Annotated in this window: 56 protein-coding genes; 35 read left to right on the top strand and 21 right to left on the bottom strand. The window is 57.1% G+C overall.

All coding sequences use genetic code 11. The annotated features are described in order from the left end of the window. The first annotated feature begins 11 nt into the window (after nt 1-11). Nucleotides 12-1109 carry a DUF1615 domain-containing protein gene (locus tag NUX24_RS14755; RefSeq protein WP_257832461.1) on the top strand — a complete coding sequence of 366 codons (1098 nt, stop codon included), beginning with the start codon at nt 12-14 and terminating at the stop codon, nt 1107-1109. Here the strand turns inward: NUX24_RS14755 and NUX24_RS14750 are convergent. Continuing rightward, nucleotides 1106-1405 (bottom strand): DUF2755 family protein, encoded by a 300-nt coding sequence (locus NUX24_RS14750; RefSeq protein ID WP_008503287.1) that lies wholly within the window; start codon nt 1403-1405, stop codon nt 1106-1108. The two genes, NUX24_RS14755 and NUX24_RS14750, sit on opposite strands and share 4 nt — an antisense overlap. Nucleotides 1406-1653: 248 nt before the next feature. Here NUX24_RS14750 and NUX24_RS14745 point away from each other — a divergent pair, with 248 nt between their 5' ends. After that, nucleotides 1654-1881, top strand: a complete 228-nt coding sequence (locus NUX24_RS14745; RefSeq protein ID WP_023310528.1) for a DUF2754 domain-containing protein — start codon at nt 1654-1656, stop codon at nt 1879-1881. Here NUX24_RS14745 and ddlA read toward each other — a convergent pair. Then, nucleotides 1878-2978 (bottom strand): D-alanine--D-alanine ligase, encoded by a 1101-nt coding sequence (ddlA, locus tag NUX24_RS14740; protein WP_047650408.1) that lies wholly within the window; start codon nt 2976-2978, stop codon nt 1878-1880. The genes NUX24_RS14745 and ddlA overlap by 4 nt on opposite strands. Before the next feature lie 103 nt (nt 2979-3081). Between ddlA and NUX24_RS14735 the strand changes: the two genes are divergently transcribed. From NUX24_RS14735 to adrA, 6 genes are all read left to right on the top strand, one after another. Continuing rightward, a complete protein-coding gene (locus NUX24_RS14735) occupies nt 3082-3765 on the top strand; it encodes an extensin family protein (protein WP_126329128.1) in 684 nt (227 codons plus the stop codon). A gap of 168 nt (nt 3766-3933) precedes the next feature. Next, a complete protein-coding gene (locus NUX24_RS14730) occupies nt 3934-5145 on the top strand; it encodes a multidrug efflux MFS transporter (RefSeq protein ID WP_257832456.1) in 1212 nt (403 codons plus the stop codon). A 213-nt stretch (nt 5146-5358) separates the two neighbouring features. Beyond that, nucleotides 5359-5619, top strand: a complete 261-nt coding sequence (gene iraP / locus NUX24_RS14725) for an anti-adapter protein IraP (RefSeq protein WP_023293178.1) — start codon at nt 5359-5361, stop codon at nt 5617-5619. A 99-nt stretch (nt 5620-5718) separates the two neighbouring features. Continuing rightward, nucleotides 5719-7134 (top strand): alkaline phosphatase, encoded by a 1416-nt coding sequence (gene phoA / locus NUX24_RS14720; protein WP_257832452.1) that lies wholly within the window; start codon nt 5719-5721, stop codon nt 7132-7134. 90 nt (nt 7135-7224) lie between these two features. Continuing rightward, nucleotides 7225-7545 (top strand): phosphate starvation-inducible protein PsiF, encoded by a 321-nt coding sequence (psiF, locus tag NUX24_RS14715; protein ID WP_047650411.1) that lies wholly within the window; start codon nt 7225-7227, stop codon nt 7543-7545. Between the two features lie 102 nt (nt 7546-7647). After that, entirely contained in the window at nt 7648-8751 is a 1104-nt protein-coding gene (gene adrA, locus NUX24_RS14710; RefSeq protein ID WP_257832450.1) for a diguanylate cyclase AdrA, read from the top strand. A gap of 14 nt (nt 8752-8765) precedes the next feature. Here the strand turns inward: adrA and proC are convergent, their stop codons facing one another. Then, nucleotides 8766-9575: a pyrroline-5-carboxylate reductase gene (proC, locus tag NUX24_RS14705; protein WP_024906789.1), complete on the bottom strand. Its 810-nt coding sequence runs from the start codon at nt 9573-9575 to the stop codon at nt 8766-8768. 97 nt (nt 9576-9672) lie between these two features. Between proC and NUX24_RS14700 the strand changes: the two genes are divergently transcribed. The 5 genes from NUX24_RS14700 to ppnP all read left to right on the top strand — a co-directional run bounded on the left by NUX24_RS14700 (nt 9673) and on the right by ppnP (nt 12309). After that, nucleotides 9673-10131: a YaiI/YqxD family protein gene (locus NUX24_RS14700; RefSeq protein WP_010428006.1), complete on the top strand. Its 459-nt coding sequence runs from the start codon at nt 9673-9675 to the stop codon at nt 10129-10131. A 143-nt stretch (nt 10132-10274) separates the two neighbouring features. Continuing rightward, a complete protein-coding gene (aroL, locus tag NUX24_RS14695; RefSeq protein WP_047650413.1) occupies nt 10275-10799 on the top strand; it encodes a shikimate kinase AroL in 525 nt (174 codons plus the stop codon). A 44-nt stretch (nt 10800-10843) separates the two neighbouring features. Next, nucleotides 10844-11035 carry a protein YaiA gene (gene yaiA / locus NUX24_RS14690; protein WP_032638425.1) on the top strand — a complete coding sequence of 64 codons (192 nt, stop codon included), beginning with the start codon at nt 10844-10846 and terminating at the stop codon, nt 11033-11035. A 237-nt stretch (nt 11036-11272) separates the two neighbouring features. Further along, nucleotides 11273-11950 carry an AroM family protein gene (locus NUX24_RS14685; protein WP_257832445.1) on the top strand — a complete coding sequence of 226 codons (678 nt, stop codon included), beginning with the start codon at nt 11273-11275 and terminating at the stop codon, nt 11948-11950. A gap of 71 nt (nt 11951-12021) precedes the next feature. After that, nucleotides 12022-12309, top strand: a complete 288-nt coding sequence (gene ppnP / locus NUX24_RS14680) for a pyrimidine/purine nucleoside phosphorylase (RefSeq protein ID WP_008503270.1) — start codon at nt 12022-12024, stop codon at nt 12307-12309. A 49-nt stretch (nt 12310-12358) separates the two neighbouring features. On the opposite strand, the gene rdgC is transcribed toward ppnP, so the two are convergent. Continuing rightward, the gene (rdgC, locus tag NUX24_RS14675) at nt 12359-13273 is read right to left on the bottom strand and encodes a recombination-associated protein RdgC (RefSeq protein ID WP_023310540.1); all 915 of its coding nucleotides are present in this window, start codon (nt 13271-13273) and stop codon (nt 12359-12361) included. 123 nt (nt 13274-13396) lie between these two features. Between rdgC and mak the strand changes: the two genes are divergently transcribed. Further along, nucleotides 13397-14302: a fructokinase gene (gene mak, locus NUX24_RS14670; protein ID WP_047650414.1), complete on the top strand. Its 906-nt coding sequence runs from the start codon at nt 13397-13399 to the stop codon at nt 14300-14302. A gap of 75 nt (nt 14303-14377) precedes the next feature. Here mak and sbcC read toward each other — a convergent pair whose 3' ends face one another. Next, entirely contained in the window at nt 14378-17509 is a 3132-nt protein-coding gene (gene sbcC, locus NUX24_RS14665; protein ID WP_257832440.1) for an exonuclease subunit SbcC, read from the bottom strand. After that, nucleotides 17506-18711 (bottom strand): exonuclease subunit SbcD, encoded by a 1206-nt coding sequence (sbcD, locus tag NUX24_RS14660; RefSeq protein WP_257832438.1) that lies wholly within the window; start codon nt 18709-18711, stop codon nt 17506-17508. Before sbcD ends, sbcC begins: the two co-directional genes overlap by 4 nt. A gap of 187 nt (nt 18712-18898) precedes the next feature. Here sbcD and phoB point away from each other — a divergent pair, with 187 nt between their 5' ends. From phoB to NUX24_RS14625, 7 genes are all read left to right on the top strand, one after another. After that, a complete protein-coding gene (gene phoB / locus NUX24_RS14655) occupies nt 18899-19588 on the top strand; it encodes a phosphate response regulator transcription factor PhoB (protein WP_008503265.1) in 690 nt (229 codons plus the stop codon). Nucleotides 19589-19609: 21 nt separating this feature from the next. Further along, nucleotides 19610-20905, top strand: a complete 1296-nt coding sequence (gene phoR, locus NUX24_RS14650) for a phosphate regulon sensor histidine kinase PhoR (protein WP_126329120.1) — start codon at nt 19610-19612, stop codon at nt 20903-20905. A 409-nt stretch (nt 20906-21314) separates the two neighbouring features. Further along, nucleotides 21315-22634, top strand: a complete 1320-nt coding sequence (brnQ, locus tag NUX24_RS14645; RefSeq protein WP_023310545.1) for a branched-chain amino acid transporter carrier protein BrnQ — start codon at nt 21315-21317, stop codon at nt 22632-22634. Between the two features lie 81 nt (nt 22635-22715). Further along, a complete protein-coding gene (gene proY / locus NUX24_RS14640) occupies nt 22716-24089 on the top strand; it encodes a proline-specific permease ProY (RefSeq protein WP_008503261.1) in 1374 nt (457 codons plus the stop codon). Nucleotides 24090-24229: 140 nt separating this feature from the next. Continuing rightward, nucleotides 24230-26047, top strand: a complete 1818-nt coding sequence (gene malZ, locus NUX24_RS14635; RefSeq protein WP_257832436.1) for a maltodextrin glucosidase — start codon at nt 24230-24232, stop codon at nt 26045-26047. A gap of 88 nt (nt 26048-26135) precedes the next feature. Then, nucleotides 26136-28751, top strand: coding sequence for a DUF2339 domain-containing protein (locus NUX24_RS14630; protein WP_257832434.1), 2616 nt, complete (start codon nt 26136-26138; stop codon nt 28749-28751). Beyond that, entirely contained in the window at nt 28748-30133 is a 1386-nt protein-coding gene (locus NUX24_RS14625; RefSeq protein WP_257832432.1) for a DUF3999 domain-containing protein, read from the top strand. Before NUX24_RS14630 ends, NUX24_RS14625 begins: the two co-directional genes overlap by 4 nt. Before the next feature lie 43 nt (nt 30134-30176). Here the strand turns inward: NUX24_RS14625 and NUX24_RS14620 are convergent, their stop codons facing one another. Both NUX24_RS14620 and acpH read right to left on the bottom strand, forming a co-directional pair. After that, nucleotides 30177-30779, bottom strand: coding sequence for a peroxiredoxin (locus tag NUX24_RS14620; RefSeq protein WP_014168840.1), 603 nt, complete (start codon nt 30777-30779; stop codon nt 30177-30179). Nucleotides 30780-30906: 127 nt separating this feature from the next. Beyond that, on the bottom strand, nt 30907-31488 hold the full coding sequence (gene acpH, locus NUX24_RS14615) for an ACP phosphodiesterase (RefSeq protein WP_029741678.1): 582 nt from the start codon (nt 31486-31488) through the stop codon (nt 30907-30909). Between the two features lie 92 nt (nt 31489-31580). On the opposite strand from acpH, the gene queA reads away from it, so the two are divergent. The 7 genes from queA to NUX24_RS14580 all read left to right on the top strand — a co-directional run bounded on the left by queA (nt 31581) and on the right by NUX24_RS14580 (nt 38246). Then, the gene (queA, locus tag NUX24_RS14610; RefSeq protein WP_126329115.1) at nt 31581-32651 is read left to right on the top strand and encodes a tRNA preQ1(34) S-adenosylmethionine ribosyltransferase-isomerase QueA; all 1071 of its coding nucleotides are present in this window, start codon (nt 31581-31583) and stop codon (nt 32649-32651) included. A gap of 53 nt (nt 32652-32704) precedes the next feature. Next, entirely contained in the window at nt 32705-33832 is a 1128-nt protein-coding gene (gene tgt / locus NUX24_RS14605; protein WP_003859110.1) for a tRNA guanosine(34) transglycosylase Tgt, read from the top strand. Nucleotides 33833-33854: 22 nt separating this feature from the next. Beyond that, nucleotides 33855-34187: a preprotein translocase subunit YajC gene (gene yajC, locus NUX24_RS14600; RefSeq protein ID WP_003859109.1), complete on the top strand. Its 333-nt coding sequence runs from the start codon at nt 33855-33857 to the stop codon at nt 34185-34187. A gap of 27 nt (nt 34188-34214) precedes the next feature. Then, nucleotides 34215-36062, top strand: coding sequence for a protein translocase subunit SecD (gene secD / locus NUX24_RS14595; protein WP_071787442.1), 1848 nt, complete (start codon nt 34215-34217; stop codon nt 36060-36062). Between the two features lie 10 nt (nt 36063-36072). Beyond that, on the top strand, nt 36073-37044 hold the full coding sequence (gene secF, locus NUX24_RS14590; RefSeq protein WP_024906803.1) for a protein translocase subunit SecF: 972 nt from the start codon (nt 36073-36075) through the stop codon (nt 37042-37044). 141 nt (nt 37045-37185) lie between these two features. Beyond that, nucleotides 37186-37551 (top strand): VOC family protein, encoded by a 366-nt coding sequence (locus tag NUX24_RS14585; RefSeq protein ID WP_257832424.1) that lies wholly within the window; start codon nt 37186-37188, stop codon nt 37549-37551. Nucleotides 37552-37565: 14 nt separating this feature from the next. Continuing rightward, entirely contained in the window at nt 37566-38246 is a 681-nt protein-coding gene (locus NUX24_RS14580; RefSeq protein ID WP_257832422.1) for a YafY family protein, read from the top strand. A gap of 119 nt (nt 38247-38365) precedes the next feature. Here NUX24_RS14580 and NUX24_RS14575 read toward each other — a convergent pair whose 3' ends face one another. Both NUX24_RS14575 and NUX24_RS14570 read right to left on the bottom strand, forming a co-directional pair. Next, entirely contained in the window at nt 38366-39244 is an 879-nt protein-coding gene (locus tag NUX24_RS14575) for a nucleoside-specific channel-forming protein Tsx (protein ID WP_047650659.1), read from the bottom strand. Between the two features lie 267 nt (nt 39245-39511). After that, nucleotides 39512-40051, bottom strand: coding sequence for a DUF3251 domain-containing protein (locus NUX24_RS14570; RefSeq protein WP_047650660.1), 540 nt, complete (start codon nt 40049-40051; stop codon nt 39512-39514). A gap of 152 nt (nt 40052-40203) precedes the next feature. Between NUX24_RS14570 and nrdR the strand changes: the two genes are divergently transcribed. The 5 genes from nrdR to thiL all read left to right on the top strand — a co-directional run bounded on the left by nrdR (nt 40204) and on the right by thiL (nt 43809). Then, nucleotides 40204-40653, top strand: a complete 450-nt coding sequence (nrdR, locus tag NUX24_RS14565; protein ID WP_008503337.1) for a transcriptional regulator NrdR — start codon at nt 40204-40206, stop codon at nt 40651-40653. Between the two features lie 4 nt (nt 40654-40657). Next, nucleotides 40658-41761, top strand: coding sequence for a bifunctional diaminohydroxyphosphoribosylaminopyrimidine deaminase/5-amino-6-(5-phosphoribosylamino)uracil reductase RibD (ribD, locus tag NUX24_RS14560; protein ID WP_257832418.1), 1104 nt, complete (start codon nt 40658-40660; stop codon nt 41759-41761). An 87-nt stretch (nt 41762-41848) separates the two neighbouring features. Beyond that, nucleotides 41849-42319: a 6,7-dimethyl-8-ribityllumazine synthase gene (ribE, locus tag NUX24_RS14555; protein ID WP_006176874.1), complete on the top strand. Its 471-nt coding sequence runs from the start codon at nt 41849-41851 to the stop codon at nt 42317-42319. Nucleotides 42320-42340: 21 nt separating this feature from the next. Then, on the top strand, nt 42341-42760 hold the full coding sequence (gene nusB, locus NUX24_RS14550; RefSeq protein ID WP_006809908.1) for a transcription antitermination factor NusB: 420 nt from the start codon (nt 42341-42343) through the stop codon (nt 42758-42760). A 77-nt stretch (nt 42761-42837) separates the two neighbouring features. Beyond that, complete coding sequence (thiL, locus tag NUX24_RS14545; RefSeq protein ID WP_214576055.1) at nt 42838-43809, top strand: thiamine-phosphate kinase; 972 nt, start codon at nt 42838-42840, stop codon at nt 43807-43809. Between the two features lie 58 nt (nt 43810-43867). On the opposite strand, the gene NUX24_RS14540 is transcribed toward thiL, so the two are convergent. From NUX24_RS14540 to xseB, 4 genes are all read right to left on the bottom strand, one after another. Further along, the gene (locus NUX24_RS14540; protein WP_257832416.1) at nt 43868-44842 is read right to left on the bottom strand and encodes an aldo/keto reductase; all 975 of its coding nucleotides are present in this window, start codon (nt 44840-44842) and stop codon (nt 43868-43870) included. A gap of 64 nt (nt 44843-44906) precedes the next feature. Next, nucleotides 44907-46769 carry a 1-deoxy-D-xylulose-5-phosphate synthase gene (gene dxs, locus NUX24_RS14535; protein ID WP_126329110.1) on the bottom strand — a complete coding sequence of 621 codons (1863 nt, stop codon included), beginning with the start codon at nt 46767-46769 and terminating at the stop codon, nt 44907-44909. A gap of 24 nt (nt 46770-46793) precedes the next feature. Further along, nucleotides 46794-47693, bottom strand: a complete 900-nt coding sequence (gene ispA, locus NUX24_RS14530) for a (2E,6E)-farnesyl diphosphate synthase (protein WP_257832412.1) — start codon at nt 47691-47693, stop codon at nt 46794-46796. Beyond that, a complete protein-coding gene (gene xseB, locus NUX24_RS14525) occupies nt 47694-47936 on the bottom strand; it encodes an exodeoxyribonuclease VII small subunit (protein WP_008503331.1) in 243 nt (80 codons plus the stop codon). A 191-nt stretch (nt 47937-48127) separates the two neighbouring features. Here xseB and thiI point away from each other — a divergent pair, with 191 nt between their 5' ends. Then, nucleotides 48128-49576, top strand: coding sequence for a tRNA uracil 4-sulfurtransferase ThiI (gene thiI, locus NUX24_RS14520; RefSeq protein ID WP_023310562.1), 1449 nt, complete (start codon nt 48128-48130; stop codon nt 49574-49576). A 67-nt stretch (nt 49577-49643) separates the two neighbouring features. Here the strand turns inward: thiI and yajL are convergent, their stop codons facing one another. Together yajL and panE are read right to left on the bottom strand one after the other, a co-directional pair. Next, nucleotides 49644-50234 (bottom strand): protein deglycase YajL, encoded by a 591-nt coding sequence (gene yajL, locus NUX24_RS14515; RefSeq protein ID WP_257832410.1) that lies wholly within the window; start codon nt 50232-50234, stop codon nt 49644-49646. Next, nucleotides 50197-51108 (bottom strand): 2-dehydropantoate 2-reductase, encoded by a 912-nt coding sequence (gene panE / locus NUX24_RS14510; protein ID WP_126329108.1) that lies wholly within the window; start codon nt 51106-51108, stop codon nt 50197-50199. The genes yajL and panE overlap by 38 nt, the downstream gene beginning before the upstream one ends. 121 nt (nt 51109-51229) lie before the next feature. On the opposite strand from panE, the gene NUX24_RS14505 reads away from it, so the two are divergent. After that, nucleotides 51230-51721, top strand: coding sequence for a YajQ family cyclic di-GMP-binding protein (locus NUX24_RS14505; protein WP_023334701.1), 492 nt, complete (start codon nt 51230-51232; stop codon nt 51719-51721). 32 nt (nt 51722-51753) lie between these two features. Here NUX24_RS14505 and NUX24_RS14500 read toward each other — a convergent pair whose 3' ends face one another. The 5 genes from NUX24_RS14500 to NUX24_RS14480 all read right to left on the bottom strand — a co-directional run. Continuing rightward, nucleotides 51754-53115 (bottom strand): MFS transporter, encoded by a 1362-nt coding sequence (locus NUX24_RS14500; protein WP_064673451.1) that lies wholly within the window; start codon nt 53113-53115, stop codon nt 51754-51756. A 149-nt stretch (nt 53116-53264) separates the two neighbouring features. After that, the gene (gene cyoE, locus NUX24_RS14495) at nt 53265-54152 is read right to left on the bottom strand and encodes a heme o synthase (RefSeq protein WP_013095848.1); all 888 of its coding nucleotides are present in this window, start codon (nt 54150-54152) and stop codon (nt 53265-53267) included. Nucleotides 54153-54163: 11 nt separating this feature from the next. Further along, nucleotides 54164-54490, bottom strand: a complete 327-nt coding sequence (locus NUX24_RS14490; RefSeq protein ID WP_006176899.1) for a cytochrome o ubiquinol oxidase subunit IV — start codon at nt 54488-54490, stop codon at nt 54164-54166. Further along, complete coding sequence (locus NUX24_RS14485) at nt 54490-55104, bottom strand: cytochrome o ubiquinol oxidase subunit III (protein WP_028017647.1); 615 nt, start codon at nt 55102-55104, stop codon at nt 54490-54492. Before NUX24_RS14485 ends, NUX24_RS14490 begins: the two co-directional genes overlap by 1 nt. After that, on the bottom strand, nt 55094-56631 hold a 1538-nt coding region (locus NUX24_RS14480; RefSeq protein WP_257832402.1), incomplete at its 5' end, for a cbb3-type cytochrome c oxidase subunit I. The genes NUX24_RS14485 and NUX24_RS14480, both read right to left, overlap by 11 nt.

Raw genomic sequence — 56631 nt, 5'->3', positions numbered from 1 at the left:
AGGAAGTTGCTATGTCTTTTGCCGTACCGCGTGCGTTACCGTTGTCCTTGCTGGCCGCTTTTGTGCTGGCAGGCTGTGCCGAAAAAGGGGCTGCTCCGCTCAAAAAGGGGGAGAAGCCCGTCGATGTGGCGAGCGTTGTGCGGCAGAAAATGCCCGCCAGCGTAAAGGATCGCAATGCGTGGGCAGATGCGCTGGCAAAAACCTTTGAAAGCCAAAAGATTGCGCCGACCGAGGAGAATATCTGCTCGGTGCTGGCGGTGGCGCAGCAGGAGTCGATGTACCAGTCAGACCCGGTCGTGCCGGGTCTTAACAAAATTGCCTGGAAAGAGATCGACCGCCGCGCGGAATCTATGCATATCCCGGTGTTCCTCGTGCATACCGCGCTTAAAATCACCTCGCCGAACGGCAAAAGCTACAGCGAACGGCTGGACGCGGTGAAAACCGAAAAACAGCTTAGCGCCATCTTTGATGATTTCATCAGTATGGTCCCGATGGGGCAGAAGCTGTTTGGCTCACTGAACCCGGTCCACACCGGTGGCCCGATGCAGGTGAGCATTGCGTTCGCGGAGAAGCATACCGACGGCTACCCGTGGAAAATCGACGGTACGGTACGTCAGGAGGTCTTCTCCCTGCGCGGTGGGCTGTGGTTCGGCACGTATCATCTGCTGAACTATCCGGCGAACTACAATGAGCCGCTGTACCGCTTTGCCGACTTTAACGCGGGCTGGTATGCCAGCCGTAATGCGGCATTCCAGAGTGCGGTCAGCCGCGCAAGCGGCGTTAAGCTGGCGCTGGACGGCGATCTCATCGCTTACGGCAGCAGCGAGGCGGGAAGCACCGAGCGGGCGATACGGAAATTATCGACAGCCCTTGATATGAGCAACAGCGACATTCGCCGTCAGCTTGAGAAAGGCGACAGCCTGGCCTTTGAGAAAACGGATCTGTACAGGAAGGTGTTTGCGCTTGCGGAGCAGAAAAGCGGGAAAACGTTACCGAGGGCTATCCTGCCGGGCATTCAGCTGGAGAGCCCGAAGATCACGCGTAACCTGACCACTGCATGGTTCGCAAAACGCGTGGACGATCGCCGGGCGAGCTGTATGGGGCTTTAACGGCGACGGCGAAAGCGCAGCACTAAGGCCACAACGCCCAGAATCATACATCCCGCGAGGAAGGGGATCAGGCCGAACAGGGTACTGACGCCAAAGCCAATCTCAACCCGCGGGCGTCCGTTATCCTGCACCTGCATCAGGTGTTCATAAACGCCAGGCGCATGGACCAGCATATTAAGCAGCTGGGAACCGGCCCAGAAGCAGAACAGGACAAACAGGGCATAAGCGATATTACCCGCCGTGGAGGTTTTTGGTTTGCCGCCAAAAATCGGTTTCGACAATGTAAAGTCAGCCATATGACCTCCCGAAATATCACTCTGATTTAATACGCGTCTTACAGGGTGAGTTTGACAGGTCATCGTATTTGTCAATATCAGAATCGTGGTAATTTACGCGCCGGAATCCTCCTGGATTGTCGATTTCTGCAGCACATCACAATTTCATTACTTAAGTGAAATTGCGTCGCGTTTCAGAATTTATGCATCTGCCACAGACCTGGCCGTAAAACTGTGAGAGGATGTCTTTTTTTCCTGCCGGAGTTGTTATGAAGCTCACGTCCAAACTACGCCGTGACTGGCATTACTATGCCTTTGCTATCGGGCTGATCTTTATTCTTAACGGTGTCGTGGGCCTGTTGGGGTTTGAAGCAAAAGGCTGGCAAACGTATGCCGTTGGGCTGGTGACCTGGGTAATCAGTTTCTGGCTGGCGGGGCTGATTATCCGCCGTCGTCCTGAAGAGACGACAGCGGATGAGGCGAAGAGCGCCGATTAACCGTTTACGGAACTTTTAAGCGCGCTGTCGGCGGCGTGACGTTCCAGCGCCAGTTCGATCAGGCGGGTGATCAATTCCGGGTAGCTCAGGCCGCTCGCCTGCCACAGCTTCGGATACATGCTGATGTTGGTGAAACCCGGCAGCGTGTTGATTTCATTGATCACGACTTCGTTTTCCGGCGTCAGGAACACATCCACGCGCGCCATGCCGCAGCAGCCGAGCGTCTGATAGGCGCTAATGGCGATCGCGCGGATCTTATCGTTAACCGCCGGATCGAGATCCGCAGGAACGACAACCTGCGCGCCTTTGTCATCAATGTATTTGGTGTCGTACGAGTAGAAATCGCTGTTTAAGACCACTTCGCCGCAGGTGCTCGCCTGTGGAAAATCGTTGCCCAGCACGGCGCACTCAATTTCACGGCCTTTGATGCCCTGCTCAACCACCACTTTATGGTCGAACTCAAACGCCAGACGGACGGCCTGCGTGAACTCTGCTTCGCTGGTGACTTTGCTGACGCCCACGGAGGAGCCCTGGTTTGCCGGCTTCACAAACAGCGGCAGACCCAGCTCTTCGCTTATTTGCGCGAAGCTGTGTTTGTCGCGGTTGGCGCGGGTGAGGGTCACGAACGGCGCAATGTTCAGCCCGGCATCGCGCAGCAGGCGTTTGGTGACGTCTTTGTCCATGCACGCAGCAGAGCCGAGAACGTCCGAGCCGACGAACGGCAGGTTGGCCATGCGCAGCATCCCCTGCAGGGAACCATCTTCGCCCAGGGTGCCGTGAACGATAGGGAAGACAACGTCGATCTGGGCGAGAGCCTGTGCGTTTCCGGCGTCGATAAGCTGCCCCTTCACGACGCCGGGTACGGTGGCGACGCTCACTTCCGAAGGATTAAGGGCGATATGCGCCGGATCGTGAGCGTTCAGCAGATACTGGCTGGCATCGTTAACGTGCCACTGACCCTGTTTATCAATGCCCAGCAGCACCACGTCGAAACGGCTTTTATCGATTGCATCAACGATATTTTTGGCCGATTGCAATGACACTTCGTGCTCCGCTGATTTTCCCCCAAAGACAATACCTACGCGCTGCTTAGCCATCTCACTCTCTTCCAGTCTGACGAAAAGCCAATAACATACCACGATGCCCGGCGGGTTTCGCGGCCTTCTGCCATAATGTTTTGGGGAATCTTGAGGGGGGAGAGTGAAAGGAAAAACGCTGCTGACCGTTTTCATCATTGTGGCCGTTGCAACGGTGGGTTACCGCTGGTTGCCGCCTTACTACAACCCTTTCATACCGCTGACGCTTGACGACCCGCCGGGCCGAATCACCCAGTATAAGCTTCGGCGCTTAACTCCCGAGGCGTGCGAGAGCCTGCTGTCGCAGGCTAACCAAAGAGATCTCATCCACACCCAGCCGGTGGCGGACAGCGGCGGCGCGTGTCCGCTTAACAACGTCGTGCGCGTGCGTGACTTCGGTCCGGTCGGCCTGAACGGGAGCTTTCTTGCCAGCTGTCCGCTGGCGCTCAGCTCTGCGCTGTTTATCAGCCAGCAGGCCCGACCGCTGACAAAGCGCTATACGGGCAGCGACCTTGCGCGTATCGACCACCTCGGCAGCTTTGCCTGCCGCAATATTTACCACCGCCCTGACGCGCGACGCAGTGAACATGCCACGGCGGAGGCGCTGGATATCGCCGCTTTTAGGCTGGCGAACGGGGAGCGCGTCACGGTGCTGAACGGCTGGAAGGCGGCAACAACGCAGCCATGGCTGAAGGCCATGCTGGCGGCAAGCTGCGGCTACTACGGAAACGGCCTCGGGCCGGAGTATAACGCGGCGCATGCCAACCATTTTCATCTGGGAATGCGCGGTTTCGGACTCTGTCGGTGAAGCATAATATTCCGCCAGAAAATGGATGAATTGTGACTTATTTCACAAATATGATGACTGGGAAGATAAAACACCAAAGTCAGTTGGGCCGCATCTCTGGTGCGACGTTAGTACGCGTAACTTGCTAATCTGTCGGCGAATTCGCCTAAAAATGAAGACTATTTCTTTATGGAATCCTGGAAAGTTAATCTCATCTCGGTCTGGTTCGGCTGCTTCTTTACCGGGCTGGCGATCAGCCAGATCCTGCCGTTCCTGCCGCTGTACGTCTCGCAGCTGGGGGTGACCTCGCATGAAGCGCTCTCCATGTGGTCCGGCCTGACGTTCAGCGTCACGTTTCTGGTCTCCGCCATTGTGTCACCGATGTGGGGCAGCCTGGCGGATCGGAAAGGCCGAAAACTGATGCTGCTGCGCGCCTCGCTCGGGATGGCGATTGCCATTCTGCTGCAGGCCTTCGCCACCAACGTCTGGCAGCTGTTTTTCCTGCGCGCGGTGATGGGGCTGACGTCCGGGTACATTCCGAATGCCATGGCGCTGGTCGCCTCTCAGGTGCCACGCGAGCGTAGCGGCTGGGCGCTGAGTACGCTCTCCACGGCACAGATCAGCGGCGTCATCGGCGGTCCGCTGCTGGGCGGTTTCCTGGCGGACCACGTCGGGCTGCGCGCGGTATTTATTATCACCGCGATCCTGCTGGTGGTCAGTTTTCTGGTCACGCTCTTTCTTATCAAAGAGGGAGGCCGCCCGGTTATCAGTAAATCTGAACGCCTGAGCGGCAAGGCCGTTTTTGCCTCGCTGCCCTATCCGGGACTGATGATCAGCCTGTTTGTGACCACTATGGTTATCCAGCTTTGTAACGGTTCGGTCGGTCCGATTCTGGCGCTGTTTATCAAGTCGATGGAGCCGGAAAGTACAAATATTGCTTTTCTGAGCGGCATGATTGCCGCCGTGCCGGGCGTATCCGCCCTGATTTCCGCACCGCGTCTGGGAAAACTGGGTGACAGGATCGGCACGGCGCGCATCCTGATGGCGACGCTGATATTTGCGGTCGTGCTCTTCTTCGCGATGTCGTTTGTCACCTCTCCGCTTCAGCTTGGCATATTGCGATTTCTGCTCGGGTTTGCCGATGGCGCCATGTTGCCTGCGGTACAGACCCTGCTGGTTAAATATTCCAGCGACCAGGTGACGGGGCGTATTTTTGGATATAACCAGTCATTTATGTATCTGGGGAATGTTGCCGGTCCGCTTATTGGGGCATCCGTTTCCGCGATGGCCGGTTTTCGTTGGGTATTTGCGGCTACGGCGATTGTCGTTTTAATCAATATTATCCAGCTGGCTATTGCGCTGCGTCGCCGCAGACAAATGGCGGAAGCGAAATCGTCGTGATAATCGTTTCGTTGATGTATTATATATTCTTATGGTAGCCGCATTTTTATATAACAAAATGCGGCGTTTTTTTATAGAAAAACGTTTCGCTCGCCGCGGCGATCTTCTATTTTCATTCCTGCATCACTTTTGCATACCATAATAAATTTCTTCTCTTTGCATTATGGATTCAGAATGCTAACTTCAGACAAAACTGAAAAAGGAACTGGCACGATGAAAAATCTCATTGCTGAATTGCTGGTCAAGCTGGCACAAAAGGAAGAGGAGTCAAAAGAGCTGGTGGCTCAGGTCGAAGCGCTTGAAATTGTGGTCACCGCGCTGCTGCGACAAATGGCGAAAACCGATCAGCAGGCGTTGATTGAGAGCGTGGAAGGCGCGCTGGAGAGCGTCAGGCCTGAATCGCAGGTTCCGGTTGAGGATGCGGAGATGCTCCACCAGTACGTAAAGAAGCTGTTAAGGCATCCGCGCAGCTAAACCGTCACAGGACGTAACGACGTGTCATAGAATTGTCATGCAGGATGCCTATAGTCGCTCTGTTTTTATTTTTATGTATTTGTACATGGAGAAAATAAATTGAAACAGAGCGCACTTTTCATCGCATTACTTCCCCTGTTAATTACCCCTGCCATTTATGCCGATACTGCCCAAACCAGCGTGCTGGATAATCGCGCGGCAAAAGGGGATATCACCCAGCCTGGCGGCGCACGCCGTTTATCAGAAGATCAAACTGCCGCTATTCGCGCTTCGCTGAATGATAAGCCGGCGAAAAATATTATTCTGCTTATTGGCGATGGAATGGGGGATTCCGAAATCACGGCGGCGCGAAATTATGCCGAGGGTGCGGGCGGCTTTTTTAAAGGTATCGACGCATTACCGCTGACCGGACAATATACCCATTACGCGCTGGATAAAAAAACCGGTAAACCGGATTACGTCACGGACTCCGCGGCTTCTGCTACGGCGTGGTCCACCGGCGTGAAAACCTATAATGGCGCGCTGGGTGTGGATATACACGAAAAAGATCACCAAACCCTTCTGGAGATGGCAAAAGCGGCGGGCCTGGCGACCGGCAACGTCTCTACCGCTGAACTTCAGGATGCAACGCCCGCGGCGCTGGTGGCGCACGTGACCTCGCGTAAATGCTACGGTCCGTCAGTGACCAGCGAAAAATGTCCGACGAACGCGCTGGAAAAAAGCGGCAAAGGCTCGATTACGGAACAGCTGCTGAACGCGCGTCCTGACGTGACCCTGGGCGGCGGCGCGAAAACCTTCGCAGAAACCGCGACGGCGGGCGAATGGCAGGGTAAAACGCTGCGCGAGCAGGCGCAGGCCCGCGGCTATCAGCTGGTAAGTGATGCGAATTCGCTTGCAGCCATCACCGAGGCGAACCAGGACAAGCCGCTGCTGGGGCTATTCTCTGACGGCAACATGCCCGTGCGCTGGGAAGGACCAAAAGCCTCGTATCACGGCAATATCGATAAGCCTGCCGTGACCTGCACTCCGAACCCGAAACGCACGGACAGCGTACCTACGCTGGCGGCGATGACCGATAAAGCCATCTCTCTGCTGAGCAAGAGCGAAAAAGGATTCTTCCTGCAGGTAGAAGGCGCGTCGATCGATAAGCAGGATCATGCGGCGAACCCGTGCGGCCAGATTGGCGAAACCGTCGATCTGGACGAAGCGGTGCAGAAGGCGCTTGAGTTTGCGAAAAAAGACGGTAACACCCTGGTGATCGTCACCGCGGACCATGCGCACGCCAGCCAGATCATTCCGGCAGATACCAAAGCCCCGGGCCTGACGCAGGCGCTGAACACCAAAGATGGCGCCGTTATGGTGTTGAGCTACGGCAACTCTGAGGAAGAGTCCATGGAGCACACGGGCACCCAGCTGCGTATTGCCGCCTACGGCCCGCACGCGGCAAATGTGGTAGGCCTGACCGATCAAACGGATCTGTTCTACACCATGAAGGCGGCGCTGGGTCTGAAATGATAAAAATCCCGGCGGAAATCACATCTGCCGGGTGGTTTTTTTCCTGTCACGAACCAGACTTACAGGGAATGTTCACAAAAGGATGGTGCAATGAAAACAACATTACTGGTTACTCTGCTCTCCGGCCTGTTCCTGGTCGCATCGGCGAACGCGGAAGAGAAAACGCTAACGCCGCAACAACAGCGTATGACCACCTGTAATCAACAGGCGACGTCGCAGAGTCTGAAGGGAGATGCTCGCAAGACCTACATGAGCGACTGCCTTAAAAACGGCGCCGCGAAACCGGGTGAAAAAAGCCTGACGCCGCAGCAGCAAAAAATGCGCGAGTGTAATGCGAAAGCGACCGAGCAGTCCCTTAAAGGTGACGACCGCAGCAAGTTCATGAGCGCGTGCCTGAAGAAAAAAGTGTAGTTCAAACGGGTGAGAGGCTCCGGCGGCTCACCCGAAATTTCATACTTTCCCCGCAGACCCCCTCTCTATAATTTGGGAAAATGTTTCAGAATATTCCCAAAAATGATGAATGATGAAACGTATTACAACAAAAAGCGCATTCGGGAAGAGTGGAATTTAACCCTTTCTCAGGATGACCCTCACCGCGCCGGCATTCAGTTTGCCCGGCGAGTCCGGCTGGCGCGCGCCGTCGGGCTGGCGGCGATGTTTTTCCCCGTTGCGGGGATGTTGGTTACCCATTTTTTACCCGGTGGCTGGTGGCTTTTACTGGTGGGCTGGTCGTTCGTCTGGCCCCATTTTGCCTGGCAGCTGTCCTGCCGCGCCGCTTCACCTCATCAGCAGGAAATTTTCAATCTTAAAATCGATGCCATTATTGCCGGGCTGTGGATCGGCGTGATGGGGATGAATGCGTTACCCACGGCAGCGCTGGTGATGATGGTAGGGATGAATATGATGGGTTCCGGCGGCTGTCGTCTGTTCATCCCGGGGATGGCGTTGACGCTGCTCTCCGCTCTGGTGACCCTGCCTCTCGTCGGGAAGGTGGTCGTCTTCAACCCCGACCCCGTAGAGTGGATCCTGACGCTGCCCGTACTTATGCTTTATCCCATGCTGTTTGCCTGGCTCAGCTACCGCACCGCCGTCAGGCTTGCGGAGCACAAGCGGCGGCTGGAAATGATGAGCACCCGCGACGGCATGACCGGGGTCTTTAATCGTCGGCACTGGGAAATGCTGCTGCGAAATGAATTTGAGCATTGTCGGCGCGACCACAGCACCGCCACGATATTGCTGATTGATATAGACCACTTTAAAAACATCAACGACACCTGGGGGCACGACGTGGGCGACGAGGCGATCGTTGCCATTACGCGTCAGCTCCAGCGGTCGGTACGGTCAGGCGATGCGATCGGCCGGTTTGGCGGAGATGAGTTTGCGGTGATCATGTCGCAGACCGCGGCGGAAAGCGCCATCGCCGTGATGTCGCGGCTGCATGAGCGGCTGGAAAAACTGACGTTACCGTGTGCGCCAAAAGAAGCGCTGCGCATCAGCGTAGGCGTTGCCCCCTGGGGGCCGCAGTTTGGACATTATCGGGAATGGCTGAAGGCGGCCGACGTCGCGCTGTACAGGGCGAAAAATGCCGGGCGCGGCCGCACCGAAGTGGCCGCCTGACGCCCGGTCAGAAATCAGGATTTACTCAGCTTCTCTGATTTTTCCATGCATTTTGCCATCGCTTCAATGACGGCCGAGCGGAACCCGCGCTCTTCCAGCACCCGCACCGCTTCGATGGTGGTACCCCCCGGGGAGCAGACCATATCTTTCAGTTCACCCGGATGTTTGCCGGTTTCCAGCACCATTTTGGCGGAGCCCATGACGGCCTGCGCGGCGAACTTATACGCCTGCGCGCGCGGCATTCCGCCAAGCACGGCGGCGTCGGCCATCGCTTCTAAAAACATGAACACATAGGCAGGGGCTGAGCCACTCACGCCAACCACCGGATGGATCATCGATTCGGCAATCACTTCTGCTTCACCGAAGCAGCGGAAAATATTCAGCACGTCGGCTACTTCTTCCGTGGTCACCAGCGCGTTAGGCGTAACGGAGGTCATGCCGGCGTTGACCAGCGAGGGGGTGTTGGGCATCGCGCGGACGATTTTGCGGTCGTGGCCCAGCGCGCGCGCCAGCTGATCGAGCGTGACGCCCGCGGCAATCGACACGACCAGCGTCTCTTTGTTCAGGCTGGAGGTGATGTCGCTCAGCACTTTGATCATGATGTTTGGCTTGACGGCGCCAAAGACGATATCGGCGACCTGGGCGACTTCCTGCGCGCTTTCGGCGGCGTTGATCCCGTATTGATCGCGCAACGCGGCGACCTTATCCGGTGACGGGGTATAGACCCAAATCTGACCCGGCAGCACCTGTCCGCTGGCGATCAGACCGCCCAGGATGGCTTTGCCCATGTTACCGCAGCCGATAAACCCGATTTTCTTGTCCATCACGATTCTCCGTCATTATGCGTTGTTTTCTCTGATTGATAGCTTAACAACGAAATGCAGGCGACAATAGTCGACAGAGTCATTATGGGGAGACAATATGGCGATTTGGGTTGATGCGGACGCGTGTCCGAATGTGATTAAAGAGATTTTGTTTCGCGCCGCCGAGCGCGTTCAGATGCCGCTGACGCTGGTGGCGAACCAGAATATTCGCGTACCGCCTTCGCGGTTTATCCGCTCTTTGCGCGTGCCGGCCGGGTTCGACGTGGCGGATAACGAAATTGTTCGCCTGTGCAGCGCGGAGGATCTGGTGATCACGGCGGATATCCCGCTAGCCGCAGAAGTGCTGGAGAAAGGGGCGGCGGCGCTCAATCCGCGCGGGGAGCGTTACTCGCCTTCGACCATTCGGGAAAAGCTGACGATGCGCGATTTTATGGATACGATGCGGGCCAGCGGCGTGCAGACCGGTGGACCGGATAGCCTCTCCCAGCGCGATCGCCAGCAGTTCGCTGCCGAACTGGATAAATGGTTGCTGGAAGTGAAGCGCCGCACAGCGTAATGATAATTATTGTCAATTTGTGGTACAGTGTGGCCTCCACAGGGTTGTCATCCCGTACCGCTTTGCAGTAAAGTAATCGCAACATCTTCTGCAATTATTTCTTTACACTCTTCAGCCATCCGGCATCAAGGGGAACACCTGGCATGACCCAACCCATCTTTTTAGTTGGCCCCCGCGGCTGTGGGAAAACCACCGTTGGCCTGGAGCTGGCACGCGTGTGTCATCGCCAGTTTGTTGATACCGACCACTGGCTGCAAACCGAGGCCGGAAAAACCATCGCCGAGATCGTTGAGCAAGAGGGGTGGGAGAGCTTTCGCGCGCGCGAAACGGCCGCGCTGAAGGCGGTCACTATCCCGTCTGCCGTGATCGCGACCGGCGGTGGCATCGTTCTGGCGGAGTGCAATCGTCACTTTATGCGCGAAAAGGGGATTGTGATTTATCTCAGCGCGCCGGTGTCGGCTCTGGTAGGGCGGCTGGAAGCCTTTCCAGAAGAGGGGCAACGCCCCGCGCTGACCTCCAGGCCGCTCAGCGAAGAGGTGAGCGAAGTGCTGGCCGAACGCGATGCGTTATACCGCGAAGCGGCTCACCACGTGGTGGATGCGTCCGCCTCTCCCGAAGAGGTTGTGATTCAGATTATTACCGCCCTGCGTTTGGCTTGTGCCAGCTAACCGGCGTCTATACTTATAGCTCAGACATAAAAAAAGGATGAGCTATGCCAACCAGACCTCCCTATCCGCGTGAAGCGCGCATTGTTACCGTTGAAAAAGGCCAGACGGGTCATACCGTGACCTGGTATCAACTGCGCGCCGATCACCCCAAGCCGGACTCGCTGATCAGTGAACACGAGACTGAACAGGAAGCGCTGGACGCGAAACGGCGCTACGAAGATCCCGATAAAACCTGACCGTTTTCCTAAACGCTCCAATATCGTGCCTGAATCACACTTTTTACTCATCGGGAAAGTTAAGCAGGAGTTAATATTTAGTTATTACAAGTAACTCCGGTATCGGCAGGCGATCTTTACATTTCGATGTCGGGATCACCTGCTACGCTTGGTGCTGTTTTGTTGAAAAAATGAACTGTGCAGCGTAGTGAGCCTGTACCTGTATGCACGATGTTGGAGTAATGGAAGGCGATCAAGATGAAGGCAACGTTGGCGATCCTCACCATTGGTGTGGTCCCTGTAAGCGAAGTGTTACCGCTCTTAACCGAGCATGTATCTGAACAACAGATAACGCATCTGAGCCTGCTGGGGAAGATGAGTCGGGAAGAGGTCATGGAAGACTACGCTGTCGAGGCGGGGGAGGATCCCCTGGCGACGTTATTAAGTGACGGTAAACTGGCGCACGTTTCGCGTCAGAAAATCGAGCGCTCGCTGCAGGGCGTGATAGAAGTGCTCGATAATCAAGGTTATGACGTTATTTTGCTGATGAGTACCGCGCCCATTAAGGGCCTCACGGCGCGTAATGCGATTTTGCTGGAGCCGATGCGCATCATTCCACCGCTGGTGGCCTCCATCGTGGATGGTCATCAGGTGGGGGTGATTGTGCCCATTGAGGAGCTTATGGATAACCAGGAAGCAAAGTGGCACGTGCTGGAAAAAGTGCCCTTATATGCGCTGGCAAATCCGTTCTGGGACCGTGAGGCCAAGCTGATTGCTGCCGGGAAGGAACTGCTTGAGAGAGGGGCTGATGTCTTGATCCTCGACTGCCTCGGTTTCCATCAGCATCATCGTGATCTGCTGCAAAAAGCGCTGGATGTCCCCGTGCTGTTATCCAACGTTCTGATGGCTCGCCTGGCCTCGGAACTCCTCATGTAATGATTTTGCGTGACAGGTGATGAGCATGGCCCCTATAGTGAATTTTTATCTAAAAATATAAGGGCCAGTTCATGCTTCAAAGTAACGAATACTTTTCCGGTAAAGTGAAATCCATTGGTTTTACCAGCAGCAGCACTGGCCGCGCCAGTGTCGGCGTTATGGCGGAAGGCGAATACACCTTTGGTACGGCGGAAGCTGAAGAAATGACGGTCGTCAGCGGTGCGCTGAACGTCTTACTGCCGGGTGAAACGGAATGGAAAGTTTACGCTGCCGGGCAAGTTTTCAACGTCCCTGGCCACAGCGAATTTCATTTGCAGGTCGCTGAACCTACCTCTTATCTGTGCCGCTACCTGAAATAAAAAATTAAGCCGGGTGGCGCGAACGCTTACCCGGCCTGCGTTTTGCCTGTTATCTCTGCGCTTCGCCGCCGAGACCTTCCACCAGATTCTGAATCAACGCGGCCAGCTCGCCGGTCATCAGGATGAAGTCGGCGTCAAAGCGCTGGGCGTAATCTTCCCTGTCGATATCTTCGTTCTGATCGCGCAGCTCGTCGCAGAACTTCAGACGCTTCACTGAACCGTCGTCGCACATCACGAACTGAATGCGCTGCTGCCAGTCGAGCGCCAGTTTAGTGACCACTTTACCCGCTTCGATGTGGACGGCGATCTCGTCGCTCACCAGATCCTGCTTCTTCGCGCGGATCACGCCGCCATCTTCCAGCAGGGCTTTCAGCTCGGCTTCATCAAGGATCTGGAAGCCCTGAGCCGCAGCGCCGCTGCGTACCCATTCGGTCAGCGTCAGCTCGATCGGCGTTTCCAGCGCCAGCGGAACGACCGGTAAAGATCCGATGCTTTTACGCAGCAGGGCCAGCGTGTCTTCTGCTTTCTTGGCGCTGGCGCAGTCCACCATGATCAGCCCGTTAACGGTGTCGATCCACATCATGGTCTGGCTGAAGCGGCTGAAGGCGCGCGGCAGCAGGGAGTGCAACACTTCGTCCTTCAGCGAATCTTTTTCGGTCTTTTTCAGCTTGCGGCCCTGTTCGGCTTCCAGCTTGAAAATTTTCGCTTCGAGCGCCTGCTTAACCACCGGCGTCGGCAGGATTTTCTCTTCTTTACGGGCGCAGACGATGATTTGACCCGTGCTGCTGGCGTGGGTCAGTGCATCGCTTTGTGAACCCATTGGCGGCACCCAGCCGGTTTTCGCCATATCCTGGCTACCGCAAGGGGAAAAGGTATAAGCGGCTAACTGTTTTTCCATCTCTTCTGCACGCAGCGAAACGTCGCGGCTGAGACGGTAAACCATCAAATTTTTGAACCACAGCATGATAATTTCCACGGCCTTGTCGTTAAATCAGCGGGCATGATAACGAATTGTCGCATCGCTTGCATTGCTAATCGGGAAGCGTGCTTCTACTCTGTTGATAATCAAAATAATGAGGAGAGTCTTGTGCGTATTGGGATCGATTTGGGCGGCACCAAAACAGAAGTCATCGCGCTGAGCGAACAGGGGGAGCAGCTGTTTCGCCACCGTCTGCCGACGCCGCGCGATGATTATCACCAGACTATCGAGACGATTGCCAGCCTGGTTGAGATGGCCGAGCAGGCGACAGGGCAAACCGGCAGCGTCGGGATGGGGATCCCGGGGTCGATCTCGCCGTATACCGGGGTGGTTAAAAATGCTAACTCCACCTGGCTCAACGGTCAGCCGTTTGATAAAGATTTAAGCGCGCGCCTGAACCGGGAAGTGCGCCTGGCCAATGACGCCAACTGTCTGGCGGTCTCTGAGGCCATCGACGGCGCGGCGGCCGGTGCCCAGACCGTGTTTGCCGTGATCGTCGGTACCGGCTGCGGCGCGGGCGTGGCGTTCGGCGGGCGCGCCCATATCGGCGGTAACGGCACCGCGGGCGAATGGGGACACAACCCGCTGCCGTGGATGGATGAAGACGAGCTTAAATATCGCGCTGAGGTGCCGTGCTACTGCGGAAAGCAGGGCTGTATTGAGACGTTTATCTCCGGCACCGGCTTTGCGACCGACTACCATCGCCTGAGCGGCCAGCCGCTCAGGGGCAACGAAATCATGCGTCTGGTCGAAGAACAGGATCCGGTGGCGGAGTTGGCCCTTAGCCGCTACGAAATGCGGCTTGCGAAATCCCTGGCCCACGTGGTGAATATTCTCGATCCGGACGTGATTGTGCTCGGCGGCGGCATGAGCAACGTTGACCGACTGTACGCCACGGTACCGAACCTGGTGAAACAGTGGGTCTTCGGCGGCGAGTGTGAAACTCCGATCCGCAAAGCTGTCCACGGTGACTCCAGCGGCGTGCGCGGCGCGGCGTGGCTGTGGCCCGAATAAAATCTAATAGTGTTTATTCCCTCTCCCTGTGGGAGAGGGCCAGGGTGAGGGCACCAGACCGCACCCTCCTCCCATTCATTCCACTGCAAACACCTTATCCAGCCTGCTGTATCCTAGCCCGTTGATCTTCTTCACCTTGATCTGAACCGGAATGCGCTCTTTCATTGCCTCAACGTGGCTGATCACGCCGATGGTTTTCCCGGTGGCGTTCAGCGCGTCGAGCGCATCCAGCGCGGTATCCAGCGTTTCACTGTCGAGCGTGCCGAAGCCTTCATCCAGGAAAAGGGAATCGATCCGCGTTTTATGACTCACCAGATCGGAAAGGGCCAGCGCCAGCGCCAGGCTGACCAGGAAGCTCTCGCCGCCGGAGAGCGTGCGGGTATCGCGAACCGCATCTGCCTGCCAGGTATCAACCACTTCCAGCTCCAGCGCGTCGCTGGCCTTGCGCTGCAGCAGATAACGCCCGTGCAGGCGGTTAAGCTGCTGGTTAGCAAGCCAGACGAGATTGTCCAGCGTCAGCCCCTGCGCGAACTTACGGAACTTGTCGCCGGTGCTGGAGCCGATCAGCGAGTTCAGATAACCCCAGTCGTCCGCCTCGCGCGCGGCCTCTTCAATTTGTTGCATCAACGCCAGCTGGTGCTGACGGTTATCGCTTTCCTGCTTAAGCTGCTGGCGGATCTCGCCCTGATGCGTCGTGTTCTCGCGAAGCCGTTGCGCCAACTGCTGCAGCTGGTTTTGCAGCGTGGGGGCATCGGCACTGAGCCCTTCCGGCCGCAGCGCCAGATGAGCCTGCAGCTGCTGGTTAGCCTGGCCGGAAAGGGCCGCGGCCTGCTGTATCTGGCTTTCCAGCGACTGCTTCAGCTGTTCGAGGTGGCGAATAGCGTCGTCATCCAGCAGCGCGGCAAGGAACGCGTCCCGATCGGCAAAGCAGCTCGCTGCGAGCGCCGCGGTGAACTGCGTCTGCGACTGCTGCAGGCGCTCTTGCTCCAGCTTTTCCTGCTGCTGCTGCGCGCTGAGCTGGCTTTGTAGCGACACGCATTCGTCGTGCACGTCGCGCCAGCCGTCCGGAATGGCCGGTTCGGCCTCTTCGCCGTTTGTTTCCGGAAGCGTGTCGAGCAGCGGCTTGAGAGCGTTTATGCGTTCCAGAAGCACGCCGTGCTGCGTTTGTTTCTCCTGCCACTGCGCGAATTCCGCTTCGCGGGCGTGCAGCCAGGCGGCTTCATTACCGTCTTCAGGTACGTTAAGCGATAGCGAGAGCAGGGTGTGCTCCAGCGCCTGACGCGCGGCCGTCAGCTGCTGCTGATACTGTCGCTCCTGCACTTCCTGCTCGTTTAGCTGGTTTTGCAGGGTCAGACGCTGGCTGAGCTGATAAAGCTGGCGCTCGTACTGTTCCTGCTCGTTCATCCATGGCGTGATATCTTCCTGAATATTCAATGCTATGTTCAGGGAAGCGCAGGCGTCCATCCACTCTTTAGTGAGCGCTTGCTCTTCCTGAGAGAGCGTCTGCGCTTCGTCAGTCTCGCGCTGGATCTGCTGCGTCAGGGCATTAACCTGTCCCAGTACCAGCAGGCCTTCCTCTTTAAGCGCGGCGACCTCTTTTTCCAGGGCATCACGGCGGCGCTGGTTATCCGTCCGCACAAGAGACTGGTATTGCGCAACGGCGGGGTGCTCGCTGGAACCGCACAGCGGACAGGGTTTGCCTGCCTCAAGCCGGGAACGATAGCTTTCCAGATCTTTAATCGTCGCTTCACGTTCGCACAGGGCTTTAAGGTCCAGATAGTGCTGGTGTTTCTCTTTGTACTGCTGGCGGCGCAGCGTCAGCGTTTCATTGAGTTTATTTTGATCGGCCTGGGCCTTCTGCACGCTTTCACCGCTCTGGCGCAGGCGCTTTTGCAGCGGCTGATAGCGGGCATGCAGCGACGTTAGCCGCTGGCGCAGCGTGCGTGACCGGGACTGCTGCTCCATGGCCGCGCTGACCTCATCCGCCGTCAGCGTCAGCGCATTTTCCGGCATCGCAGCCAGCCTGTTGCGTAATTCGCTCATCCGCGCAGCAAGCGAGGCTAACTGCATTTTGTCGCGGTTAAGCTGCGAGAGCTGGGCACGCCAGCCGGCAATCTCCTGCCCCAGCAGGCGAAAGCGTTCGTGCTCCGCCAGCCACTGCGCCAGCGCCGTCAGTTCGGTCTGAAGCTGCTCATGATTCCGCTGGGCGGTATGACGGATCCGCGCGCGCAGTGCGGTTTTGGCTTGTAAGCGAGTATTTACTTCGATAATTCGCTGCTGGGTTTGCGTCAGACGTGCGGTTTGCTCCTGCTGGTGCTCCCAAAGCGGTCGAAGCTGGGCGGCGGGGAGAGCGAGCTGGAGCTTTGCCAGCTCTGGCGCAGCGTTCGTCAGCGACTGTTGCGCCTGCTGCTGCATCGCGGCGACTCGCTGTTGCTCGAGTAGGAGCTCATCATGGCGCGTAAGCCACTGAAAATCTTTCTGCTGGCTTTGCTGCTGAACCAGCAGGGTTTTCTCTTCGTCAGTAAGTGCCTGCAAACTTTGCTGCAACTGCTGCTGTTGCTCTTCGCTCAACAGCACGACGCCCGCCGCCTGCGCCTCGCACTTTTCAAGCACGCTGCGGGCGGCTTTGTGTTTTTCAAACACCATGGCGGAAATCTGGCCGTAGATCTCGGTGCCGGTCAGCTCTTCCAGCAGTTCAGCGCGATCGCTCGGTTTGGCATTCAGAAAGGCTGCAAACTGCCCCTGCGAGAGCAGCATGGAGCGGGTGAAGCGGCCATAGTCCAGCCCGGTGAGCGCGGCGGTTTGCTCCAGTTTATCCGTCACTTTGTCGGCCAGGATTTTGCCATCTTCGCAGCGCGCCAGCTCCACGCGCGGCGCCTGCAGGTTTCCGTCCGGCTGGTTGCGCGCGCGGTTCTGGCTCCAGAAGGCGCGATAGGCGGTGCCTTTTACCTCGAATTCCACTTCGGCCAGGCACTCGGCGGTGTCGCGCGTCATCAGGTCGTTTTGCGCCTGGGAGACCTTCTGCAGGCGTGGGGTTTCGTGATAAAGCGCCAGGCAGATGGCGTCGAGCAGGGTGGTTTTACCCGCCCCGGTCGCGCCGGTAATGGCAAACAGCCCGTTGCTGGCAAACGGCTCCGCGGTAAAGTCAATTTTCCACTCCCCCTTGAGGGAGTTGAGGTTTTTCAGGCGCAGGCTCAAAATTTTCATGCGTTTTCTTCCTCATCATTGAGCGCATGCAGGGTATGGCTGAACAGTTCGCTGAGCCTTTCGCGCTTCGCGTCGTCAATTTCCTCCTGCGAGAGCCTGCGTTCAAACACCTCTTCAACCCGAAGCTCACTGAGCGTTTCGCGTTGAGCGCTTAACAGAATTTTCTCGCGCTGCTCGCGGCTGCGGCGTACCAGCAAGACTTCGACGGGCAAATCTTCCGTCAGCGCCTGTATTTTACGCTGCATATCGTGCAGGTAGTCGTCGGTGGTGATTTCAATATCCAGCCAGACCGGCGGGTTAAGCGCTGCCCCGCGCCACTGCTCAAGCTGGGCGGTAATGGCGTCAAGATCGCCCTTCAGCACCGCCAGCGGCTGGGTGACGGGCACCTCCAGCGTCTCAACGGCGTGAAGTTTTCCGTCTGAGAAGCTCACCAGATGGACGGATTTGGCCTTGCCCGTTTCGTCAAAGCTGAGCGAAATTGGCGAGCCGCAGTAGCGGATATGCTCGCTGCCGCCGACGATCTGCGCCCGGTGGATGTGCCCGAGCGCAATGTAGTCGGCTGGCGGGAAGTTCTGCGCCGGAAAGGCGTCCAGCGTGCCGATATAGATCTCACGTACGGCGTCACTTTTACTGGCCCCGACGGTGGTGAGATGCCCGGTCGCAATCACCGGAATCGGCTGGTCGCCGCGCAGGGCGCAGGCATCGGCGTGCTGCTGGTGATAATAGTCGGTGATGGCCTGCAGGAGATGCTGCTGCTTTTCCGCGCCCGACAGCCCCGCCTGGCTTTGCACGATGTCGCGCGGCCGTAAAAAAGGAATGGGGCACAGCACCGCCCCCGGCGTGCCGTCACGTTTTTTCAGGATCTGCGGGGCGTGCCCGGCGCTGGCGACGACGGTGGTATTGAGAAATGCCAGGATGTCGCGGGATTCATTGAGCGTCGCGACGGAATCATGGTTGCCGGCGACAATCACCAGATGACAGCCGGTTTGCTGCAGATTCACCACGAAGCGGTTGTACAGTTCACGCGCATAGCTGGGGGGCGAGCCGGTATCAAAGATGTCACCCGCCACAATAATCGCGTCCACCTCGTGCGTCCGGGCCGTTTCCAGCAGCCAGTTCAGGAACGCTTCATGTTCAGCCGCACGGCTTTTGCTGTAAAAATTTTGACCCAGATGCCAGTCCGAGGTGTGAAGTATGCGCATAGCTGATCCGTGGCAAAAAAGAGAAAGCAGGATTATAAACGTTCAGAGACGGGAAAATAACCGCTGTAATAAAACAACGGTTTGCCCGTTATCGTGGTACTGTTTTTCATAAATCTGTCATAAATCTGACGCATAATGGCGCCGAATTACAAACTTGTAACGTAAATAAGATAAGACAGGGCAAAGTATGGCGAGACGTATTCTGGTCGTAGAAGATGAAGCTCCAATTCGTGAAATGGTGTGCTTCGTGCTCGAGCAAAACGGCTTCCAGCCGGTTGAAGCGGAAGATTATGACAGCGCAGTGAACCAGCTGAATGAACCCTGGCCCGATCTGATTCTGCTGGACTGGATGTTGCCCGGCGGCTCCGGACTGCAGTTTATCAAACACCTGAAGCGTGAGGCGCTGACCCGCGACATCCCGGTTGTGATGCTCACGGCGCGCGGAGAAGAAGAGGATCGCGTGCGCGGTCTGGAGACCGGCGCGGACGATTACATTACTAAACCGTTCTCCCCAAAAGAGCTGGTTGCCCGCATTAAAGCCGTGATGCGCCGTATTTCGCCGATGGCGGTGGAAGAGGTGATAGAGATGCAGGGGCTGAGCCTTGATCCCACCTCACACCGCGTGATGACCGGTGAAAATCCCCTCGACATGGGGCCTACCGAATTTAAACTACTGCACTTCTTTATGACCCACCCGGAACGCGTGTACAGCCGCGAGCAGTTGCTGAATAACGTCTGGGGAACTAACGTGTATGTCGAAGACCGGACGGTTGACGTACATATTCGCCGCCTGCGAAAAGCGCTGGAACTGAGCGGCCACGATCGCATGGTGCAGACGGTCCGCGGCACGGGTTATCGTTTTTCTACCCGTTTCTGAACAATGACAGGAGTGTGACGCGTGCTGGAACGTCTGTCATGGAAAAGGCTCGTCTTTGAACTGATCTTATGCTGTATTCCGGCCTTCATTCTGGGGGCCTTTCTTGGACACCTGCCGTGGTTTCTGCTGGCGTCGGTCACCGGGCTGCTGATCTGGCATTTCTGGAACCTGCTGCGCCTCTCCTGGTGGCTGTGGGTTGACCGAAGTATGACGCCGCCGCCGGGAAGCGGCAGCTGGGAGCCGCTGCTGTACGGTCTGCATCAGATGCAGATGCGTAATAAAAAGCGCCGCCGCGAGCTGGGAAGTCTGATTAAGCGTTTTCGCAGCGGTGCAGAGTCGCTGCCGGATGCCGTGATTCTGACGACCGAAGAAGGGACCATCTTCTGGTGTAACGGCCTGGCGCAACAGCTGCTGGGCCTGCGCTGGCCCGACGACAATGGCCAGAATATCCTCAACCTTCTGCGCTATCCCGAGTTCACGCTGTATCTGAAAAAGCGTGATTTTACCCGTCCGCACAATCTGAAGCTCAATAATGGTCGCCATCTGGAAATCCGCGTGATGCCCTACAGCGATAAGCAGTGGCTGATGGTGGCGCGCGATGTCACCCAGATGTACCAGCTGGAAGGGGCGCGTCGCAACTTCTTCGCCAACGTCAGCCACGAACTGCGAACCCCGCTAACCGTGCTTCAGGGCTACCTGGAGATGATGCAGGAGCAAACGCTTGAAGGCGCGCCGCGTGAAAAAGCGCTGCACACCATGCGCGAGCAAACGCACCGGATGGAAGGGCTGGTGAAGCAGCTGCTGACGCTCTCGAAGATTGAAGCGGCGCCAACGCTTGCGCTAAATGACACCATTGATGTGCCGATGATGCTGCGGGTCGTTGAGCGTGAAGCGCAGACGTTAAGCCACAAAAAGCATCACCTGACCTTTGAGGTCGACAACACGCTAAAGGTGCTGGGCAGCGAAGATGAACTGCGTAGCGCCATTTCCAACCTGGTGTATAACGCGGTGAATCATACGCCGGAAGGGACGGATATCGTGGTGCGCTGGCAGCATACCCAAACGGGGGCTGAGTTTAGCGTGGAAGACAACGGGCCGGGGATTGCGCCTGAGCATATTCCGCGTCTGACCGAGCGCTTTTACCGTGTGGATAAGGCGCGATCCCGGCAGACGGGCGGAAGCGGCCTCGGGCTGGCGATTGTGAAACACGCGGTTAATCACCATGAAAGCCGTCTCGATATTCAGAGTACGCTGGGTAAAGGAACCCGCTTCAGCTTCGTTATCCCGGAACGATTAATTGCCAAAAAGATCGCCTGACGGCAGGCGTGTCATTTTACCTTTCCACGGGTCAGCGTCTGCTGGCCCGTTTGCTTTGCAGCCAGGCGAAACGCGGATGAATTATATACGGCTGACGGTTTTTTGTTCGCATGATTAGCCATGGGTTTTTCTTATAAATAGCGTATTGTTCTGAGTCGTATTTTCATGCTGGCATATTGTTCTGGTTTTACGATCCCACCTTGCCTTTAAACGTTATAAGCGTTTAAATTGCGCCCCAGATACTGTCAGACCGACTGTATTTGCGTGGTAAATCGAAAAACTATTCTTCTCCACGCCAGGACGGGAGCATTTCCCGCTGAAATTGAGCAAATTTTCGGCTGTATCGTCCCGTCAGGGATATCGAAAATCTCAATGTTTTCAACACCACATCCACAGGCAGTAAGGTTTTATGACCCATCACTTAAAATCGCGTGACATCATCGCGCTGGGCTTTATGACATTTGCGCTGTTCGTTGGCGCAGGCAACATCATTTTCCCTCCAATGGTTGGCCTACAGGCGGGTGAACACGTCTGGACCGCCGCGTTTGGTTTCCTGATTACTGCCGTGGGTCTGCCGGTTCTGACCGTCGTCGCGCTCGCGAAAGTCGGCGGCGGTGTGGATAGCCTCAGCACCCCGATTGGCAAAGTCGCGGGCGTTCTGCTGGCAACCGTCTGCTATCTGGCCGTGGGGCCGCTGTTTGCCACCCCGCGTACCGCGACCGTTTCCTTCGAAGTGGGGATTGCTCCCCTGACCGGTGACGGTGCGATGCCGCTGTTTATCTACAGCCTGATCTACTTCGCGATCGTGATTCTGGTTTCCCTCTATCCGGGCAAGCTGCTGGATACCGTGGGTAACTTCCTGGCTCCGCTGAAAATTGTGGCGCTGATTGTTCTGGCGGTTGCGGCCATCGTCTGGCCAGCGGGCCCGATTAGCGACGCGATGGACGCCTATAAAAACGCCGCGTTCTCTAACGGCTTTGTGAACGGCTATCTGACGATGGATACGCTGGGCGCCATGGTGTTTGGTATCGTTATCGTTAACGCCGCGCGTTCCCGCGGTGTGACCGAAGCGCGTCTGCTTACCCGCTATACCATCTGGGCCGGTCTGATGGCCGGCGTGGGGCTGACGCTGCTGTATCTGGCGCTGTTCCGTCTGGGTTCCGATAGCGCCATGCTGGTTGAGCAGAACGCCAACGGTGCGGCTATCCTGCACGCCTACGTTCAGCACACCTTCGGCGGTGCGGGCAGTATGCTGCTGGCAGCGCTCATCTTCCTGGCCTGTCTGGTCACTGCCGTTGGCCTGACCTGCGCCTGTGCTGAGTTCTTTGCGCAGTATCTGCCGCTTTCTTACCGTACCCTGGTGTTTATCCTCGGTATTTTCTCCATGGCGGTGTCTAACCTCGGTCTGAGCCACCTGATTCAGGTCTCTATTCCGGTGCTGACGGCGATTTACCCGCCGTGTATCGTGCTGGTAGTGCTGAGCTTTACTCGTCCGTGGTGGAACAACTCTTCACGAATTATTGCGCCAGCCATGTTTATCAGCCTGATTTTTGGTATCCTTGACGGGATTAAAGCATCAGCTTTCGCGCACATACTGCCGGCATGGACACAGCGTCTGCCGCTGTCCGAGCAGGGTCTGGCCTGGTTGATGCCTACCGTTGTTGCACTGGTTCTGGCGATTATCTGGGACCGTGCTGCAGGGCGTCAGGTCGCATCGAACGCTCATTAATCAACGGCAACAAACTGTTTAACCACGGGGCTTAAGGCCCCGTGGTTTTTTGTTTTTTTCGTGTTGAATGGCAAGATTTAAATGGAAAGCACTAACAAACTTAAACGTGGATTGAGCACGCGCCACATCCGCTTTATGGCGCTGGGCTCGGCTATCGGCACCGGTCTTTTTTATGGCTCGGCAGATGCCATCAAAATGGCCGGTCCCAGCGTTTTGCTGGCGTACATCATCGGCGGCGTGGCGGCGTATATCATCATGCGCGCCCTCGGCGAAATGTCGGTTCACAACCCGTCCGCCAGCTCTTTCTCCCGCTATGCGCAGGAAAACCTCGGCCCGCTGGCCGGGTTTATCACCGGCTGGACCTACTGCTTTGAAATCCTGATTGTGGCGATTGCCGACGTGACGGCGTTTGGCATCTATATGGGCGTCTGGTTCCCGGCGGTACCGCACTGGATTTGGGTCCTGAGCGTGGTGCTAATAATCTGTGCCGTCAACCTGATGAGCGTGAAGGTGTTCGGCGAGCTGGAGTTCTGGTTCTCCTTCTTCAAGGTCGCCACCATCATAATCATGATTGTGGCCGGTTTCGGCATCATCATCTGGGGAATTGGCAACGGCGGGCAGCCGACCGGGATCCATAACCTCTGGAGCAACGGGGGCTTCTTCAGCAACGGCTGGCTCGGGATGGTGATGTCGCTGCAGATGGTGATGTTCGCCTACGGCGGCATCGAGATTATCGGTATTACCGCCGGGGAAGCAAAAGATCCGGAGAAATCCATTCCGCGCGCCATCAACTCGGTGCCGATGCGTATTCTGGTGTTCTACGTGGGTACGCTGTTCGTGATCATGTCCATCTATCCGTGGAATCAGGTGGGCACCAACGGTAGCCCGTTTGTCCTGACCTTCCAGCATATGGGGATTGCCTTTGCGGCCAGCATTCTGAACTTTGTGGTGCTGACCGCGTCGCTCTCCGCGATCAACAGTGACGTCTTTGGCGTGGGCCGTATGCTGCACGGCATGGCGGAGCAGGGCAGTGCGCCGAAGGTGTTTGCCAAAACCTCACGCCGCGGCACGCCGTGGGTAACCGTTGTGGTGATGACCGTAGCGCTGCTGTTCTCGGTTTACCTGAACTACATCATGCCGGAGAACGTCTTCCTGGTGATCGCATCGCTGGCGACCTTCGCGACGGTGTGGGTGTGGATCATGATCCTGCTGTCGCAGATTGCGTTCCGCCGCCGTCTGTCGCCGGATGAGGCGAAAGCGCTGAAGTTCAAAGTACCTGGCGGGGTGGCAACCACCGTCGTCGGGCTGATATTCCTGGTGTTTATCATTGGCCTGATTGGCTACCATCCGGATACCCGCATTTCCCTGTACGTGGGCTGCGCGTGGATCGTCCTGCTGCTGGTGGGCTGGGTGTTTAAATGCCGCCGTGACCGTCAGCTGGCGGAAGCGCAGTAATATTTTTATTCCCTCTCCCTGTGGGAGAGGGGATTTTTACCTCCTCCCCCGTCCTCCTCCCCCAATAAATCACGTCATGGTGAGCTATCCTTAACCACCCTGTGGCAAGGTGACGTCAATTTCATCAGAGGGGATTCGTGATGTTAAACGCCTGGCACCTTCCGGTTGCCCCATTTGTTAAGCAAAACAAAGACAACCTTGTGATTACGCTCTGGCTGGCGGGGGAAAATCAGCCTGAACGCGTGACGCTTCGCGCCGAAATAGATAACGAAGAGACCGGGTTGAAAATGCACAGGCTGCGCAGCCAGCCGCAGCCGGGGATCACGGCGTGGCGGGCGAATATCGATCTGCGCAGCGGACAGCCGCGCCGCCGTTACAGCTTTAAGCTTTTGTGGAATAACCGCCAGCTGTGGTTTACCCCGCAGGGGTTTAGCCGTTTCCCGCCCGCACGGCTGGAGCAGTTTGCGGTCGATTACCCGGATAGCGGCCCGCAGTGGGTTAACGATCAGGTGTTTTACCAGATTTTCCCGGACCGTTTTGCGCGCAGCGAAAAACGCACCGCCGACCAGGATAAGATCTATCACCACCATGCGGCGGGCCACGACATTATCCTGAAAGCGTGGGATGAGCCGTTAACCGCACAGGCGGGCGGCTCGACGTTTTACGGCGGCGATCTCGACGGCATCAGCGAAAAGCTACCGTACCTGAAAAAGCTCGGCGTGACGGCGCTGTACCTCAACCCGGTGTTTAAAGCCCCGAGCGTGCACAAATACGATACCGAAGATTATCGCCACGTTGACGAACAGTTTGGCGGTGACGAGGCGCTGCTGCGCCTGCGCAAGAACACCCAAAACGAAAGCATGCGCCTGATTCTGGACGGCGTGTTCAACCACAGCGGAGATTCGCACGCCTGGTTTGACCGCCATAACCAGTCGATGGGCGGGGCATGTCATAACCCGGAGTCGCCGCAGCGCGACTGGTACAGCTTTAACGAGGAGGGCCGCGCGCTGGACTGGCTGGGCTACGCCAGCCTGCCGAAGCTGGATTTCCAGTCGCCAACGCTCGTGAATGAAATTTACGGCAGTGAAGACAGCATCGTCCGTCACTGGCTGAAGGCGCCGTGGAATATGGACGGCTGGCGGCTGGACGTGGTGCATATGCTCGGCGAAGCGGGCGGGGCGCGGAATAACCTTCACCACGTCGCCGGGATTACGCGTTCGGCGAAAGTGGCCCAGCCGGAGGCGTTCGTCTTTGGCGAGCACTTCGGCGACGCGCGCCAGTGGCTGCAGAACGATGCGGAAGATGCGGCGATGAACTATCGCGGCTTTACCTTCCCGCTGTGGGGATTCCTCGCTAACACCGATATTTCCTACGACCCGAATCATATCGACGCTGAAACCTGCATGGCGTGGATGGAGAACTATCGCGCCGGCCTGTCCCATCAGCAGCAGCTGCGGATGTTCAACCAGCTCGATAGCCACGATACCGCCCGCTTTAAATCCCTGCTCGGCAAGGATGTGGCGCGTCTGCCGCTGGCGGTGACCTGGCTCTTCACCTGGCCGGGCGTGCCGTGCATCTATTATGGAGACGAAGTGGGGCTGGACGGCAACAACGATCCGTTCTGCCGCAAAACCTTCCCGTGGGAGCCAGAGAAGCAGGACAAGGTGCTGTTCAGCCTGTATCAGCGGCTGGCGAGGCTGCGTAAGCAGAGTCTCGCCCTGCGCTACGGTGGCTGCCAGGTGGTATACGCCCACGATAACGTGGTGGTGTTTGCTCGCGTCTATAACCAGCAGCGCGTGCTGGTGGCGATCAACCGGGGCGAGGCCTGCGAAGTGGTGCTGGATGATTCACCGCTGCTGAAGGTGGCTGCGTGGAAGAATAAAGAGGGCAAGGCGACGATACAGGACGGCGTGCTGGCGCTGCCTGCGGTATCCGCGACGATCTGGTTCGGCAGCTAAGACCTGCTAATGTTTCCACCTTTTAAGATGGCGTAAATGCAACTATTTGTGTCAATCTTAACGGATCGTTTACGGTGAAGGTGGAAACATGGACGAGCTTTACATCCTTGGCTGTTTGTTCCTGGTATTTGCGCTGGTGGTTGCGCCCGTGCTTGCGGTTATTGGCTTTAATCGAAGTACGGCGGCGCGACAGGAGATCGCCCTGCTGCGACAGCGCATTGAGGCGCTTGAGCAGCGCGGCGTGCCTGAAAGCGCGCCGGAGCCGGTGCAGCCTACCGCGCCAGTGGCTGTGACCGCGCTGGCGGTAGAGGACGCTCCCGCGCCTGTCGACCCCTGGCGTTCCGATACTCCCGCAGCCGTGGCAGAACCCGCCCCGGCCCCGGCGCCTGCGGCAAAACAGCCTTCTGCCTTTGGCGGCATGCTGACGTCGCTGGTGCGCTGGTTCATGCAGGGTAATCCGCTGGCGAAGCTTGGGATCCTGCTGCTCTTCCTCGGCCTCTCTTTCCTGCTGCGCTATACCGTCGAACATTCCCTGTTCCCGCTTGAGCTGCGCCTCGTGGCAACGGCGCTGTTTGCCATCGTTTTGCTGGCGGTGGGGTGGCGGCTGCGGCACAGGCAGCGCGTCTATGCGCTGATCCTCCAGGGCGGGGCGACCGGCGTGCTCTACCTGACGGTGTTTGGCGCGTTTCGGCTCTGGCAAATGCTGCCGATGACGCTGGCCTTTGCGCTGCTGGTGGTGATTTGCGCGGCGAGCGTCGGGCTGGCGGTGCTGCAAAAGGCGCTGAGCCTTGCCATGCTGGCGAGCCTCGGCGGGTATCTTGCGCCGCTGCTGTTGTCTACCGGGGGCGGCAGCTTTGTCGCGCTGTTCTCTTTCTATCTCCTGCTTTCCATCGGCATTCTCGTTATCAGTATCTGGCAGCACTGGCGCGAGCTGAATCTGCTCGGGCTGCTGTTTACGTTCGGCGTGGGCGGCCTGTGGGGGCTGAGTGACTACCAGCCTGAAGACTATTGGGTCTGCCAGCTGTTCCTGATTGCCAATACGCTGATATTCGGCGTCCTGAGCGTGGCGCTGTCGCTGCGGGCGCAGGAGAAAGGGAAGCAAATTATTGACGGCGTGCTGCTGTTTGCCCCGCCGCTGATCGGTTTCGGGATGCAGTACGGCATGACCCGGCACTGGGAATATGGCCCGGCCCTGAGCGCGCTGGGATACGGCGCATTTTATCTGGCCCTCGCGTTCCTTGCGCTGCGGCGCTATCCCTCCCTCGGACGACCGCTGGTCATGGCGGCGCTGGCCATCGGAGGCGGGTTCGCCACGCTCGCCATTCCGCTGGCGCTGTCGGCGCGCTGGACGGCGATGGCCTGGGCGCTGGAAGGGCTGGGTATCCTCTGGCTGGGCGTGCAGCAGCACCAGCGTCGCATGAGCTATAGCGGGACGGCGCTGCTGGTGCTGGCGCTCGGCAGCGCGCTGTGGGCGCAAACGAATGGTGTTACGTCCCTGAGCCTGCTCCTTATCTTCGCCATCCTCAGCCTTTGCTGGCTGGCTGCGGCCTGGCTGTGGCGGGCTCTCTTTCTGCCGGTCAGCTGGGCGCTGCTGGCAGGCGGGCTGCTGTTCTGGCTCGTGGCGCTATTGGGCGCGTCGCGGATGGTGCTGAAGCACGAATTGCCGATTCTCGCAGGCGTGCTGGCGCTGACGGCGGCGTCGGCCTGGGGCTGGCGGCAGGCGGCTGCTCGTCTGGCGTGGCGGGAGCTGGATGTCAGTAAATGGCTGCTGTGGCCGGTTATGCTGCTGATGGTGGGTTATCAGCTCTGGCACCAGCAGATCGTTGCCGCCGGCTGGTCAAATCTCGCCTGGTGCGTTGCGCTTCCTGCCGCGCTGATGCTGCTGCGGCGCGACGGTGAAAGACTCCTGCCGCGCATCGCGATGGGGCTGCATCTGTCGCTGTTCTGGATGATTTTGCTGGCGCTGGCCGCCGAGCTTTACTGGTTTGCCCGGTCGTTGCCTTGGGGCATGGCGGCCTGGGGCAGCGGATTAGCGATGGCCGCAGGCGGCGGGGTGATTATGGCGCTTTCTGCAGCCGTACGGCGTCGCGTGTGGCCGTTCCGGGAGTGGCCTGCGCTCTACGCCTGCCTGGCGCCGATCCCTGCCGTCGTGGCGCTGCTGGTACTGCTGGTGGTGACCAATTTCCAGGACGGCGTGGTCTATCGTCAGACCTGGCTGCCGTTGGTAAACCCGCTTGAGGAAGGCGCGGCGTTCGCGCTGCTGGGGCTGGTGGTCTTTTATCGGGCGGTAGATCGCTACTATCCGGCATGGCTTGCGCAAGCGCGTCCGTGGCCCGCCGTCGCGATTATGGCGTTTGGCTTCTGGTGGCTAAACGGTGCACTGATGCGCGCCCTGGCCTGGTACGGCGATGTAGCCTGGAATATGGCATCGCTGTGGGATTCGCGGCTTATCCAGACCAGTTTTGCCCTGTTCTGGATGCTGAGCGCGCTGGTGGTCATGATCCATGCCACCCGTCGGGCTTCCCGGCAGGAGTGGCTCTGCGGTGCCGCGCTGCTGGGCGTGGTGATGGTTAAACTGATGCTGGTGGACAGCGCGGGCGGAGGCGGTTTGCCGCGCGCGGTGGCGTTTATCGGCGTGGCGATACTGGTTCTGATCGTGGGGTATTTCTCACCGCTACCGCCCAAAACAGGAGATGAAAAATGAAATGGATGAAAGCGGTAGCCTGTACCGCGCTGCTGGCGCTTTCCGGCCCGGCGTTTTGCGACGAGGGACAAACGGAATCGCCCCGGGACTATGCCTTTGGTCTTTCACTGGATACGTCGGTTCCTTCCCAGTGGTATCGGGTGCTGCTGCCGCTCGCCGTCTATGAGCAGAGCTCGTCGCCGGATCTGCATGATGTCCGCATCTTTAACCAGTCGGGCGAGCCGGTTCCCTTCAGCCTGGTCAGCGCGACGCGTCCGCAGGCGCCAGCGCAATCCACCGCGCTGCGCCTCTTCCCGCTGGACGCCTCGCCGCTTGCGGCTTCGCAAGGATCCGGTGACAGCGATAAGATCCTGCTCCGTTCCCGAAACGGCGTTGAGATTGTGCTGGAGGGGCAAAAAGCCGCCGCAGCCGGGCAACATTATCTGCTGACCCTGCCGGAAAAGGCGACGGGCGAGATCGCTATATCCCAGCTGCAGCTGCTCTGGAATACCCCGCAGATGCCGTGGCAGGGAACGGCGTCGGTCTATTACAGCGAGGATCTTAAGCGCTGGTATACCCTGCGCGAGGATATGCCCTTGCTGGACGTCGTCAGCGGCAAGGATCGCCTTAAGCTCGATCGGATCGATACCGATACGGTTTTATCTCCCGATGCGAATCGCTATCTCATGGTGGTGCTGAATGCGCAGAGTCAGGGGATAAACTTGACCGGCGTAAACGCAATCAGCGCACCTGCCCAGGCGGCCCCGGAAGCTATCGACCTTGAGGGCGAAGGGGAACAGCTATCGACAAGCGAAGCGCAGTGGCACTGGGCGCGACCGCAGCCGCTGAGTGCTGTCAGCATTTCACTGAACGGCGATGGCGTCCTTCCCGTGGAGATAGCGTGGCGGAGTACGGAGAAAGACGCATGGCACCCCCTGAAGAAAGAGGTCCTTTACCGTCTTGAGGGAAAAACGTCGCCACCGGTTTCGCTTCACGGGGGGCTGGTGCAGGCCGTGAAAATCACGACGCTGAATGCGCGTCTGCCGGAATACCTGCCGAGCGTCACGGGCCATCGCGATCGCTATGACCTGGTGTTCAACGCGCAGGGGAAAGCGCCCTACGTGCTCGCCTGGGGCAATGGAGCGGCTAAGCAGGCCAGCGTGGAGCCCGATATGCTGATCCCGGCCGATCTGCGCAAGACCTATGGTATGGCGAATCTGCCGCAGGCCGATATTCAGGATAATGTCGCATTAGGCGGCGAGGGGCGTCTGACCGCCACTTCTGCGGCCGAGCGGGAGAGCAGGATGAACACCCTGCTGGTATGGGGCGTGCTGATTGCGGGAGTGATTCTGCTGGCGGGCATGGCCTGGCGCATCTGGCGGGAGACGCAGCGTAAGGCATAAAAAAAGGCCCGCATAAGCGGGCCTTTTTCGTAAACCGTGCCGATTACAGGCTGGATACGTTCTCAGACAGGTATTTAGCCACGCCGTCTGGAGACGCGTTCATGCCTTCTTTACCTTTTTCCCACTGAGCCGGGCACACTTCGCCGTGCTCTTCGTGGAACTGCAGCGCGTCAACCATGCGCAGCATTTCGTCGATGTTACGACCCAGCGGCAGATCGTTCACAACCTGGTGACGAACGATGCCGTTAGCGTCGATCAGGAAGGAACCACGCAGCGCAACGCCAGCGTCCGGATGTTCGATACCGTAAGCCTGCTGGATTTCGCGTTTGATGTCCGCAACCATTGCGTATTTCACCGCACCGATGCCGCCTTTGTCGACAGGGGTGTTACGCCATGCGTTGTGTACAAATTCAGAGTCGAAGGAGACGCCAACAACTTCCACGCCACGCTTCTGGAATTCTTCATAACGTTTGTCGAACGCGATCAGCTCAGACGGGCAAACGAAAGTGAAGTCCATTGGCCAGAAGAACAGAACGGTCGCTTTACCGTTGGTGTGCTGTTTGAAGTTGAAGTTTTCAACGATTTCACCGTTGCCCAGAACTGCTGCAGCTGTAAAATCCGGAGCCGGACGAGTTACCAGAACCATATGATTCTCCTGTAGATACTAAGGTTATTTGGAACGCAACGCGAGCCAGTATAGAGAGTGTGCATGGATAAGACAAAGAGGTGGTGACAATCGTTCCGCCAGCTTTTACCTATCAATGTGAATTCTGTTACAGCTGTTTGTTTTTCGCCTGCACCATCATGCGCGGGTAAAACTGCCAGAAACGCGCTTCCAGCGCATCGTAATGTTCATCCAGGTCATACCAGGAGTCGCGCAGCGCATCCAGCCGCGGACGACGGCTCGCCATCCCGTTCAACACGTTCTGGATGAAGTCCATTTCGCGATAGCGCTCCAGCCAGCGTTCCGACCACAGATAGTTATTCAGATTCACAAAGCGCGGCGGCGAGTCGGGCAGAATGATCGACACCTGCTGGTGGGCATAGCGCACAAACGCCGGCAAGGGCATCTCCGGCGACAGCTGTTCCCAGTGGCGCGACAGAAAGTGGTCCCACATCACGTCGAGCGTGATCGGCGCAACGCGGCGCGTTTCAGGGCGAAACCACGCTTTGGCTTCCGTCACTTCCGGCAGCTTATCAGTAAGCACGTCGATGCGGCGGTGCATAAAAATCCCGTCGACAACCTCAGGGGAATAGTCCTCAGCCGGGTTGCCGCGTACGAAATCGGCCAGCAAATTGCCGGACAGGGAGCTGTCAGCGAGGTGAGCGAGATGCAGGTGAGCGAGAAAATTCATGCGTTTTATTTGTCCGGGGGCGGCTAGTTGTTGCAGCAAAAGGGTGTGAGCACTAGACTATGCCGCCTGTTTTTAAGTCACGAGTATACGTCATGCGCGTCGCCGATTTCTCCTTTGAACTACCTGAATCCCTGATTGCTCACTATCCCATGCCTGAGCGCAGCAGCTGTCGCTTACTGTCACTGGATGGGCCAACGGGCGAGCTGACGCACGGTACTTTCACCGATTTGCTCGACAAGCTCAACCCTGGCGATCTGCTGGTCTTTAACAATACCCGCGTGATCCCGGCGCGCCTGTTTGGCCGTAAGGCCAGCGGCGGCAAGATTGAAGTGCTGGTCGAACGTATGCTCGATGATAAACGTATTCTGGCACATATTCGCGCGTCTAAGGCGCCGAAGCCGGGCGCTGAACTGCTGCTGGGCGATGATGAGAGCATCAAAGCGACCATGACCGCGCGCCACGATGCGCTGTTTGAGGTGGCGTTCGATGACGAGCGCACGGTGCTCGATATCCTGAACGCCATCGGCCACATGCCGCTGCCGCCGTATATTGAGCGTCCGGATGAAGAGGCCGACCGCGAGCTGTACCAGACCGTCTACAGCCAGAAGCCTGGCGCCGTCGCGGCACCAACCGCGGGCCTGCATTTTGATGAGCCGCTGCTGGAGAAACTGCGCGCGAAGGGCGTGGAGATGGCGTTCGTGACGCTGCACGTCGGCGCGGGGACCTTCCAGCCGGTGCGCGTGGACAGCATTGAAGATCACATCATGCACTCTGAGTATGCCGAAGTGCCTCAGGACGTGGTGGACGCGGTGCTGGCGGCGAAAGCGCGCGGTAGCCGCGTCGTGGCGGTCGGTACAACGTCCGTGCGCTCACTCGAGAGCGCCGCGCAGGCAGCGAAGAACGATCTTATTGAGCCGTTCTTCGGCGATACGCAGATCTTTATCTACCCGGGCTATCAGTACAAAGTGATTGACGCGCTGGTGACCAACTTCCATCTGCCTGAATCAACGCTGATTATGCTGGTGTCGGCATTTGCCGGTTACCAGCATACGATGGCGGCCTACAAGTCTGCGGTAGAACAAAAATATCGCTTTTTTAGCTACGGGGACGCGATGTTTATCACGTACAATCCGCTGGCTTTGAATGAGCGTGTCGGGGAATAAGTCCGCGGCACCGTTTTACAACGTTGGACTGTTTTTCTGACGTCGGAGAAAAAATGAAATTTGAACTTGATACCACCGACGGTCGCGCGCGTCGCGGTCGCCTGGTGTTTGATCGCGGCGTGGTGGAAACCCCCGCGTTTATGCCTGTGGGCACGTACGGCACCGTAAAAGGGATGACGCCGGAAGAAGTAGAAGCCACTGGCGCACAGATTATCCTCGGCAATACCTTCCACCTGTGGCTGCGCCCGGGTCAGGAGATCATGAAGCTCCACGGCGATCTTCACGATTTCATGCAGTGGAAAGGTCCGATCCTGACCGACTCCGGCGGCTTCCAGGTCTTCAGCCTGGGCGATATCCGCAAGATCACCGAGCAGGGCGTACACTTCCGTAACCCGATTAACGGCGATCCTATTTTCCTCGATCCCGAAAAATCGATGGAGATTCAGTACGATCTCGGCTCTGACATCGTGATGATCTTCGACGAATGTACGCCGTACCCGGCGGACTGGGACTACGCAAAACGCTCCATGGAGATGTCTCTTCGCTGGGCGAAGCGTAGCCGTGACCGTTTTGACTCCCTGCAGAACAAAAATGCGCTGTTCGGCATTATCCAGGGCAGCGTTTACGAAGATTTACGCGATATCTCTGTTAAAGGTCTGGTAGAGATAGGTTTTGATGGCTACGCTGTCGGCGGTTTGGCTGTGGGTGAGCCGAAGGAAGACATGCACCGTATTCTGGAACATGTCTGCCCGCAAATCCCGGCGGATAAACCACGATACCTGATGGGCGTGGGAAAACCAGAAGATCTGGTTGAAGGCGTACGCCGCGGCATTGATATGTTCGACTGCGTCATGCCAACCCGCAACGCGCGTAACGGCCATTTGTTCGTTACCGATGGCGTGGTGAAAATCCGTAACGCGAAGCATAAGAGTGACACCAGCCCGCTCGATTCCGAGTGCGATTGCTATACCTGTCGCAATTATTCTCGCGCGTATCTGCATCATCTCGATCGTTGCAACGAGATTTTGGGCGCGCGTCTCAATACCATTCATAATCTTCGTTATTATCAGCGCTTAATGGCTGGTTTACGTAAGGCTATCGAAGAGGGTAAATTAGAGAGCTTCGTGACCGATTTCTACCAACGTCAGGGGCGGGATGTTCCACCGTTGAACGTTGATTAATTTTAATAATGAGGGAATTTGAATGAGCTTTTTTATTTCTGATGCGGTAGCGGCAACAGGTGCTCCAGCGCAGGGCAGCCCGATGTCTCTGATTCTGATGCTGGTTGTGTTCGGTCTGATCTTCTACTTCATGATCCTGCGTCCACAGCAGAAGCGCACCAAAGAGCACAAAAACCTGATGAACTCCATTGCGAAAGGCGATGAAGTACTGACTAACGGTGGTCTGGTCGGTCGCGTAACCAAAGTGGCTGAAAACGGCTACATTGCTATCGCCCTGAACGACACCACTGAAGTGGTCATCAAACGTGACTTCGTAGCTGCCGTTCTGCCGAAAGGCACTATGAAGGCGCTGTAATCCCAACTTTTCCCAAAGGGAACTGCCGTGTTAAACCGTTATCCTTTGTGGAAGTACATCATGCTGGTCGTCGTGATTCTCGTCGGCCTGCTGTACGCGCTTCCCAACCTGTATGGTGAGGATCCGGCTGTTCAAATCACTGGCGCGCGCGGTGTCGCCGCCAGTGAGCAAACGCTGATCCAGGTCCAGAAAACGTTACAAGAAGAAAAAATTACCGCTAAGTCTGTGGCTCTGGAAGAGGGTGCAATTCTTGCTCGCTTCGACACCACCGACACGCAGCTCCGCGCTCGCGAAGCGCTGATGGGCGTGCTGGGTGACAAATACGTCGTGGCGCTTAACCTTGCCCCTGCAACCCCGCGTTGGCTGGCTGCGATGAACGCAGAGCCAATGAAACTCGGCCTTGACCTGCGTGGCGGCGTTCACTTCCTGATGGAAGTGGATATGGATACCGCGCTCGGCAAGCTGCAGGAACAGAATATCGACAGCCTGCGCAGCGATCTGCGTGATAAAGGCATCGCTTACACCACCGTGCGTAAAGAAGATAACTACGGTATGAGCATCACGTTCCGCGACAGTGCGGCGCGCGATCAGGCTGTAGATTACCTGACCCAACGTCACCGTGACCTGGTGATCACCTCTCAGGGCAGCAACCAGCTGCGCGCGGTGATGACCGATGCGCGCCTGAAAGAAGCGCGTGAATATGCCGTTCAGCAGAACATCAACATTCTGCGTAACCGTGTAAACCAGCTCGGCGTGGCTGAGCCGCTGGTACAGCGTCAGGGTGCTGACCGTATCGTGGTTGAACTGCCGGGTATCCAGGATACCGCGCGTGCGAAAGAGATTCTGGGTGCGACCGCAACGCTGGAATTCCGTCTGGTGAACTCCAACGTCGATCAGTCCGCTGCTGCCGCAGGGCGTATTCCGGGCGACTCCGAAGTGAAACAGACCCGCGAAGGTCAGCCAGTTGTGCTGTACAAACGCGTGATTCTGACCGGTGACCACATCACCGACTCCACGTCGAGCCAGGACGAATACAACCAGCCGCAGGTTAACATCTCGCTGGATAGCGCGGGTGGTAACATCATGTCTAACTTCACCAAGGACAACATCGGTAAACCGATGGCAACCCTGTTCGTGGAGTATAAAGACAGCGGTAAAAAAGATGCGAACGGTCGTGCGGTACTGGTGAAAGAGGAAGAGGTGATTAACATCGCCAATATCCAGTCTCGTCTGGGTAACAGCTTCCGTATCACCGGTATCAACAACCCGAACGAAGCGCGTCAGCTCTCTCTGCTGCTGCGTGCCGGTGCGCTGATTGCGCCAATTCAGATTGTTGAAGAACGTACCATTGGTCCAACTCTGGGTATGCAAAACATCCAGCAGGGCCTGGAAGCGTGTCTGGCCGGTCTGGTGGTTTCTATCCTGTTCATGATCTTCTTCTATAAGAAGTTTGGTCTGATTGCGACCTCCGCGCTGATCGCCAACCTGGTGCTGATTATCGGCATTATGTCCCTGCTGCCGGGGGCGACGCTGACCATGCCGGGCATTGCGGGTATCGTTCTGACTCTTGCGGTGGCGGTCGACGCCAACGTACTGATTAACGAACGTATCAAAGAAGAGTTGAGCAACGGTCGCTCTGTTCAGCAGGCGATTGACGAAGGCTATAAAGGCGCGTTCAGCTCCATCTTCGATGCGAACGTAACAACACTGATTAAGGTTCTTATCCTGTATGCAGTGGGTACTGGCGCGATCAAAGGCTTTGCGATTACAACCGGTATCGGTGTCGCAACGTCAATGTTTACCGCTATTGTCGGCACCCGTGCCATCGTGAACCTGCTGTACGGCGGCAAGCGCGTCAAAAAGCTGTCTATCTGAGGAGTGCGTTGTGGCACAGGAATATACTGTTGAACAATTGAACCACGGCCGTAAAGTCTGGGACTTTATGCGCTGGGACTACTGGGCCTTCGGCATTTCAGGTTTCCTGCTGATTCTGTCCATCGTCATTATGGGCGTGAAAGGCTTTAACTGGGGTCTGGATTTCACCGGCGGTACGGTCATTGAGATCTCCCTGGAAAAACCGGTCGATATGGACCAGATGCGTTTGTCTCTGCAGAAAGCGGGCTTTGAAGAGCCGCTGCTGCAGAACTTCGGCAGCAGCCGCGACATCATGGTGCGTATGCCACCGGTGCACGATGCCAACGGCAGCCAGGAGCTGGGCAGTAAGGTTGTTAGCGTGATTAACGAAACAACCAGCCAGAACGCGGCGGTTAAGCGTATTGAGTTCGTCGGCCCAAGCGTGGGTGCTGATCTGGCGCAGACCGGTGCGATGGCGCTGCTGGTGGCGCTGATCTCCATCCTGGTATACGTCGGTTTCCGCTTTGAGTGGCGACTGGCGGCCGGTGTGGTTATCGCTCTGGCGCACGACGTGGTGATCACCATGGGCATACTGTCGCTGTTCCACATTGAGATTGACCTGACGATTGTGGCATCCCTGATGTCCGTTATCGGTTACTCACTGAACGACAGTATCGTGGTATCTGACCGTATCCGTGAAAACTTCCGTAAGATCCGTCGCGGTACGCCGTACGAAATCTTTAACGTGTCGTTGACCCAGACGCTGCACCGTACCTTGATCACATCCGGTACCACCCTGATGGTGATCCTGATGCTGTTCCTCTTCGGTGGTCCGGTACTGGAAGGCTTCTCGCTGACCATGCTGATCGGTGTCACCATCGGTACGGCGTCGTCTATCTACGTCGCGTCCGCTCTGGCACTGAAACTTGGCATGAAGCGCGAGCACCTGCTCCAGCAGAAGGTCGAGAAAGAAGGGGCGGATCAGCCGTCCATTCTGCCGTAAGGCGACATTCACTGCGTATCAAAATCCCGGTCTGTTGACCGGGATTTTTTTTATCTGCTCCTGACAAACACTCCTGACACTATGCTGTCAGTAGCCCTGTCGTAGACTCCTTCTGAACCCTAATAACAGGCAGGAGGATGTATGAAAAGCGTCATTAACTGGTTCGAAATTCCGGTCGCGGATATGGATCGCGCTATCAAATTTTATGAGCCGGTGATGCAGCTCGCGCTGCGTCGCGAGAAAATGGACTGTGCGGAGCTGGCCGTTTTCCCACATGAGGATCCGGGTACCGGCGGGGCGCTGGCAAAATTTGACGGCGTTACACCGTCTTTGCAGGGCGCTATTATTTACCTGCATACTGACAATCTGGCGGCCACGCTCGATCGCATCGCCTGTGCGGGCGGCGAGTGCGTGTTTGGCCCGCTGGAACTGCCGCATGGCATTGGCACTATCGCATTGTTTACCGACAGCGAGGGTAACCGCGTCGGCCTCCATCAACCTGCCTGAGAGCGGAATAAGATATGACCCGACGCGCTGACCGTTTGTTTCAGATTGTGCAGATCCTGCGGGGCAGGCGTCTGACAACGGCAGCGCATCTGGCGGACCGGCTTGGCGTATCCGAGCGCACGGTCTACCGCGATATCCGCGACCTGTCGCTTTCCGGCGTGCCGGTGGAAGGTGAGGCGGGGAGCGGATATCGGCTGATGTCGGGTTTTGACCTGCCGCCGCTGATGCTGACGAATAAGGAGTCCGAGGCGCTGATGGTCGCGATTCGCCTGCTCAAAACCTGGGGAGGGGAATCGCTTTCGCGCGAGCTGGAGTCGGCTCAGGAGAAGGTGCTGGCTATCCTGCCCGAGGAGAGTCGTCGAAAGGCGGAGCAGACGCGGATCTACGCCCCGGATTTTTGCATGCAAAGCCACTCCCGCAGCGATTTTGACAGGATCCATCAGGCGATTTCCGCCCAGCGCGTGCTGGCGCTGCATTACCGCGATGAAGCCGGACAGCTCTCAAAGCGCGAGGTTCAGCCGCTGGGCTTGTTCTTCTGGGGAGAGCGCTGGCTGCTGGCTGCGTGGTGCGAACGGCGCGATGACTATCGCTGTTTCCGGCTCGACCGATGCCTCAATATTTTGCAGACGGAGAGGCGGTTTAGCGAGAGTGCGGACAGGTCTCTGGCAGATTTTTTGCGCAAGGTTAAGCAGTAAAAAGCCGGGCGGCGAGGTAAAAACAAAACGGCAACGTGTGTTGCCGTTTTTAATGTTTGCACCCTCTCCCGTGGGAGAGGGAAGGGGGGAGGGCATCAGCCCGCACAATCCCGCACTGATTAGAAGTTGTAACCTACAACCAGGTAACCACCCCAACCGGTTGAACGGACGTTTTCTTTCATCCAGTTCAGATCGGCGTCGTCGTTCCACTGTCCACCGTTGTGCCAGTAACGCGCCACAACAGAATAGTGCCAGTGATCGTAGTTCAGCGCCAGGATGTGGCTGGAGGCGATGGAGTCGTTGGTACGCTGCTTAATACCGTTCTCTGCGTAACCGCTCTTATCGCCCAGCTCTGAACCCCAGTCGAAGTTGGTGAAGCCGATGTAGCTCAGGTTACCGCCCCACAGCTGGGTGATTGGCACAAAGTATTTCACTTTGAAACGATAGCCATCCCATTCGTTCTGGTTTTCAGCACCGTAGTTCTGCCACTGATATTTCGCGTACACGTTCAGGGACAGGCTCATTGGCAGTCCGGTATCAACGTCGGTACCCAGACCCATGTACCAGGTGCTCTGACGACCGGACGCGTTGCGGCCCATATCGTAGATATAGTTGTTAGCGAAGTACCACTCTTTGAACGGACCGAAGCTCAGGTCGGTGCCGGTCAGCTTGTCGATAGAGAAGCGCGGTTCGATCTCCATGAACAGCGGAGAACCGTGGTTCCAGATACCTTTTGCCTGCGTGTTACCGCCGAAGAAGACCGGAGCATCCATATAGCCGTAGAAATCAAACCAGTCTTTCTTGGCGAATGCTTCGTATTCCAGGTAGGTATCGTTGCGGATCTGTGGTCCGAAACGGGTGTGGTAGCTGCCGACAACGTTAACGCTCTGGTGCCACCAGTCGGAGAGGTATTGTGGTTTATCGTTTTCCGCTGCGTTAACAGTGAAAGAGGAGGACAGTGCCAGCACGGCGCCAGCTGCGAGTAATGTTTTTTTCATAATCATGCCACTGATTGAAATTCCCTTCCGGGAGTGAAAAATGCGCGAATTGCGTTTCTAAATATTTCGTGTTTCTGCGGTGCCTATTATAGGAATCCCTGCTCACAAAAATATGTGTTGTTTCACATATCTCTCACACGCGTAATCGATTGCGTTCACGTTTGCGTACTTTAAACGGGCGGGATTGTAGCGGCAATCATTTATGTTGCCAATCCATACGAAATGTAAATGTTAGCGGAGTGACATTTCACTCCGCTAAAAGGAGGGTTACTGCGCGGCGGGCTGGATATCGTGAATGCGGATGAAACCTAACTGTTCCGGAGTCAGTCCGTTAAGCTGCAGCGGAATATCAACATCGCTCGGAGCCAGCACGCTGGCTGGTGCGGTGAATAGCTGACTGTTAACATTCACCTCCTGGTAATTCTCCGTGGTGCCCTGGATCTGGCCCCACTCGACGGTGCCGCTGAAGGCTGGAAGCGGATCGTTGGACTCGCCCTGAATGCGTAATGTTGCGCGAGTACCATTTGCATTCGCCGCCACATTCACCAGAGACATTTTCAGCGTGCCAATCTGACTGTTGAGCCGCGCAGGCGTATTCGCACCCGGCAGGAGATAAACCCCGCTGCTGGATTTGGCGTTCAGCGCGTTTTGCTGGGTGATCTTCACCGTTTCTTTGTTCAGTTTGTCCATCGCCGTATTGAGCGTATTCACGCTCTGTTTCATCTGACGGACTTCGGTTTGCTGTGCACAGGCGCTAAGGGTGAAGAGGCTCCCCACCAGCAAAATTTTAAGGTAACGTCTTGTCATTGCGTTTATTTCCTTGAAATAACGGATCGCCTTAATGGTAGCCAGCATCATCGTGTCAGACATAGATCCTTTGTCTCAAAAAGCTCTTCCTTTGTTGTCAGGCCAGATCAGGGTAAAATGAAAATTAGTTAACCACATAACAGGGATACCGTATGCATTGCCCATTCTGCTCCGCTGTGGATACCAAAGTCATCGACTCTCGTCTTGTGGGCGAAGGGTCATCCGTACGCCGTCGTCGGCAGTGTCTGGTGTGCAACGAGCGTTTCACGACCTTTGAGGTTGCAGAGCTGGTAATGCCGCGCGTGGTGAAAAGCAACGACGTGCGCGAGCCGTTTAACGAAGAGAAACTGCGTAGCGGGATGCTGAAGGCCCTGGAAAAACGTCCCGTCAGCGCGGATGACGTTGAGATGGCGTTAAACCACATAAAATCTTATCTTCGTGGTTTGGGTGAGCGTGAAGTGCCGAGCAAAATGATCGGCAACCTGGTGATGGAGCAGTTGAAAAAGCTCGATAAGGTCGCCTATATCCGCTTCGCCTCGGTCTACCGCAGCTTCGAAGACATCAAAGAGTTTGGCGAAGAGATCGCCCGCTTACAGGATTAAGCTCATGCAGGATGAGATTTACATGGCGAGAGCCATGAAGCTGGCGCAGCGCGGTCGTTTTACCACCCATCCCAACCCGAACGTCGGGTGCGTTATCGTTAAAGATGGCGAGATCGTGGGCGAAGGTTTCCATTACCGCGCGGGCGAGCCCCATGCTGAGGTTCATGCCCTGCGCATGGCGGGAGAAAAGGCTCGCGGGGCTACGGCCTACGTCACGCTTGAGCCGTGCAGCCATCACGGCCGTACGCCGCCGTGCTGCGAAGCGCTGATCGCGGCGGGCGTGTCGCGCGTGGTCGCTTCGATGCAGGACCCAAATCCGCAGGTGGCCGGACGCGGTCTGTACCGCCTGCAGCAGGAAGGCATTGACGTCAGCCATGGGCTGATGATGCAGGACGCGGAAGCGATCAACAAAGGCTTTCTGAAGCGCATGCGCACGGGGTTCCCGTATATTCAGCTCAAGCTGGGCGCCTCGCTGGACGGCCGTACGGCGATGGCAAACGGCGAAAGCCAGTGGGTAACCTCACCACAGGCAAGGCGCGATGTGCAACGTCTGCGCGCGCAAAGCCATGCTATCCTCACCAGCAGTGAAACCGTTCTGGCTGACGATCCGGCCATGACCGTGCGCTGGGACGAACTGAATGCCGATACCCAGGCGCTGTACCCGCAGGAGAACCTGCGCCAGCCGCTGCGTATTATCATTGATAGCCAGAACCGCGTGACGCCGGAGCACCGCATCGTCCAGCAGCCGGGTGAAACCTGGATTGCCCGCACTAAAGAAGATACGCGCGAATGGCCGGAAGGCGTGCGCAGCATTATGGTGCCGGAGCATAACGGTCATCTGGATTTGGTGGTGCTGATGATGCTGCTCGGCAAGCAGCAGGTGAACAGCATCTGGGTTGAAGCGGGGCCAACGCTCGCCGGTGCGCTCTTGCAGGCCGGGCTGGTGGATGAACTGCTTGTTTACGTTGCGCCTAAACTCTTAGGTCACGACGCGCGCGGCCTGTTTGTGCTGCCCGGCCTTGAAAAACTGGCCGACGCACCGCAACTCAAATTTAACGAGATTCGTCCGGTAGGTCCGGATGTCTGCCTCCACTTAACGACAGCGTAATTGCTCCTGAAATAGGGAAGCAGTGCGCAAAGTATTATGATAAAATCCGCCCCCCTGCGGGGCCAAATGAACCCGTAAAGGAAGAGTATGAACATTATTGAAGCTGCTGTAGCTACCCCGGACGCTCGCGTCGCCATCACCATTGCGCGTTTCAACAACTTCATCAACGACAGCCTGCTGGAAGGTGCGATTGACGCCCTGAAACGTATCGGCCAGGTTAAAGATGACAACATTACCGTTGTTTGGGTTCCAGGCGCTTACGAACTGCCACTGGCGGCGGGCGCGCTGGCGAAAACCGGTAAATACGACGCGGTGATTGCGCTGGGTACCGTTATTCGTGGCGGCACTGCGCACTTCGAATACGTTGCGGGCGGTGCAAGCAACGGTCTGGCACACGTTGCGCAGGATGCTGAAATTCCTGTCGCGTTCGGCGTGCTGACCACCGAAAGTATTGAACAAGCCATCGAACGTGCTGGCACCAAAGCCGGTAACAAAGGTGCAGAAGCTGCACTGACCGCGCTTGAAATGATCAATGTATTGAAAGCCATCAAGGCCTGATTTTTTTGTAAGGGGAATTCCGTGAAACCTGCTGCTCGTCGCCGCGCCCGTGAATGTGCCGTCCAGGCACTTTACTCCTGGCAGTTGTCCCAGAACGACATCGCTGATGTCGAATACCAGTTCCTGTCAGAACAGGACGTAAAAGACGTTGACGTTCTGTACTTCCGCGAACTGCTGTCGGGAGTGGCGACTAATAGCGCGTATCTCGATGGCCTGATGAAGCCATACCTGTCCCGTCTGCTCGAAGAGCTGGGTCAGGTGGAAAAAGCAGTGTTGCGTATCGCGCTGTTTGAGCTGTCTAAACGTGATGATGTGCCGTACAAAGTGGCCATCAACGAAGCGATCGAACTGGCGAAAACCTTCGGCGCTGAAGACAGCCACAAGTTTGTAAACGGCGTACTTGATAAAGCAGCACCTGCGATCCGTCCCCACAAAAAGTGATCCGCAAACCGGAGTCCTGCATTGCCTGACGGGCAATGCGGCTCCGGTTTTTTCTTTTATTTGCTGAGGCATAACGTATGGCATGCGGCGAATTCTCCCTGATTGCCCGTTATTTCGACCGTGTCAGAACCTCTCGTCTTGATGTTGAAACCGGCATTGGCGATGACTGTGCACTTCTCAATATTCCCGAAAAACAGACGCTGGCAATCAGCACCGACACCCTGGTGTGCGGCCGTCATTTCTTACCGGATATCGATCCTGCCGATCTGGCGTATAAAGCCCTGGCGGTTAACGTCAGCGATCTGGCGGCGATGGGGGCCGATCCCGCGTGGCTGACGCTGGCTCTGACCCTGCCAGAGGTGGATGAAGCCTGGCTGGAAGCCTTTAGCGATGCGCTGTTTGAGCAGCTTAGCTATTACGATATGCAGCTGATTGGCGGCGACACAACTGCCGGTCCGCTGTCGATGACGCTGGCGATCCATGGCTACGTGCCGCTCGGCCGCGCGCTGAAGCGCTCGGGCGCAAAACCGGGCGACTGGATCTACGTGACCGGTACGCCGGGCGACAGCGCGGCAGGGCTGGCGATTCTGCAGAACCGTTTAACGGTTGAAGATGCTGACGACGCGGCGTATCTGGTGAAACGCCATCTGCGGCCAACGCCGCGTATTTTGCACGGCCAGGCGCTGCGCGAACGGGCAAGCTCGGCTATCGATCTCTCTGACGGGCTGATCTCAGACCTCGGGCATATCCTGAAGGCCAGCGGCGTCGGCGCGCGCGTTGATCTGGATCTCTTCCCGCTATCTGAGCAACTGCTTCGCCATGTGGAACCTGAGCAGGCGCTGCGCTGGGCGCTGTCCGGTGGTGAAGACTATGAGCTGTGCTTCACGGTGCCTGAGCTCAACCGCGGAACGCTGGACGTGGCGTTAGCGCATCTCGGCGCGAAGTTTACCTGCATCGGTCAGATCATGCCGGAGAGCGAAGGGCTGAAGTTTGTGAAAGACGGTTCGCCCGTTACGATGGACTGGAAAGGGTACGATCACTTCGCGTGAGTGTGTGCTCTGTATTGCCGGGTGGCGGCTCCGCCTTACCCGGCCTACAAAAGATGGCCTACTTAAACCCCACCACCGGATGCGGCTGATACGGCGTCTCCAGCTCGGCAATCTGCTCCGGCGTCAGCGTGATATCCACCGCATTCAGCAGCTCATCCAGCTGTTCTTCCCGCGACGTTCCAATAATCGGCGCCGCGACCCCGCGCTTGCCCAGCAGCCACGCCAGCGCTACCTGTGCGCGGGTGGCACCGGTATCGTCGGCGATCCCGGCTAAACGTTCGGCAATCAGCGCATCGCTGGCTTCTGTACCGGAATAAAGGTTTTTTCCCACTTCATCCGATACGAGGCGAGCCGTGGTTTCCCCCCACGGACGGGTCAGGCGACCGCGCGCCAGCGGGCTCCACGGGATCACCGCCACGCCCTCCTGATGGCACAGCGGCAGCATCTCGCGTTCTTCTTCACGATAGATCAGATTGTAGTGATCCTGCATGGTGACAAAGCGCGCCCAGCCGTGCTGCGCCTGGAGATCCAGCGCCTGGGCAAACTGCGACGCGTGCATTGAAGACGCGCCGATGTAGCGTGCTTTACCGGCTCTGACCACGTCGTCCAGCGCTTCGAGCGTCTCCTCGACTGGCGTGTTGTAATCCCAGCGGTGAATTTGCAGCAGGTCGACGTAATCCATGTTCAGGCGTTTGAGGCTGTCATCAATGGAGCGCAGGATCTGCGCGCGAGAAAGGCCCTCAGCCAGGTCGCCCACCGGATAGTAGACCTTAGTGGCGACGACGATGTCATCACGACGGGCAAAGTCGCGCAGGGCGCGGCCGACAATCTCCTCGCTGCTGCCGTCGGAGTAGCTGTTGGCGGTGTCAAAGAAGTTAATGCCGCCCTCGATGGCGCGTTTGATAATCGGACGGCTGCTCTCTTCCGGCAGCGTCCAGGCGTGGTTTCCCCGATCGGGCTCGCCAAAGGTCATGCATCCCAGACAAAGTCGGGAAACCTTAAGGTCCGTTTTTCCTAATGTTGTGTATTGCACGGTTCCGCTCCTGCTGTTTAAACACCAGGTTTAAGCATAGCAGGAGCGGAAAAGGGGGGAGGGGTCAGTCCAGCCAGGTACGGATTTTGGCTTCGATACCGGCGGCGTCCAGGCCTATCGCCGCACGGGCTTCGTCCTGAGTACCTTGCGGAATGAAACGATCCGGCAGGCCGAGGTTCAGCACCGGCACGGCTTTACGATTTGCCATCAGCACCTCGTTCACGCCGCTGCCCGCGCCGCCCATGATGGCGTTTTCTTCCAGCGTGACCAGCACGTCGTGCGTCTCAGCCATACTCAGGATCAGAGAGTCGTCGAGCGGCTTCACAAAGCGCATGTCCACCAGAGTGGCATTCAGCGCTTCAGCCGCTTTAGCCGCCTCTGGCATCAGCGTGCCGAAGTTCAGGATCGCCACTTTCTCACCGCGACGCTTAACCACTCCTTTACCCAGAGGCAGTTTTTCCAGCGGCTGCAGCTCAACGCCCACCGCATTGCCGCGCGGGTAGCGGACGGCGCTTGGGCCATCCTGATAGTGATAGCCGGTAAACAGCATCTGACGACATTCGTTCTCGTCGCTTGGCGTCATGACAACCATATCCGGAATACAGCGCAGGAAGGAGAGATCAAACGCGCCCTGGTGCGTCTGGCCGTCGGCACCGACGATGCCCGCACGATCGATAGCAAACAGTACCGGCAGCTTCTGAATCGCCACGTCGTGGATCACCTGATCGTAGGCGCGCTGCAGGAAGGTGGAATAGATCGCGACAACGGGCTTGTAGCCACCAATGGCCAGGCCCGCTGCAAACGTCACCGCATGCTGCTCGGCAATGGCGACGTCGAAATACTGGTCAGGGTATTTTCTGGAGAACTCCACCATGCCAGAGCCTTCACGCATGGCCGGGGTGATCGCCATCAGCTTGTTGTCTTTGGCTGCGGTTTCGCACAGCCAGTCGCCGAAGATTTTTGAATAGCTCGGCATGCCGCCGCTGCTTTTTGGCAGACAGCCGCTGGACGGGTCAAATTTCGGTACCGCGTGGAAGGTGATCGGATCTTTTTCCGCCGGTTCGTAACCGCGCCCTTTTTTAGTCATAATATGCAGGAACTGCGGGCCTTTCAGGTCGCGCATGTTCTTGAGCGTGGTCACCAGGCCCAGCACGTCGTGACCGTCAACCGGGCCAATATAGTTAAAGCCCAGCTCTTCAAACAGGGTGCCCGGCACCACCATGCCTTTGATGTGTTCTTCGGTACGCTTGAGCAGCTCTTTAATCGGCGGAACGCCGGAGAAGACTTTCTTGCCGCCTTCGCGCAGCGAGGAGTAAAGCTTGCCGGAGAGCAGCTGGGCCAGATGGTTGTTCAGCGCGCCAACGTTCTCGGAGATCGACATTTCGTTATCGTTGAGGATAACCAGCATGTCCGGCTTGATGTCGCCCGCGTGGTTCATGGCTTCGAAGGCCATCCCTGCGGTGATGGCGCCGTCGCCAATCACGCAGACGGTGCGGCGCTGCTTGTTCTCTTTCTCGGCGGCAACGGCAATCCCGATGCCCGCAGAAATGGAGGTGGAGGAGTGGCCGACGCTCAGCACGTCGTACTCGCTCTCACCGCGCCACGGGAACGGGTGCAGGCCGCCTTTCTGACGAATGGTGCCAATTTTATCGCGACGTCCGGTCAGAATTTTGTGCGGATAAGCCTGGTGGCCCACGTCCCAGATGAGCTGATCGAACGGCGTGTTATAGACGTAGTGCAGCGCCACGGTCAGCTCTACCGTGCCAAGCCCGGAGGCGAAATGGCCGCTGGAGCGGCTTACGCTGTCGAGCAGGTAGCGACGCAGCTCGTCGCACAGCTTCGGCAGGCTCTCTTTCGGCAACAGACGTAACTCCTGGGTGGAGTCAACTAACGCCAGTGTCGGGTATTTGGCAATATCAAAACTCATCAAAGGCTCATCGAGATATATAGTTTATTTATCACGCTGGATTATATAGTCCGCTAGCGCTTCCAGTGCCGAGGTATCCAGCGATTGCGCGGCCAGCTCATTTAGCGACTGGCGGGCATCGTCAATCAGATCCCGGGCTTTACGTTGGGCTTGCTCAAGACCCAGCAGGGCGGGGTAGGTACTTTTGCCAAGCTGCTGGTCCGCACCCTGACGTTTACCCAATGTTGCAGTATCGCCCACCACATCCAGAATGTCATCCTGAACCTGGAATGCCAGACCGATACTTTCTGCGTATCTGTCCAGAATCGGCAGGGCTTTGCGCCCTTGTTCACCCGCGCTCAGCGCGCCCAGGCGAACGGCTGAACGAATCAACGCCCCGGTTTTATGGCGGTGAATACGCTCCAGCTGTTCCAGGTTAACCTGACGTCCTTCCGCTTCCAGATCCAGCGCCTGTCCCCCGCACATGCCGGCCACGCCGCTGGCCATTGCCAGTTCGGAGATCATCGCCAGGCGGTCGCGGTCGGCCACTTCCGTCATCGGCGCGTCGCTCAGAATCGAGAACGCCAGCGTTTGCAGGGCATCACCCGCCAGAATGGCATTCGCCTCGCCAAACTTGATATGGCAGGTGGGTTGACCCCGACGCAAATCATCGTCGTCCATGGCCGGGAGATCGTCGTGGATCAGCGAGTAGGCGTGGATGCACTCCACGGCGGCTGCCGGGGCGTCCAGCGTGTTATCGCTGATGCCAAACATATTGCCTGTGGCGTACACCAGGAACGGGCGCAGGCGCTTTCCACCCAAGAGTGCGCCATAGTGCATGGCTTCAACCAGAGGAGTGTTCTGAAAAGGCTGTGGCGCAATAAAACGGCGCAGGGCGTCGTTGGCGCGTTCGACACGCGCCTGAAGCTCGTTGGCAAAATCCATTTACTCGGCGTCCGGTGTGAAAGGCGTGGTTTTCGCGTCTTCGCTGTCGGAAAGCAGGATCTGCACGCGCTGCTCGGCCTGCTGCAGTTTGACCTGCCCCTGGCGCGCCAGCTGCACGCCACGCTCGAATTCGTTGAGCGCCTCTTCCAGCGGGAGATCGCCGCTCTCAAGACGGGTAACGATTTGCTCCAGTTCACTCAGCGCAGTTTCGAAACTGGCCGGTGCGTCGTTCTTCTTCGGCATAGTGAATTGACTCTTATATTCTCAGCCCCGACATGGTAACGGACTCAGGGCAATTATCAAATAACGCGCAATGTGCACAGGAGCGGCGCGATGGTGGTATACTTGCGCGCCTGGATGCAGCCACGGGTGTGGGCTGCTGTACTCTTTTCCATTACAAGCCTTAATACGCTTGCCTAAGAAACATTGCCGCCATGAAGTTTATCATTAAATTGTTCCCTGAAATCACCATCAAAAGCCAATCTGTGCGTTTGCGCTTTATTAAAATTCTCACCGGGAACATTCGTAACGTATTAAAGCACTACGACGAAACTCTCGCCGTGGTGCGCCACTGGGACCACGTTGAAGTGCGCGCCAAAGACGAAAACAAACGTCAGGATATTCGCGACGCGCTGACCCGTATTCCGGGGATCCACCATATCCTGGAAGTGGAAGATGTTCCGTTCAGCGATATGCACGACATCTTCGAGAAAGCGCTGGTGCAGTACCGCGACCAGATCGAAGGCAAAACCTTCTGCGTGCGCGTGAAGCGTCGCGGCAAGCACGAATTCAGCTCCATTGAAGTGGAACGTTACGTCGGCGGCGGTTTGAACCAGCACGTTGAAACGGCGCGCGTTCGTCTGACCAACCCGGACGTGACCGTGAACCTGGAGATCGAAAACGATCGCCTGCTGCTGGTGAAAGGGCGCTATGAAGGTATCGGCGGCTTCCCGATCGGCACCCAGGAAGACGTCCTGTCCCTCATCTCCGGCGGCTTCGACTCCGGCGTTTCCAGCTATATGCTGATGCGTCGCGGCTGCCGTGTGCACTACTGCTTCTTCAACCTGGGCGGCGCGGCGCACGAGATCGGCGTTCGTCAGGTGGCGCATTACCTGTGGAACCGCTTCGGCAGCTCTCACCGCGTGCGTTTCGTGGCGATCAACTTCGAACCTGTGGTCGGCGAAATCCTCGAAAAAGTGGACGACGGCCAGATGGGCGTGGTGCTGAAGCGCATGATGGTGCGTGCGGCGTCCAAAGTGGCCGAGCGCTATGGCGTGCAGGCGCTGGTCACCGGTGAAGCGCTGGGGCAGGTTTCCAGCCAGACGCTGACCAACCTGCGTTTGATCGACAACGTGTCTGATACGCTGATCCTGCGTCCGCTGATCTCCCACGATAAAGAACACATCATCGATCTGGCGCGCGAAATCGGCACCGAAGATTTTGCCCGCACCATGCCGGAATACTGCGGCGTGATCTCAAAAAGCCCAACGGTGAAGGCGGTGAAGGCGAAAATCGAAGCGGAAGAAGAGAACTTCGATTTCAGCATTCTGGAAAAAGTGGTGGAGGAAGCCTCCAACATCGACATCCGCGAGATTGCCCAGCAGACCGAGCAGGAAGTCGTTGAAGTTGAAACCGTAAGCGGTTTCGGCGCTAACGATGCGATTCTGGATATTCGCTCCATTGACGAGCAGGATGACAAGCCGCTGCAGGTTGAAGGCGTCGAAGTGGTTTCTCTGCCGTTCTATAAGCTGAGCACCAAGTTTGGCGATCTCGACCAGAGCAAAACCTATCTGCTGTGGTGCGAGCGCGGGGTGATGAGTCGCCTGCAGGCGCTGTACCTGCGCGAGCAGGGCTTTGCGAACGTGAAGGTGTATCGCCCGTAGTTTTTTGCCGGGGAGTGCGGCCTGATGCCCTCACCCCGTTCCTCTCCCAAAGGGAGAGGGAGAACACCTATTCGTAATAATTATAAATCCCCGCCGGCATCACCAGCGATGACGCTACTTCGTACGCCTTCTCGCGCCCGACCAGCAGGTCAATAATCTTTAAGCCAAAATCAATCGCGGTACCTGGCCCCTGGCTGGTCAGCAGGTTGACGCGCGGATCCCAGACGACGCGTTTATCCACCCAGTGCTCTTCCGGGATCGTATCCTTAAGCCCCGGGAAACCGGTCATGTTGCCGATGGGGAAGATATCGTGCGGAATCAGAACCGTTCCGGCGGCGGCACAGATTGCCGCGACGATGCGGCCGGATAAATGAAACTGACGCACGGTCTCGACCAGCAGCGGGCTGTCGCGAAAACATTCCGCGCCTTTTAAGCCGCCGGGCAGCACGATGATGTCGTAATCGCCGTCAGCCACCTGAACGAGGGGGGCATCCGCGAGGATTTTCACCCCGCGCGAGCAGGTGATTGCCAGATTGCCGTCGCTGGCGACGCTGGCGGTGGTAACCTGAATGCCGCCGCGCACCATCAAATCAATGGTGGTGACCGCTTCCATCTCTTCGCTACCAGGGGCGAGGCAGATCAGGGCTGACGCGCTCATATTCACTCTCCTTACGTTTAACCAGGTCATACAGACGGGCGTTTTCCGGCACGGCTATACCGTGCGCGCGGGCGCGTTTTAGCAAATAGCCGGTGATGTAGTCGATCTCCGTGTGGCGTAATGCCCGAACATCCTGCAGCATCGAGGAGATGTTTTCTGCCGTGCTTTCAATGACCTGCTCGACATAACAGCGTAAATCGTCGGCCGAGGTATGCAGGCCTTCCCGCTCAACGACCGCCGCGACTTCCGCACACAGTATGGCAACGTCCTGCGGATGATTTTTCAGCTCCCCGTTCGGGCAGTTCCACAGCGCCGTCAGCGGGTTGATCACGCAGTTTACCGCCAGCTTGCGCCACAGCTGAGGGCGGATGTTGTTGTGCCAGGCCACGTCCGGCAGCACCTTCTGCAGCACATCGGCAAGATAGCTGTAATCACCATCCTGCGTTCTGGCGGGACCGATATGCGTCACTCCGCTGGCGACATGCACGATGATGTTGCCGTCGCGACGCGCAGCGTGCGTGGTCGTCGCCATCAGCAGGGGCTGCTGGACGTTTTTCAGCTCATCAAGCGTCCCCATGCCGTTATGCAGCAGCAGTATGGGGGAAGTGGGGGGGAGCTGCGCGGCCAGTGTCTTTACCGCGTCTGAGACCTGCCAGGCTTTGAGCGTCACCAGTAAAAGGTCGCTTTGCGCCAGGAAATCAGGATCGTTCGCGGTGAGGGATTCGTTAAAGATGCTTCCGTCTTCACCAATCAGGTTTACACTGCAATAGGGCTGGGGCACGCGCAGCCAGCCCTGAACCTCATGTCCGTGCTTGCACAGCGCGGTCAGCCACAGCTGACCAAGCGCTCCGCATCCGAGCACCGTAATTTTCATTGTTCCTCCTCACCTGCAACTGCGCCAGGTGTTACAGCTTAATTATACAGCTAAGCTTCTGTTGAGTTATGCCTCGTAGCGGGTATTATGCAACGCAACAAAAGTGAAGGGAGAAGAAAAGATGCCATCTTTCGATATTGTTTCCGAAGTTGATATCCAGGAAGTTCGCAACGGCGTTGAGAACGCAACCCGCGAAGTTGAGTCACGTTTCGATTTTCGCGGCGTTGAGGCGTCGTTTGAGCTGAACGACGCAAATAAGACCATTAAGGTGCTGAGCGAGTCTGATTTCCAGGTAAATCAGCTGCTCGACATTCTGCGCGCCAAGCTGTTAAAGCGCGGTATCGAAGGGACGTCTCTGGACGTGCCGGAAGAGTTTGTGCACAGCGGTAAAAACTGGTTTGTTGAAGCCAAGCTGAAGCAGGGCATCGAGAGCGCGGTGCAGAAGAAGATCGTTAAGCTCATTAAAGACAGCAAGCTGAAGGTGCAGGCGCAGATCCAGGGCGAAGAAATTCGCGTGACCGGTAAGTCCCGCGATGACCTCCAGTCCGTAATGGCGCTGGTGCGCGGCGGCGATCTGGGGCAACCGTTCCAGTTTAAAAACTTCCGCGATTAATATAAAAAGCCCGGTTTAACCGGGCTTTTTTTTCACGCTTTGAGCGCCTGCTCGACCTCGAAGCGGTTGGTCATTTTACTGTCTATTTTGACGTAAGCGCTGCGCTCTTCCGGAACGATGAGCACCTCTGTCACACCCTCTTTGGCTTCCAGACGCTGTTTCAGCGTATCGCTAATCTCAACATCATCCGGGATTTCTACCCGCAGGCTGCTCACGTAGCGCGGCTCTTTCATGGTACTGGCGACCAGCAGCCAGACTGTCGCCAATAGCGCACCGGCGAGGAACACGGTTTGTGAATCAAACAGGCCGTCCACCCAGCCGCCGAGCGAGCCGCCGATCGCCACGCCGAGAAACTGGCTGGTGGAGTAGATGCCCATTGCCGTACCTTTGTAACCTGCGGGGGACTCTTTGCTGATCAGCGACGGGAGCAGCGCTTCCATCAGGTTAAAGGCCAGGAAGAACAGCTGTACGCCGGCAATCAGCTCCCAGAAGTGCGGGCCGGCACCCCAGAGCACAATTTCGGCAATCAGCAGGACCGCCACGCAGCCCACGAAGACGCGCTTCATTTTGCGCTTCACTTCGGCGTAGATGATGAACGGCACGACGGAGACAAACGAAATCAGCATCGTGACCAGATAGATTTTCCAGTGCTCAGCCGCCGGGAAACCCGCTGCGGCCAGCTGGCCGGGCAGGGCGACAAAGGTGGACATCAGAAGGATGTGCAGGCACATAATGCCAAAATTCAGCTTAAGCAGGCGCGGCTCGACAATCACTTTGCTGAAGCAGCCTTTTACCATCCCCGATTCACGGTTCAGAACGTGGTTTTTGCTGTCCGGCACGACCCACAGGGTTAAGGCAATACCGATGGTTGCCAGCACGGCAATCATCCAGAACAGGGCGTGCAGACCCAGCGTGTGCGTAATGATGGGGCCCAGCACCATCGCAATCGCAAAGGTCACGCCAAAGCTCACGCCGATGAACGCCATCGCTTTGGTGCGGTTCTGCTCGCGGGTTAAGTCGGACAGCAGCGCCATCACCGCGGCGGCAATCGCGCCGGAGCCCTGCAGGGCACGGCCGAGAATAATCCCCCAGATGGAGTGGGAGAGGGCGGCAATCACGCTTCCGAGCACAAAGACCAGCAGCCCGCCGACGATCAGCGGCTTTCGGCCCACCCGGTCAGAGAGCAGGCCAAAGGGGATCTGGAAAACCGCCTGCGCCAGACCGTAGATGCCGATTGCGAGGCCAATGAGCGCCTCGCTGGCCCCCTGCAGCGCCATACCGTACGTGGTCAGAACAGGCAGGACCATAAACATGCCAAGCATCCGTAGCGAGAAGACAGTCCCTAAGCCCCAGGTCGCGCGAAGCTCGCCTGGCGTCATTTTATAATCGTTCATTACCACCTCAGTTCAAAAGCAGGCCATAGTGTAGTGCGGGGAAGGGGCGGGGTAAATAAAGGGTTATTTAACAAATATTACATGCGTTATTAGTAGATTCAGTGAATAAAAAAGGGTGCCGAAGCACCCTTTTATTGACCTGTTTTGGCTTACCAGACGTAAGTCAGCAGGTTGTGTGAATCTGGCACCATGAAGTCTACGGACATCATCACGGACAGCGAGGTGATGGCCACAATCGAGAACACAAACAGTTTGCGCGCCCAGACCTTGTCATCTTCCACTTTGTAACCGCGCAGCGCCATACCGAGCCACCAGACGCTCACCGCAGCCGCTACCGCCAGATATTTATACCCAGCGTAACCACCCAGAGAGAGCATCAGCGTTGCCACGGCAAAGGCGATGATGTACAGCGTGATGTGGTTCTTGGCAACAGAAATGCCTTTCACGACCGGCAGAACCGGGATGTTCGCTGCCTGATAATCCTTAAAGCGGAAAATCGCGATGGCATAGGAGTGCGGCATCTGCCACAGGCTAAAGATAGCCAGCAGGATCAGCGCACCGCTGTCGAACTCGTTCGTGACCGCGCAGTAGCCAATCACCGGCGGCGCAGCGCCGGAGAGAGAACCAATCAGCGTGCCGTAGACGGAGTGGCGTTTCATATACAGGCTATAGACGCCCACATACACCACGAACCCCATCACCCCCAGCCAGCAGGCCAGCGGGTTAGCACCAAACCACAGCAGCATAAAGCCAGCAATACCCAGCAAGGTGGCGTACACCAGCGAGACGGAAGGGGCGATCAGGCCTTTCACCAGCACCCGATTTTTGGTCCTTTCCATCTTCTTGTCGATATCCATGTCGATGTAGTTGTTAAATACACAACCGGACGCAACAACCAATGACACACCGACCAGCGTGTAAATAAAGAGGGTGTAATCAATGCTGCCCTTAGAGGCCAGCAGGAACCCTCCGATCACGGAGATCAGGTTGCCAAAGATGATGCCTGGTTTCGTTACTTGCAGGTATTGCTTAAACATACTCGCCGCTCTTAGTGAACCATCATGTTGTAGTTGAGGTTCCACATAATCCAGATGGAACCGACTACCAGGATAGCGATGATAATCACGGTAAAGATAAAGGCGGTCATATTCCAGCCTTCATCGGACTTGGTGTTCATGTGCAGGAAGCAAACCAGATGCACCAGAATCTGAATCACCGCGGTCACCAGGATTGCACCCAGGATAACCGGCTTAGACGCAGAACCGCTCATCACCATCCAGAACGGGATCACCGTCAGGATGATCGACAGGATGAAACCTGTCATGTAGGTTTTTACGCTGCCGTGGGAAGCGCCATGATCGTTTGAATGACTCATTACATCGCCCCCATCAGATAAACAACAGAGAACACACAGATCCACACCACGTCCAGGAAGTGCCAGAACAGGCTCAGGCACATGATACGGGTACGGTTAGTGCTGGTCAGGCCGCGACGGGATACCTGGAACATCAGTACCGCCATCCAGATCAGACCAGAGGTCACGTGCAGACCGTGAGTGCCGACCAGCGCGAAGAACGCGGACAGGAAGCCACTGCGATCCGGGCCGAAGCCTTCCATGATCAGGTGATGGAATTCATAGATTTCCATCCCGATAAATCCAGCACCAAACAGCCAGGTCAACGCCAGCCAGGAGACAACCTGGCTCTTGTTGTTTTTGTACATGGCGATAGCCGCCATGCCGTAGGTGATGGAGCTGAATAACAGCAGTGCGGTTTCAACCAGAACGAACGGCAGTTCAAAGATGTCCTTGCCGGTCGGGCCGCCCGCCGTGCCGTTCACCAGAACGGCGTAGGTCGCGAACAGACAGCAGAACAGAATGCAGTCGCTCATCAGGTAGATCCAGAAACCGAAGACTTTAGTCGGTCCTGTATCGTGGTGCGCATGCTCATGCGCGTGGGCAGTTGAGTGCGCCAGAGTATCAGTTGCCATTTTTCAGCCCCGCTTTAGAAATCTCGTCGAAATGCTGATTTTCCAGCTTCTCAACTTCACGGACTGGTACGAAGTAGTCCACGTCCTCGTCAAAGCTCTTCACAATCCAGCTGATTACGATGCCGGCGAAGCCAACAATCGCCATCCACCAGATGTGCCAGATCATTGCGAAACCAAATACCGTTGCGAAGGCGGCAATCACAATGCCCGCACCGCTGTTTTTCGGCATGTGGATCTCTTCGTAATGAGCAGGTTGCTTGTACGCTTCACCTTTTTCTTTCATTTCCCAGAATGCGTCGCGTTCATGAACCTGCGGCACGATGGCAAAGTTATAGAAAGGCGGTGGAGAAGAGGTTGCCCACTCCAGCGTACGGCCACCCCATGGGTCACCGGTCAGGTCACGGTTCTGGTCGCGGTCGCGAATAGACACGTAGAACTGAATCAGCTGAGACGCGATACCACAGGCAATCAGCACCGCACCGCCCGCTGCAACCATCAGCATTGGGTGGAACTGCGGATCGATCTGCTGGCTCAGACGACGGGTCATACCCATGAAGCCCAGCACGTACAGCGGCATAAATGCTACGAAGAAGCCGATGATCCAGAACCAGAATGCGCGCTTACCCCATTTTTCGTTCAGCGTGAAGCCGAACGCTTTTGGCCACCAGTAGGTTACGCCAGCGAAGCAGCCGAAGACCACGCCACCAATGATAACGTTATGGAAGTGCGCAATCAGGAACAGGCTGTTGTGCAGAACGAAGTCAGCACCTGGTACCGCCAGCAGTACGCCGGTCATCCCACCTACGGAGAAGGTCACGATGAAGCCGATGGTCCACAGCATCGCTGAGTGGAACACGATACGGCCCTGGTACATGGTGAACAGCCAGTTGAAGATCTTCACCCCGGTAGGGATGGCGATAATCATGGTGGTAATACCGAAGAAGGCGTTTACGTTCGCGCCCGCACCCATGGTGAAGAAGTGGTGCAGCCAAACGATGAACGACAGGACGGTAATACACACGGTTGCCCACACCAGAGAGGTGTAACCAAACAGACGTTTACGCGAGAAGGTTGCCGCGATTTCGGAGAACACACCGAACACAGGCAGAACCAGAATGTACACTTCCGGGTGACCCCAGGCCCAAATCAGGTTGATGTACATCATCATGTTGCCACCCATATCATTCGTGAAGAAATGGGTGCCCAGGTAACGGTCCAGGGTCAGCAGCGCGATGGTGACGGTCAGAATTGGGAAGGAGGCAATAATCAGGATGTTGGCGCACAGAGATGCCCAGGTAAATACCGGCATCTTGAACATGGTCATGCCTGGGGCACGCATCTTGATAATGGTCACGAAGAAGTTAATACCGGTCAGGGTAGTACCGACACCGGAGAGCTGAAGCGCCCAAATCCAGTAGTCGACGCCCACGCCCGGACTGTACTCAATTCCTGACAGCGGCGGGTAGGCCAGCCAGCCGGTCTGCGCGAATTCGCCCACACCCAGTGACAGGTTAACCAGGATAACGC

This window comes from Enterobacter sp. HG048 (assembly GCF_024702055.1).
Classification (GTDB): Bacteria; Pseudomonadota; Gammaproteobacteria; order Enterobacterales; family Enterobacteriaceae; genus Enterobacter; species Enterobacter dykesii.
Note: the sequence above shows the minus strand (reverse complement) of the source record. Positions and strands in the feature narration are given on the sequence as shown.

Bases quoted from the DNA above. Each gene is read 5' to 3' on its own strand.
- NUX24_RS14755 (WP_257832461.1), top strand. From the start codon at position 12: ATGTCTTTTGCCGTACCGCGTGCGTTACCGTTGTCCTTGCTGGCCGCT.
- NUX24_RS14750 (WP_008503287.1), bottom strand. From the start codon at position 1,405: ATGGCTGACTTTACATTGTCGAAACCGATTTTTGGCGGCAAACCAAAA.
- NUX24_RS14745 (WP_023310528.1), top strand. From the start codon at position 1,654: ATGAAGCTCACGTCCAAACTACGCCGTGACTGGCATTACTATGCCTTT.
- ddlA (WP_047650408.1), bottom strand. From the start codon at position 2,978: ATGGCTAAGCAGCGCGTAGGTATTGTCTTTGGGGGAAAATCAGCGGAG.
- NUX24_RS14730 (WP_257832456.1), top strand. From the start codon at position 3,934: ATGGAATCCTGGAAAGTTAATCTCATCTCGGTCTGGTTCGGCTGCTTC.
- iraP (WP_023293178.1), top strand. From the start codon at position 5,359: ATGAAAAATCTCATTGCTGAATTGCTGGTCAAGCTGGCACAAAAGGAA.
- psiF (WP_047650411.1), top strand. From the start codon at position 7,225: ATGAAAACAACATTACTGGTTACTCTGCTCTCCGGCCTGTTCCTGGTC.
- adrA (WP_257832450.1), top strand. From the start codon at position 7,648: ATGATGAATGATGAAACGTATTACAACAAAAAGCGCATTCGGGAAGAG.
- proC (WP_024906789.1), bottom strand. From the start codon at position 9,575: ATGGACAAGAAAATCGGGTTTATCGGCTGCGGTAACATGGGCAAAGCC.
- NUX24_RS14700 (WP_010428006.1), top strand. From the start codon at position 9,673: ATGGCGATTTGGGTTGATGCGGACGCGTGTCCGAATGTGATTAAAGAG.
- aroL (WP_047650413.1), top strand. From the start codon at position 10,275: ATGACCCAACCCATCTTTTTAGTTGGCCCCCGCGGCTGTGGGAAAACC.
- yaiA (WP_032638425.1), top strand. From the start codon at position 10,844: ATGCCAACCAGACCTCCCTATCCGCGTGAAGCGCGCATTGTTACCGTT.
- NUX24_RS14685 (WP_257832445.1), top strand. From the start codon at position 11,273: ATGAAGGCAACGTTGGCGATCCTCACCATTGGTGTGGTCCCTGTAAGC.
- ppnP (WP_008503270.1), top strand. From the start codon at position 12,022: ATGCTTCAAAGTAACGAATACTTTTCCGGTAAAGTGAAATCCATTGGT.
- rdgC (WP_023310540.1), bottom strand. From the start codon at position 13,273: ATGCTGTGGTTCAAAAATTTGATGGTTTACCGTCTCAGCCGCGACGTT.
- sbcC (WP_257832440.1), bottom strand. From the start codon at position 17,509: ATGAAAATTTTGAGCCTGCGCCTGAAAAACCTCAACTCCCTCAAGGGG.
- sbcD (WP_257832438.1), bottom strand. From the start codon at position 18,711: ATGCGCATACTTCACACCTCGGACTGGCATCTGGGTCAAAATTTTTAC.
- phoB (WP_008503265.1), top strand. From the start codon at position 18,899: ATGGCGAGACGTATTCTGGTCGTAGAAGATGAAGCTCCAATTCGTGAA.
- brnQ (WP_023310545.1), top strand. From the start codon at position 21,315: ATGACCCATCACTTAAAATCGCGTGACATCATCGCGCTGGGCTTTATG.
- proY (WP_008503261.1), top strand. From the start codon at position 22,716: ATGGAAAGCACTAACAAACTTAAACGTGGATTGAGCACGCGCCACATC.
- malZ (WP_257832436.1), top strand. From the start codon at position 24,230: ATGTTAAACGCCTGGCACCTTCCGGTTGCCCCATTTGTTAAGCAAAAC.
- NUX24_RS14630 (WP_257832434.1), top strand. From the start codon at position 26,136: ATGGACGAGCTTTACATCCTTGGCTGTTTGTTCCTGGTATTTGCGCTG.
- NUX24_RS14625 (WP_257832432.1), top strand. From the start codon at position 28,748: ATGAAATGGATGAAAGCGGTAGCCTGTACCGCGCTGCTGGCGCTTTCC.
- NUX24_RS14620 (WP_014168840.1), bottom strand. From the start codon at position 30,779: ATGGTTCTGGTAACTCGTCCGGCTCCGGATTTTACAGCTGCAGCAGTT.
- acpH (WP_029741678.1), bottom strand. From the start codon at position 31,488: ATGAATTTTCTCGCTCACCTGCATCTCGCTCACCTCGCTGACAGCTCC.
- queA (WP_126329115.1), top strand. From the start codon at position 31,581: ATGCGCGTCGCCGATTTCTCCTTTGAACTACCTGAATCCCTGATTGCT.
- tgt (WP_003859110.1), top strand. From the start codon at position 32,705: ATGAAATTTGAACTTGATACCACCGACGGTCGCGCGCGTCGCGGTCGC.
- yajC (WP_003859109.1), top strand. From the start codon at position 33,855: ATGAGCTTTTTTATTTCTGATGCGGTAGCGGCAACAGGTGCTCCAGCG.
- NUX24_RS14585 (WP_257832424.1), top strand. From the start codon at position 37,186: ATGAAAAGCGTCATTAACTGGTTCGAAATTCCGGTCGCGGATATGGAT.
- NUX24_RS14580 (WP_257832422.1), top strand. From the start codon at position 37,566: ATGACCCGACGCGCTGACCGTTTGTTTCAGATTGTGCAGATCCTGCGG.
- NUX24_RS14575 (WP_047650659.1), bottom strand. From the start codon at position 39,244: ATGAAAAAAACATTACTCGCAGCTGGCGCCGTGCTGGCACTGTCCTCC.
- NUX24_RS14570 (WP_047650660.1), bottom strand. From the start codon at position 40,051: ATGACAAGACGTTACCTTAAAATTTTGCTGGTGGGGAGCCTCTTCACC.
- nrdR (WP_008503337.1), top strand. From the start codon at position 40,204: ATGCATTGCCCATTCTGCTCCGCTGTGGATACCAAAGTCATCGACTCT.
- ribD (WP_257832418.1), top strand. From the start codon at position 40,658: ATGCAGGATGAGATTTACATGGCGAGAGCCATGAAGCTGGCGCAGCGC.
- ribE (WP_006176874.1), top strand. From the start codon at position 41,849: ATGAACATTATTGAAGCTGCTGTAGCTACCCCGGACGCTCGCGTCGCC.
- thiL (WP_214576055.1), top strand. From the start codon at position 42,838: ATGGCATGCGGCGAATTCTCCCTGATTGCCCGTTATTTCGACCGTGTC.
- dxs (WP_126329110.1), bottom strand. From the start codon at position 46,769: ATGAGTTTTGATATTGCCAAATACCCGACACTGGCGTTAGTTGACTCC.
- ispA (WP_257832412.1), bottom strand. From the start codon at position 47,693: ATGGATTTTGCCAACGAGCTTCAGGCGCGTGTCGAACGCGCCAACGAC.
- xseB (WP_008503331.1), bottom strand. From the start codon at position 47,936: ATGCCGAAGAAGAACGACGCACCGGCCAGTTTCGAAACTGCGCTGAGT.
- thiI (WP_023310562.1), top strand. From the start codon at position 48,128: ATGAAGTTTATCATTAAATTGTTCCCTGAAATCACCATCAAAAGCCAA.
- yajL (WP_257832410.1), bottom strand. From the start codon at position 50,234: ATGAGCGCGTCAGCCCTGATCTGCCTCGCCCCTGGTAGCGAAGAGATG.
- panE (WP_126329108.1), bottom strand. From the start codon at position 51,108: ATGAAAATTACGGTGCTCGGATGCGGAGCGCTTGGTCAGCTGTGGCTG.
- NUX24_RS14505 (WP_023334701.1), top strand. From the start codon at position 51,230: ATGCCATCTTTCGATATTGTTTCCGAAGTTGATATCCAGGAAGTTCGC.
- NUX24_RS14500 (WP_064673451.1), bottom strand. From the start codon at position 53,115: ATGAACGATTATAAAATGACGCCAGGCGAGCTTCGCGCGACCTGGGGC.
- cyoE (WP_013095848.1), bottom strand. From the start codon at position 54,152: ATGTTTAAGCAATACCTGCAAGTAACGAAACCAGGCATCATCTTTGGC.
- NUX24_RS14490 (WP_006176899.1), bottom strand. From the start codon at position 54,490: ATGAGTCATTCAAACGATCATGGCGCTTCCCACGGCAGCGTAAAAACC.
- NUX24_RS14485 (WP_028017647.1), bottom strand. From the start codon at position 55,104: ATGGCAACTGATACTCTGGCGCACTCAACTGCCCACGCGCATGAGCAT.